This is a genomic window from Ruegeria sp. YTSA226 (assembly GCF_059609905.1).
In genome coordinates this window covers 170,428-228,098 of sequence record NZ_JBXWMQ010000005.1, presented here as the reverse complement: position 1 = coordinate 228,098, position 57,671 = coordinate 170,428, and the positions used below count along the sequence as shown (strand labels likewise).

General features: G+C 56.0%; 49 protein-coding genes and 1 tRNA gene (2 of these 50 only partly in view). 21 read left to right on the top strand and 29 right to left on the bottom strand.

Annotated elements, in window-relative coordinates; genetic code table 11:
• From AC2FFF_RS10080 to AC2FFF_RS10040, 9 genes are all read left to right on the top strand, one after another.
• A protein-coding gene (locus AC2FFF_RS10080; RefSeq protein ID WP_142636218.1) for a GtrA family protein crosses the window boundary here: on the top strand, nucleotides 1-43 show its 3' portion. 380 nt of this gene lie to the left of the window's left edge; 43 of the gene's 423 nt are visible here — the last part of the coding sequence; the start codon falls outside the window, past its left edge; it ends in the stop codon at nucleotides 41-43.
• A gap of 1 nt (nucleotide 44) precedes the next feature.
• Nucleotides 45-1,679: a glycosyltransferase family protein gene (locus AC2FFF_RS10075; RefSeq protein ID WP_281972941.1), complete on the top strand. Its 1,635-nt coding sequence runs from the start codon at nucleotides 45-47 to the stop codon at nucleotides 1,677-1,679.
• Between the two features lie 96 nt (nucleotides 1,680-1,775).
• Nucleotides 1,776-2,585 carry a glucose-1-phosphate cytidylyltransferase gene (gene rfbF, locus AC2FFF_RS10070; protein ID WP_142636222.1) on the top strand — a complete coding sequence of 270 codons (810 nt, stop codon included), beginning with the start codon at nucleotides 1,776-1,778 and terminating at the stop codon, nucleotides 2,583-2,585.
• 8 nt (nucleotides 2,586-2,593) lie between these two features.
• On the top strand, nucleotides 2,594-3,727 hold the full coding sequence (gene rfbG, locus AC2FFF_RS10065) for a CDP-glucose 4,6-dehydratase (protein ID WP_281972940.1): 1,134 nt from the start codon (nucleotides 2,594-2,596) through the stop codon (nucleotides 3,725-3,727).
• Between the two features lie 24 nt (nucleotides 3,728-3,751).
• Nucleotides 3,752-4,954 (top strand): DegT/DnrJ/EryC1/StrS family aminotransferase, encoded by a 1,203-nt coding sequence (locus AC2FFF_RS10060; protein ID WP_142636227.1) that lies wholly within the window; start codon nucleotides 3,752-3,754, stop codon nucleotides 4,952-4,954.
• Nucleotides 4,954-6,198 carry a class I SAM-dependent methyltransferase gene (locus AC2FFF_RS10055; RefSeq protein ID WP_271948813.1) on the top strand — a complete coding sequence of 415 codons (1,245 nt, stop codon included), beginning with the start codon at nucleotides 4,954-4,956 and terminating at the stop codon, nucleotides 6,196-6,198. Before AC2FFF_RS10060 ends, AC2FFF_RS10055 begins: the two co-directional genes overlap by 1 nt.
• 10 nt (nucleotides 6,199-6,208) lie before the next feature.
• The gene (locus tag AC2FFF_RS10050) at nucleotides 6,209-7,156 is read left to right on the top strand and encodes an NAD-dependent epimerase/dehydratase family protein (RefSeq protein ID WP_281972939.1); all 948 of its coding nucleotides are present in this window, start codon (nucleotides 6,209-6,211) and stop codon (nucleotides 7,154-7,156) included.
• Nucleotides 7,117-8,136 (top strand): glycosyltransferase family 2 protein, encoded by a 1,020-nt coding sequence (locus AC2FFF_RS10045; RefSeq protein WP_185956666.1) that lies wholly within the window; start codon nucleotides 7,117-7,119, stop codon nucleotides 8,134-8,136. The genes AC2FFF_RS10050 and AC2FFF_RS10045 overlap by 40 nt, the downstream gene beginning before the upstream one ends.
• A 3-nt stretch (nucleotides 8,137-8,139) precedes the next feature.
• A complete protein-coding gene (locus tag AC2FFF_RS10040; RefSeq protein ID WP_281972938.1) occupies nucleotides 8,140-9,258 on the top strand; it encodes a glycosyltransferase family 4 protein in 1,119 nt (372 codons plus the stop codon).
• On the opposite strand, the gene AC2FFF_RS10035 is transcribed toward AC2FFF_RS10040, so the two are convergent.
• The 16 genes from AC2FFF_RS10035 to AC2FFF_RS09960 form a co-directional block, all read right to left on the bottom strand.
• Nucleotides 9,233-9,889 carry an HAD family hydrolase gene (locus tag AC2FFF_RS10035; RefSeq protein WP_281972937.1) on the bottom strand — a complete coding sequence of 219 codons (657 nt, stop codon included), beginning with the start codon at nucleotides 9,887-9,889 and terminating at the stop codon, nucleotides 9,233-9,235. The genes AC2FFF_RS10040 and AC2FFF_RS10035 overlap by 26 nt on opposite strands.
• The gene (locus tag AC2FFF_RS10030; protein ID WP_281972936.1) at nucleotides 9,889-10,860 is read right to left on the bottom strand and encodes an ATP-grasp domain-containing protein; all 972 of its coding nucleotides are present in this window, start codon (nucleotides 10,858-10,860) and stop codon (nucleotides 9,889-9,891) included. Before AC2FFF_RS10030 ends, AC2FFF_RS10035 begins: the two co-directional genes overlap by 1 nt.
• Nucleotides 10,861-11,015: 155 nt before the next feature.
• A complete protein-coding gene (locus tag AC2FFF_RS10025; RefSeq protein WP_425595592.1) occupies nucleotides 11,016-14,390 on the bottom strand; it encodes an error-prone DNA polymerase in 3,375 nt (1,124 codons plus the stop codon).
• Nucleotides 14,387-15,865 (bottom strand): Y-family DNA polymerase, encoded by a 1,479-nt coding sequence (locus AC2FFF_RS10020; RefSeq protein WP_496882927.1) that lies wholly within the window; start codon nucleotides 15,863-15,865, stop codon nucleotides 14,387-14,389. Before AC2FFF_RS10020 ends, AC2FFF_RS10025 begins: the two co-directional genes overlap by 4 nt.
• Before the next feature lie 258 nt (nucleotides 15,866-16,123).
• Nucleotides 16,124-17,230 (bottom strand): transporter substrate-binding domain-containing protein, encoded by a 1,107-nt coding sequence (locus AC2FFF_RS10015; RefSeq protein WP_142636241.1) that lies wholly within the window; start codon nucleotides 17,228-17,230, stop codon nucleotides 16,124-16,126.
• A gap of 44 nt (nucleotides 17,231-17,274) precedes the next feature.
• Nucleotides 17,275-18,516 carry a transporter substrate-binding domain-containing protein gene (locus AC2FFF_RS10010; RefSeq protein WP_142636243.1) on the bottom strand — a complete coding sequence of 414 codons (1,242 nt, stop codon included), beginning with the start codon at nucleotides 18,514-18,516 and terminating at the stop codon, nucleotides 17,275-17,277.
• A gap of 19 nt (nucleotides 18,517-18,535) precedes the next feature.
• Complete coding sequence (locus AC2FFF_RS10005) at nucleotides 18,536-19,324, bottom strand: PP2C family protein-serine/threonine phosphatase (RefSeq protein WP_271948825.1); 789 nt, start codon at nucleotides 19,322-19,324, stop codon at nucleotides 18,536-18,538.
• A gap of 3 nt (nucleotides 19,325-19,327) precedes the next feature.
• Complete coding sequence (locus tag AC2FFF_RS10000; protein ID WP_271948828.1) at nucleotides 19,328-20,299, bottom strand: FHA domain-containing protein; 972 nt, start codon at nucleotides 20,297-20,299, stop codon at nucleotides 19,328-19,330.
• Nucleotides 20,300-20,501: 202 nt separating this feature from the next.
• The gene (locus AC2FFF_RS09995; protein WP_281972934.1) at nucleotides 20,502-22,697 is read right to left on the bottom strand and encodes a serine/threonine protein kinase; all 2,196 of its coding nucleotides are present in this window, start codon (nucleotides 22,695-22,697) and stop codon (nucleotides 20,502-20,504) included.
• A gap of 334 nt (nucleotides 22,698-23,031) precedes the next feature.
• Complete coding sequence (locus AC2FFF_RS09990; RefSeq protein WP_281995084.1) at nucleotides 23,032-24,318, bottom strand: dynamin family protein; 1,287 nt, start codon at nucleotides 24,316-24,318, stop codon at nucleotides 23,032-23,034.
• The gene (locus AC2FFF_RS09985; protein ID WP_281972932.1) at nucleotides 24,315-26,357 is read right to left on the bottom strand and encodes a dynamin family protein; all 2,043 of its coding nucleotides are present in this window, start codon (nucleotides 26,355-26,357) and stop codon (nucleotides 24,315-24,317) included. The genes AC2FFF_RS09990 and AC2FFF_RS09985 overlap by 4 nt, the downstream gene beginning before the upstream one ends.
• Before the next feature lie 67 nt (nucleotides 26,358-26,424).
• A complete protein-coding gene (locus AC2FFF_RS09980; RefSeq protein ID WP_142636255.1) occupies nucleotides 26,425-27,297 on the bottom strand; it encodes a hypothetical protein in 873 nt (290 codons plus the stop codon).
• 22 nt (nucleotides 27,298-27,319) lie between these two features.
• Nucleotides 27,320-27,721 (bottom strand): hypothetical protein, encoded by a 402-nt coding sequence (locus AC2FFF_RS09975; RefSeq protein WP_142636257.1) that lies wholly within the window; start codon nucleotides 27,719-27,721, stop codon nucleotides 27,320-27,322.
• A 30-nt stretch (nucleotides 27,722-27,751) separates the two neighbouring features.
• Complete coding sequence (locus AC2FFF_RS09970; RefSeq protein ID WP_496882926.1) at nucleotides 27,752-29,377, bottom strand: dynamin family protein; 1,626 nt, start codon at nucleotides 29,375-29,377, stop codon at nucleotides 27,752-27,754.
• Nucleotides 29,378-29,475: 98 nt separating this feature from the next.
• On the bottom strand, nucleotides 29,476-31,488 hold the full coding sequence (locus AC2FFF_RS09965; protein ID WP_142636261.1) for a dynamin family protein: 2,013 nt from the start codon (nucleotides 31,486-31,488) through the stop codon (nucleotides 29,476-29,478).
• A 2-nt stretch (nucleotides 31,489-31,490) separates the two neighbouring features.
• The gene (locus AC2FFF_RS09960; RefSeq protein WP_246097206.1) at nucleotides 31,491-31,973 is read right to left on the bottom strand and encodes a hypothetical protein; all 483 of its coding nucleotides are present in this window, start codon (nucleotides 31,971-31,973) and stop codon (nucleotides 31,491-31,493) included.
• Nucleotides 31,974-32,637: 664 nt separating this feature from the next.
• Between AC2FFF_RS09960 and AC2FFF_RS09955 the strand changes: the two genes are divergently transcribed.
• The 5 genes from AC2FFF_RS09955 (at nucleotide 32,638) to AC2FFF_RS09935 (ending at nucleotide 37,710) form a co-directional block, all read left to right on the top strand.
• Nucleotides 32,638-32,722, top strand: a tRNA-Leu gene (locus AC2FFF_RS09955).
• 404 nt (nucleotides 32,723-33,126) lie between these two features.
• Complete coding sequence (locus AC2FFF_RS09950; protein ID WP_281972929.1) at nucleotides 33,127-34,332, top strand: YcaO-like family protein; 1,206 nt, start codon at nucleotides 33,127-33,129, stop codon at nucleotides 34,330-34,332.
• On the top strand, nucleotides 34,329-35,651 hold the full coding sequence (locus AC2FFF_RS09945; protein WP_281972928.1) for a TfuA-like protein: 1,323 nt from the start codon (nucleotides 34,329-34,331) through the stop codon (nucleotides 35,649-35,651). Before AC2FFF_RS09950 ends, AC2FFF_RS09945 begins: the two co-directional genes overlap by 4 nt.
• 44 nt (nucleotides 35,652-35,695) lie before the next feature.
• Nucleotides 35,696-36,991, top strand: a complete 1,296-nt coding sequence (locus AC2FFF_RS09940) for a gluzincin family metallopeptidase (RefSeq protein ID WP_281972927.1) — start codon at nucleotides 35,696-35,698, stop codon at nucleotides 36,989-36,991.
• A gap of 113 nt (nucleotides 36,992-37,104) precedes the next feature.
• Nucleotides 37,105-37,710: a pentapeptide repeat-containing protein gene (locus AC2FFF_RS09935; protein ID WP_246097208.1), complete on the top strand. Its 606-nt coding sequence runs from the start codon at nucleotides 37,105-37,107 to the stop codon at nucleotides 37,708-37,710.
• Between the two features lie 52 nt (nucleotides 37,711-37,762).
• Here the strand turns inward: AC2FFF_RS09935 and AC2FFF_RS09930 are convergent, their stop codons facing one another.
• From AC2FFF_RS09930 to AC2FFF_RS09905, 6 genes are all read right to left on the bottom strand, one after another.
• The gene (locus AC2FFF_RS09930) at nucleotides 37,763-39,532 is read right to left on the bottom strand and encodes an adenylate/guanylate cyclase domain-containing protein (RefSeq protein ID WP_281286267.1); all 1,770 of its coding nucleotides are present in this window, start codon (nucleotides 39,530-39,532) and stop codon (nucleotides 37,763-37,765) included.
• Between the two features lie 85 nt (nucleotides 39,533-39,617).
• Nucleotides 39,618-40,265, bottom strand: coding sequence for a GNAT family N-acetyltransferase (locus AC2FFF_RS09925; protein WP_246097210.1), 648 nt, complete (start codon nucleotides 40,263-40,265; stop codon nucleotides 39,618-39,620).
• A 153-nt stretch (nucleotides 40,266-40,418) separates the two neighbouring features.
• Complete coding sequence (locus AC2FFF_RS09920; protein ID WP_142636294.1) at nucleotides 40,419-41,363, bottom strand: ABC transporter substrate-binding protein; 945 nt, start codon at nucleotides 41,361-41,363, stop codon at nucleotides 40,419-40,421.
• A gap of 48 nt (nucleotides 41,364-41,411) precedes the next feature.
• Nucleotides 41,412-42,419, bottom strand: a complete 1,008-nt coding sequence (locus AC2FFF_RS09915) for an ABC transporter permease (RefSeq protein WP_281972926.1) — start codon at nucleotides 42,417-42,419, stop codon at nucleotides 41,412-41,414.
• Complete coding sequence (locus AC2FFF_RS09910; RefSeq protein WP_281972925.1) at nucleotides 42,416-43,942, bottom strand: sugar ABC transporter ATP-binding protein; 1,527 nt, start codon at nucleotides 43,940-43,942, stop codon at nucleotides 42,416-42,418. Before AC2FFF_RS09910 ends, AC2FFF_RS09915 begins: the two co-directional genes overlap by 4 nt.
• Nucleotides 43,943-43,982: 40 nt before the next feature.
• Nucleotides 43,983-45,536 carry a UxaA family hydrolase gene (locus AC2FFF_RS09905; RefSeq protein ID WP_281973022.1) on the bottom strand — a complete coding sequence of 518 codons (1,554 nt, stop codon included), beginning with the start codon at nucleotides 45,534-45,536 and terminating at the stop codon, nucleotides 43,983-43,985.
• A gap of 83 nt (nucleotides 45,537-45,619) precedes the next feature.
• Between AC2FFF_RS09905 and AC2FFF_RS09900 the strand changes: the two genes are divergently transcribed.
• The 6 genes from AC2FFF_RS09900 (at nucleotide 45,620) to AC2FFF_RS09875 (ending at nucleotide 50,355) form a co-directional block, all read left to right on the top strand.
• Nucleotides 45,620-46,357 (top strand): GntR family transcriptional regulator, encoded by a 738-nt coding sequence (locus AC2FFF_RS09900; protein ID WP_281972924.1) that lies wholly within the window; start codon nucleotides 45,620-45,622, stop codon nucleotides 46,355-46,357.
• On the top strand, nucleotides 46,354-47,406 hold the full coding sequence (locus AC2FFF_RS09895; protein WP_281972923.1) for an aldo/keto reductase: 1,053 nt from the start codon (nucleotides 46,354-46,356) through the stop codon (nucleotides 47,404-47,406). The genes AC2FFF_RS09900 and AC2FFF_RS09895 overlap by 4 nt, the downstream gene beginning before the upstream one ends.
• Nucleotides 47,396-47,824 carry an RbsD/FucU family protein gene (locus AC2FFF_RS09890; RefSeq protein ID WP_142636301.1) on the top strand — a complete coding sequence of 143 codons (429 nt, stop codon included), beginning with the start codon at nucleotides 47,396-47,398 and terminating at the stop codon, nucleotides 47,822-47,824. Before AC2FFF_RS09895 ends, AC2FFF_RS09890 begins: the two co-directional genes overlap by 11 nt.
• Nucleotides 47,821-48,651, top strand: a complete 831-nt coding sequence (locus AC2FFF_RS09885) for an amidohydrolase family protein (RefSeq protein WP_281972922.1) — start codon at nucleotides 47,821-47,823, stop codon at nucleotides 48,649-48,651. The genes AC2FFF_RS09890 and AC2FFF_RS09885 overlap by 4 nt, the downstream gene beginning before the upstream one ends.
• 86 nt (nucleotides 48,652-48,737) lie before the next feature.
• The gene (locus tag AC2FFF_RS09880; RefSeq protein WP_142636305.1) at nucleotides 48,738-49,493 is read left to right on the top strand and encodes an SDR family oxidoreductase; all 756 of its coding nucleotides are present in this window, start codon (nucleotides 48,738-48,740) and stop codon (nucleotides 49,491-49,493) included.
• A gap of 19 nt (nucleotides 49,494-49,512) precedes the next feature.
• A complete protein-coding gene (locus AC2FFF_RS09875; protein ID WP_281972921.1) occupies nucleotides 49,513-50,355 on the top strand; it encodes a fumarylacetoacetate hydrolase family protein in 843 nt (280 codons plus the stop codon).
• Between the two features lie 32 nt (nucleotides 50,356-50,387).
• Here AC2FFF_RS09875 and AC2FFF_RS09870 read toward each other — a convergent pair whose 3' ends face one another.
• Nucleotides 50,388-51,425, bottom strand: a complete 1,038-nt coding sequence (locus AC2FFF_RS09870) for a GlxA family transcriptional regulator (RefSeq protein ID WP_246097212.1) — start codon at nucleotides 51,423-51,425, stop codon at nucleotides 50,388-50,390.
• Nucleotides 51,426-51,582: 157 nt separating this feature from the next.
• On the opposite strand from AC2FFF_RS09870, the gene AC2FFF_RS09865 reads away from it, so the two are divergent.
• Nucleotides 51,583-52,260, top strand: a complete 678-nt coding sequence (locus tag AC2FFF_RS09865) for a GntR family transcriptional regulator (RefSeq protein ID WP_281972920.1) — start codon at nucleotides 51,583-51,585, stop codon at nucleotides 52,258-52,260.
• 1 nt (nucleotide 52,261) lies between these two features.
• Here AC2FFF_RS09865 and AC2FFF_RS09860 read toward each other — a convergent pair whose 3' ends face one another.
• The 6 genes from AC2FFF_RS09860 to AC2FFF_RS09835 all read right to left on the bottom strand — a co-directional run.
• On the bottom strand, nucleotides 52,262-53,218 hold the full coding sequence (locus AC2FFF_RS09860) for an ABC transporter ATP-binding protein (RefSeq protein ID WP_281972919.1): 957 nt from the start codon (nucleotides 53,216-53,218) through the stop codon (nucleotides 52,262-52,264).
• Complete coding sequence (locus tag AC2FFF_RS09855) at nucleotides 53,215-54,192, bottom strand: ABC transporter ATP-binding protein (RefSeq protein WP_281972918.1); 978 nt, start codon at nucleotides 54,190-54,192, stop codon at nucleotides 53,215-53,217. Before AC2FFF_RS09855 ends, AC2FFF_RS09860 begins: the two co-directional genes overlap by 4 nt.
• 4 nt (nucleotides 54,193-54,196) lie before the next feature.
• Entirely contained in the window at nucleotides 54,197-55,099 is a 903-nt protein-coding gene (locus AC2FFF_RS09850) for an ABC transporter permease subunit (RefSeq protein WP_185956667.1), read from the bottom strand.
• On the bottom strand, nucleotides 55,099-56,106 hold the full coding sequence (locus AC2FFF_RS09845) for an ABC transporter permease subunit (protein ID WP_142636316.1): 1,008 nt from the start codon (nucleotides 56,104-56,106) through the stop codon (nucleotides 55,099-55,101). Before AC2FFF_RS09845 ends, AC2FFF_RS09850 begins: the two co-directional genes overlap by 1 nt.
• Entirely contained in the window at nucleotides 56,106-57,200 is a 1,095-nt protein-coding gene (locus tag AC2FFF_RS09840) for a M24 family metallopeptidase (RefSeq protein ID WP_142636318.1), read from the bottom strand. Before AC2FFF_RS09840 ends, AC2FFF_RS09845 begins: the two co-directional genes overlap by 1 nt.
• Nucleotides 57,201-57,265: 65 nt before the next feature.
• Nucleotides 57,266-57,671: the 3' portion of an ABC transporter substrate-binding protein gene (locus AC2FFF_RS09835; protein WP_142636319.1), read on the bottom strand. It continues 1,178 nt past the right edge of the window; the window shows 406 of its 1,584 coding nt (coding positions 1,179-1,584); the start codon falls outside the window, past its right edge; the stop codon is at nucleotides 57,266-57,268.

The window sequence follows — 57,671 nt, the reverse complement described above, 5'->3', positions numbered from 1 at the left end:
GCGTGCGCTTGGCCGGGGTCAGGCGATGGATCGGAGGGGCTGAGATGAGCGATGCGAGAATATCAAGCTTTAAGGGCACCACCCCGTCAAGTACGCGCATGGGTGCTATGCTTGGGATCGTGACCGCTGGTCTGGGGCTTGTGTTGCTGATTGCCGGTTTGTTCGGCCGCCTGATGACCTATGATCTGCGCCGGGATGAGCTGATGTTCGTCCCTCCGGCGCGTTTGCTCAGAGAGTGGGAGCTTTATTCGGACTTCTTCTACAATCACGTCCCTTATTCGGCGTGGTATTACCTTGGGTCCGGCATTCTGTTCGATGAGTTCGGCCTGTTGGGGTCCGCTCGGATCGGCCTGTTTCTGGCCTGGCTTGGATTGATCGCGGCGACTGGCTGGGTAACGCTGCGCTTGTCGGGATCACCGGTTCTCGCTGTCTTTTCAATTATCGGCATTGTGACATGCGAGCTGTTTCTGACCGGTGCCGGTATGGCCGCAACCAACAATCTGTTGCCACTGCCATTTGCGGTCATCGGGCTTGGCCTGTTTTTGATTGAGACGTCAAAGCCCGCGCCGCGATTTTTGACGCTGGTCCTATCGGGCGTCGCATTGTCTATTGCGGCGGGGATGAAGGTCAGTGCGGTACTGTTTATTCCGCCGATTGCTCTTGCCGCATTCTTGTTGCCTGCGGATGTTTCGATGGCACGACGACTGAAAGCCGTGGTCCTGCCGCTGCTGATCGGAGGGCTGATCGGGGCCTTGCCCCTGTTTGCCTTCCTGCTCGCTGATCCGGGCGTCTTTCTGGCGCATGTCTTGGGGTTTCACACTGGACCACATGTCGCCTATTGGGAGGCCAACGCCGCAACAGAACCGGGGCTGGCCCTGAGATTGTCGGGCAAGTTGATGCTGGCCCATTCGGCATGGGTGGCCGGAGTGGGCCTGGTGATGGTTATGGCCATTCTGTCCGTGCTTTGGATTATCCTGCGTGGTGGTGCGCGTGTCGACGAAATGCAGCCCTCGCAACTGCGGCATGGTGGTGTTGTTCTGGCGATCATTATCCTGACTGCCTCAATGGCTTTTGTCCCAACGCCCGGTTTTCCGCAATATTATATCCAGCCTCTGGTCTGTCTGCCTCTGCTGCTCGCGGTTCTGTTTCGTCGGCTTGACCCGCCACGGCGGCACGAGGCAGTGCCTGTGCTTGCGGCAGGTATTGTCTTGATGGTCATCCTGGGACTCCCGCGTATCGGGATGGGCCTGGTCTCGCTGACAGAGCCTTCGAAGTTCACCTCGGCCCGTTTTGCCGGTTCCGGTGCTGTCCTTCGGGATGCGGTGGCAGGCAGTGCACTGCCTGATGGTCCGGTCGCGACTTTGCTGCCGATCTATCCGCTTGAGGCGGGCCTGAGCGTTTATCCAGAATTTGCAACGGGGCCATTCGCTTACCGAATTGCACCCTTCACGGACCCGGAACTTGCCGGCAAATACGTGATGGCAGGCGCCGAAGACTTACCGGCTCTGTTTGCAGATAACCCGCCTTCGGCTTTCCTGCTTGGATACGATTCCGTTCTGGAAGCCCCATTGTTGAGCTATGCGCGGGCAAACAACTACCGCCCGGTCGAATTATCGGGTCTGAACAACCGCTACGGCCAAGGTGTGGTATACTTGAAAGCTGCAGGGGCTGAACAATGACCAGTGCCTGCGCGACTCAACCTGCCTATATTTTTCCTGGGCGGGCCCATTCACATGACCATCAATTCTATTGATCGAATAAAGGAAGGATAGACAATGAAAACGGTACTTCTGGCTGGTGGACTAGGCTCGCGTCTGGCCGAAGAAACGGTTTCCATTCCCAAGCCCATGGTTGAAGTGGGCGGGCGTCCGATCATCGCACGCGTGATGGATATCTACAGCCATTTCGGGCATCGTGATTTTGTTGTGGCTGCCGGGTACAAAGCATTGCTGCTGAAGCAGTTCTTTGCCAATTATCACCTGATCGCCAACAATATATCGGTATCGCTGGACACTGGGGAATTGCAACTGGTCCCTTCTGCTCCGGGCGGGTGGAATGTGTCAGTGGTAGACACCGGTGCGCATACCATGACCAGTGGTCGTATCCGTCGGCTCAAGGATTGGCTGACTCCTGATGAGCCGTTCATGTGCACCTATTCGGACGGCGTAGGAAATATCGACATCAATGCACTGATTGATTTCCACAAATCACACGGCAAGCTGGCGACCGTAACTGCGGTTCAGCCCCCGGCGCGGTTTGGTAACATCGAGCTCAAGGGCGACAGGGTTGACGCCTTCACCGAAAAGGTCCGCAATCGCGAAACCTGGATCAATGGCGGCTTCTTCGTCTTCGAGCCGGGCGTCTTGGACTATATGGTTGATGACAATGAGCCGCTGGAACAGACCCCGCTGACCCAGATGGCCCGCGACGGAGAGCTGATGGCCTATCGCCACGATGGGTTCTGGCATCCGATGGACACTCTGCGCGACAGGAATACGCTGGACGGTCTATGCGAAGGTGAAACGCCGCCCTGGCTTAATTTCAACGAAGGTTCGGGCAAGAGCTACCCAGCTCTGGCGATATGAGGTGAACCGTGAGCGGGCAGGTCAATTCTCAGTTTGATGGCGTTTTTGCCGGCCGCCGTGTTCTTGTGACCGGGCATACCGGATTCAAGGGCGGGTGGATTTGTGCATGGCTGAGGCGTCTGGGGGCAGAGGTGACAGGCTTGTCACTGCCTCCCGAACAGGGGCATTCATTCTTTGATGCCTGTTCTGTTGACGGGCTGACCGACAGCCGGATTGCGGATATCCGCAATCGTCAGGCGGTGCTGGATACACTGTCAGGGGTGGACGCTGAAATCGTGTTCCACATGGCCGCCCAACCCTTGGTGCGCCGGTCTTACAGGGATCCTGCCGAAACCTTTGCGACCAATGTATCTGGAACGGCCCATGTTCTGGATGCCGCTTTGGGGATGCGCTCACTGAAGGCGGTGGTCGTTGTCACCAGTGACAAGTGTTACGACAACAAGGAATGGACTTGGGGTTATCGCGAAAACGATCCGATGGGCGGCAGGGACCCGTATAGCGCCTCGAAAGGCTGTACCGAGCTTGTGGCGCAATCTTATGGTCATTCCTTCTTTTCATCAGCGGATGGGCCGCAACTGGCAACAGTCCGGGCCGGGAATGTGTTCGGAGGGGGCGACTGGGGCGAAGATCGGCTTATCCCCGACGTGATCCGCGCATCCGAGGCGGGCGAACCGGTGGTGATCCGCAACCCGCTCAGCGTGCGCCCCTGGCAGCATGTTCTTGAACCGCTGTCGGGCTATCTGGCCTTGGCCGCGCGGATGTATCGGGATGGGCAAAGCTTTGCTGGCGCCTGGAATTTTGGCCCTGATGTGTCGGGGACGGTGGATGTCCGGCAGTTGGCAACCTTGATGCAGGATGCCTGGGGCGAAGAGGCCCCGCAGTTTTCGATCGCGTCGGCGGAACAGACCTCTGCTGCGCCGCATGAGGCAGGTATTCTTCGACTGGACAGCACTAAGGCGCAAACGGGATTGGGTTGGCGTCCGCAACTGACATTGCCCGAAGCCGTTCGCCTGACAGTAGACTGGTACAAGGCCCATGCCGCCGGTGCGGAGATGGGTGGGATCACAAACAATCAGATCGGGTTCTACAGTGACCTGATGTCTTCACGGGATTTCGACCGGGCTCCGGTCGCCGCGCAATAGCGGGTTATTGAGGAGAAAAGAATAATGCGAGTGAATTACGGTCAAACCGTGCATGGCCAGGAAGAGATCGACGCGGTTGTCGAAGTTCTGAAAACGTCCACCCAGATGGGCCCCAAAGTGCGCGAGATGCAGGAAAAAGTGGCTGCTTTGTTTTCCAAACGCCACGGCATCATGGTGAACTCGGGGTCATCGGCGAACTATCTCGCGGTCGAGATTCTGGACTTGCCAAAGGGCAGCGAAGTTATCACTCCGGCCCTGACTTTTGCCACGACGGTTGCTCCGCTTGTCCGTCAGGGCCTGATCCCGACCTTTGTGGATGCCGCGGTCGGGACCTATAATATCGACGTAGACGCGATCGAACGCATGATTACGCCAAATACATCTGCCGTCATGATTCCGTCACTTATCGGAAACCTGCCAGATTGGCGCCGTATCCGCGAGCTGGCCGATGCGCATGGTCTGAAGGTAATTGAAGACAGCGCTGACACGCTGGGCGCAACCATCGACGGTACAAGCACGGGCGTCTATTCCGACGTCTCTACCACCAGCTTTTACGGCAGCCACGTCATCAATGGCGCCGGGAATGGCGGCATGTTGTGCGTGAATGACGAAGAGCTTGGCCGCAAGGCGCTTTTGCTGCGGTCCTGGGGGCGGTCGTCCTCGCTGTTTGTGGAATCCGAGGCCATCGAGAACCGGTTCAACGTCAAACTGGACGGGATCGAGTATGATGCCAAATTTCTGTTCGAGGATCTTGGCTATAACGTTGAACCTTCGGAAATCAGCGCGGCATTCGGGTTGGTGCAGCTGAGCAAACTGGACAACAACATCCGCGTGCGCGAAGAGGCCTTCGCTGCTCATCGCGCCTTTTTTGCCCGCTATGAAGACTGGTTCATCCTGCCTGAACAACTGCCGAACTCGCGCACCGGGTGGCTGGCCTTCCCGCTGACATTGCGCGAAGGTGCCCCATTCACGCGGCGCGAGATGCAGATATTCCTTGAGACTTCAGACATTCAAACTCGGCCTGTCTTTACCGGAAACATTCTGCGTCAGCCTGCCATGAAGCAAGTAGAATACCGAGCAGATCCCGCGGGCTATCCCAATTCCGATGCGGTTATGCGCGGGGGTATCCTGCTGGCTTGTCACCATGGTCTGATACAAGCGCAAATCGATTATATGCATGCAAAATTTGAAGAATTTGCATTGAAATTCCAAGGAGCACTGGTCTGATGAACGATCAAAGCATCAATACGTCTGTTCGCACGACCTGCCGTACCTGCCGGTCTACCAACCTTATGCTTGTGCTGCCGATGGGCGATCACCCGCCCGCCAATATGTTCGCACGGCCCGAGCAAAAGGATGTTCCGCAACCGGCTTTCCCGCTGAATACTCAGGCCTGTCTGGATTGTGGCTTGATCCAGGTTGCAGATCAGGTGCCTGCTGATTTCTTTACGGACTATCTTTATGTTCCGTCCGGTGCGGCAACTATGCACACGCATTTCGCCGAACTCGCCTCGGTCGCGGTAGAGCGTGCGCAAGGTGGGCTGATCATTGATATCGGTTGTAATGATGGGCTGATGCTGTCCCATGCCAACGATCAGGGCGGGCGCACATTGGGTATCGACCCGGCGGCCAACCTAGCCAAGATTGCCGGCGAACGGGGCGTTCGGGTCCATGTGGACTTTTTCAACCGCGCCACCGCGCAGCAGATTCGTGAAACCGAAGGGCCGGCCAGCGTCATCACGACGACCAATACCTTCAACCATATAGACGATCTGCACGGCTTTACCGAAGGTGTTCTGGACCTGTTGACAGATGACGGCGTCTTCATCATCGAAGTGCCTTGGGGCAAGATGATCCTCGAGACCAACGAGTTCGACAATGTTTATCACGAACATGTCTCTGAACTGAGCCTTCTGTCCGTCGTCAAACTGGGCCAGTCCGTTGGGCTCGATGTAGTGGATGTCACAAAACTGCCGGTTCATGGCGGTTCGATGCGCGTGTTCATGCAACCCGCCGCGCTGAACAAAACCCCGGCGCCGATTGTTGCTGATATGCTGGCTGACGAAGATGCCGCGGGCATGACCAACAAAGAGGCATACGAAGCATTTGCCGAGCGTGTTCACGCGATGCAGGAAAGCCTTGTTTCCATGCTGGCCGAGCTTAAGGCATCTGGCAAAACGATTGCTGGCTACGGTGCGCCCGCTAAGGGTAATACGCTGTTGAACTACTTTGATATCGGCACGGAAACTCTGGATTTTCTGGTTGACCGGAACACGTTGAAACAGGGCCTGTATTCGCCGGGCAAGCTTATTCCTGTATTGGCCCCCGAAGCGGTCATGGAACGCAGACCTGATTACCTGCTGGTTTTGGCCTGGAATTTCTTTGACGAAATCCGCGAGCAGATGGCTGATTTCGAAGCCGCTGGCGGCAAGTTCATCGTGCCTTTGCCAATGCCAGTAGTTATTCCCTGAAGGGAAAACAATGACGCGCGTACTGATCACCGGAGCCAGCGGATTCATCGGCTCTCATCTGGCTCGGGCCTGTTTGGCCCGGGGCGATGAGGTCGCTGTGCTTACGCGGCCGGATTCCTCTCTGGACCGTTTGCAAGGTGTTTCGGGAATCCGCGTTTTCACTGATGGTTATTCGGATGTTGCCGCGATCAAACGCGTCGCGAATGCGTTCCGACCCCAGGTAGTTCTGCACACCGCCGCGCAGACAAAATTTGCCGAGACTGATGACCTGGCAGATCTGAATGCCAGTATTTTGCAAAATCTCTCGACGCTGGTTGCGATCCTGTCCGCTTTGGCCATCTGTGATCAGCCGCCCGATGCGTTTGTGCGCACCGGATCCATTGCGGAATATGGTGATATCAAGCTGCCTTATGTCGAAACTTCGCGAGAGAACCCGCGAAATTCCTATGGCGCCTCTCTGGTGGCCGGAACGCAATATATTGAAATGGCTCAGCCCCGGCTGCCGTTCAAGGCTGTTACGGCGCGGTTGGCGCTGACCTATGGTCCCGGACAGTCAGAAGATTTCTTCATACCCCATGCCATTGGCCGCCTGTTGCGGAAAGCCCCGGTTTTCCTTCATCGTCCACATGATCGGCGTGATCTGATACATATTGACGACATAGTCGAAGCGCTGCTTCTGATTGCTGACGCACCGGACAAGGCGGGGTCGGTCATTAATGTTGTCACTGGCGATGCTCCGGATATGGCCGCGGTCGCAGGAGAGTTGCAGGTGTTGACCGGAGCAGCTCCTGATATGGTTTCTTCTGCGCCGCCGAAGGATGACCCGGTATTGTTGGTTTCGGATCCTTCACAGATGGCGGAACGTTATGGCTGGTCGGCAAAAATCGCTTTGCGTGAAGGCCTTGAAAGGACGGTTCAATGGACAAAACAGTCACAACAAGCGGAGATGAACGCGTGACTTTGGTTTCAATCCTGATCCCCGCTTTGAACGAAGAAGATAACGTTCGCACGGCCTATGAACGTGTGACCAAGGTGTTTGACGATCTGCCCTCTTATGAGCCCGAGATCATTTTCACTGACAACCATTCCACGGATCGTACATTTGAAATCCTGTCGGATATTGCTGCTGCTGATCCCCGTGTCCGGGTTATCCGGTTTGCCCGCAATATGGGATATCAGTCATCAGTTCTGACGGCCTATCGATCCGCAAACGGGGCCTGTTCGATCCAACTGGATTGCGACATGCAGGACCCGCCCGAGCTGATCCCGCAGATGCTGGATACCTGGCGGCAGGGATATCACGTGGTTTACGGCATTCGCCGTAGCCTGCCGGACGGCCCCATCGTCGCTGCCGCGCGGCGCGGCTTTTATGCGTTGATCGACATGATCAGCAATGATGATTTGCCGAGAAATGCGGGCGAGTTTCGGCTGACTGACCGGCGTATTCTGGACGAGCTGCGCCGGGTCGATGATCGCTCTCCTTATGTTCGCGGGTTAATCAGTGGGATGGGTTTCCGCCAGATCGGCTTTGAATATGATCGCAATGCGCGCACCGCTGGCGAGTCGAAATTTCCGTTTCGGGCCATGCTGTCGCTTGCTGTCGACGGGTTGATCAACCACTCGCTTCTGCCCTTGCGCCTTGCCTCGATGATCAGTCTGACGGTTGGCACAGGGACGTTTTTGCTGATGATCGGATATGTGATCGGCAAGCTGTTCTTTGGCCAGAACTGGCCGGGCGGTTTTGCCACGACCACCATCCTGTTGCTGCTGTCGATGACCTTGAATGCGATGTTCCTGGGAATAATGGGCGAATATATTGGGCGGATTTTCCTTCAGTCCAAAGACCTGAACCGGCCCATTGTCGAACAAGAGTTGAACCGTCCAGAAACTCTGGATCTGGTACAGCAAGCTGATCGTGTAAAAAGCGCCGCTGAGTGAAAAATGAAACTGTTATTGGTGCAAGCTGGGTTCGGAGCAGGCGGTGCGGAAAAGATCGCCGCAATGATCGCCGCGCATCGGATCTCGGCCGGGGATGAGGTTCACGTCGCCGGGATGGCGACAGAGGATTCTGGTTCCTATTTCGCCTATCCTGAGTGCGCGCATTTGCACATGATTCAGCCGCTAAAGATTTCGCGGCGACTGACGCAGGCACGGCGCTACTTGCATATTCGCAAGATCATCCGGGCTGTGCGTCCCGATCTGATCATCTCGTTTCTGACCAAGGTGAATGTGCTGACCATGTTGGCCGCGCGTGGAACCGGGGTGCCGGTTGTAATTTCCGAGCGGAACAATCCACTGGTCCAAAGCGGAAATCCCATGTGGCTGAAAGCGGTGAACAGGCTTGCGCGGGGGGCGTCCGGAATTGTCATGCAGACCGAACGTGCGCGTTTGGATTTGCCTGCGGACCTGATCCCAAAGGCCAGTGTAATCCCCAATCCATGTGCTCCGCTGGGGGGGATTCACATCGGGTCCGGACAGACCCGGCTTGTGGCTGTCGGGCGTTTGGATCGTCAAAAGGGGTTCGATATGCTGCTGCGGGCAATGCCCGAAGTGCTGCGCAACAACCCAGACATCCGGTTGACGATCTTTGGCGAGGGCCCAGAGCGCGACGCGTTGGAACAGCAGATCTCTGCTGCGAATTTATCGGATGTCGTATCATTGCCCGGCGCCAGCCCAAAACCCGGAGACTGGATGCAAGACGCGGATATTCTTGTATTTCCGTCTCGCTTTGAAGGGTTCCCGAATGTAGTTGCCGAGGCCACGGTCACAGGTCTGCCGGTCATATCGTTCGATTGCGCCTATGGGCCACGGGAATTGATCCGCGACAGGGGAAACGGATTGCTCGTTCCGGCCGAGGATGTTGCCGGTCTGACCAAGGCGATTGTCAGCCTGTCAAAGGATGATGCCTTACTGAATAAAATGCGTCAGAATGCACGCCATAACAGGGAATGGCTGGAACCGCAGCACGTCCTGTCGGACTGGGATTCTTTGATTGCCAATGTGCAAATCGGAGTTGCTGCCAAAGCCGGCACGGCTAAAGGTCTGACAGAACTTCTGTAAGCTGGCCTAAGCTGGTGACCGTGGCATATGCGGCATGCTTAGAACTGGGTGGAATCGGATCATGCACAGCCCCGGGTCGGAGGATTTGAACCGTCCGCCAGCCTCGGGCATTCGGGGTGATAAAGTCCTTGGCCGGATTGTCCGCTACATAGACCATTCTGCGCGGGTTTTGCGCGGCCAATTCCATCTCTTCATAGGCACGGGGATGCGGTTTTCCGTAGCCATCCGGCCAGGCACCGGTCGGGCGGATATGCGCAATATAGCGGTTCAGATCCAATGCGGCGATCTTGTTGCGCTGCATCTTTTCGGGGCCGTCGGTGATCAGCCCCATCGGCCGATCTGCGTTTGTCAAAAACCGCTCGGCGTCGCTACACAGCGAAATACTGGGCGGGTGTGATCGGTAATTGGCGATCAGCTCCTGTATGAAGGCATCCGTCGCATCAAGGCCGGTCTGCGCGCAAGCCACATTGAATATGCGCCGTCTTTCCCCCGCATTGAATGCGTCCTGACACCGTTGCCCGAACCCTTCGACGCCGGTCTTTTCGTGGACCCAACCGTTCAGCCAATCATAGCCGCTAAAGGCAAAATCCCGCTCCAGATACAGGGTATCGTCCAGATCAAATACCAGCATCAGCCCTGATACACCGCGCTGTCATATCGCATCATTTTCACGCCTTCGCGCCAGTTGTTATGGGCGTTTGACGGCAGTCCAGAGACCTCTTCCAACAGCCACTGCGCAAACTGCGCGCCGGCATGATCGGCCAGAGGGTAGCCACCCCCGAAACGGGCATTGATCTCAAGCACCGCGGGGCCATGATTGGGATCGTCGATGATCTGAAAACAGGCGACACCGCGCAGATCGGGCAGGGCGTTTGCAATGCCTTCGGCGATGGTTTGCAGATCATCGCGCCGCCGGGTTTCACCCTTTTCAACCTCACCGGCGCGGATCTGTATGCGCAAATGCGGGATCGCCGTGCAGAGCTGACCCGAGGCATCGACAAACATGTTGATCGTGTATTCCGGCCCGTTCAGCTTGTCCTGAAAGATCATCGGTTCGGGGAATTCAGAAGGGACATCAGCGAGGGTTTCGAATACATCCAGCCCCCGGCTTGCACTGCCGCCACTTGGCTTTGCAAAGATGGGCCAACTGATGTCTTGTGGCCGCTCTAGCAATTCCTGATGATCCAATGTGCGCGGAACTGGAACCCCGGCTTCGGACAGTTTCTGGATTGTCAGGCGCTTGTCCCGGACAACCTCAATCACGTTCACTGGCGAGACATGGACTCGCGCGCCCAGATTGGCAAAGGCGGGCGCGGCCTGTGCCAGGGGCATCAGTTCCGGGTCGATTGTGGGGATCACCAAGCTGACTCCGTGTTGACGCACAATCTCGAGGATCGAGGTTGCATAGTCGGGGCTGTCACATCGCGGCACGGCGGCGGCGTGATCGGCAAGCGCGCAAGCCGCGCTTTCATCTGGGTTCAGGTCGCAGGCGATGATGGTCAGATCTATATCCATACGATCCGCAGCCGCCCTGAAGCATTGCAGCAGGCCAACACGGCGACCCGCCGACGTAATCAGGATTGCCAGACTTTTTCGCGTCATCGAAAACTCACCAATTCATAAACAATTATACGTGCTTAACCTAGCACAGGGTGTCTTGCCCTGTGAACGGGGTAGGGGTGAGTTTGCCTCAATATTGTTTTGAGTTGCGGCAATCCGACAGTGCGGACCCTGCCAGAGATATGCAGCAGTGCGGTTCAATGAAAATCCCGGCTTGGAAACAGCCGCTTTGCCTGATCCCGTGGGTGCATTGCCCTGGCAGGATAGCGGGATTTCTTCGGTGTATCATCAGTGCGGGACCCTTCGGTGCTTAGGACCTCTGGTTGCGGGTGCCCCAATTCGGAAAGCTTATGTGACATGTCCTGAACGTCCTGGGCGATCAGGTGCACGATAATCCCTTCACGCTGCAGATACCCTGTGATCCGCAGCAGGCGCCCGCCCATCACGGCCCGGCGGAAACGCTCATAAACCTTGGGCCAGACCACCACATTGCTGACCCCGGTTTCATCCTCTAGCGTCAGGAAAATTATACCCGACGCCGTGCCCGGCCGCTGACGGGTGATAACCAGACCACAAACGCTGTGCCGCCCCAGGGGCACCTCTAGCAAGGCGACATGTGTGGTCAGCCCTGGCAGAGAGGGGCGCAGCAGTTCCATCGGGTGGGCCCGCAGGGTCAGGCGGGTGGCAACATAATCCTCGACCACCTCTTCGCCCAGCTGCATGGCGGGCAGGTTGACCGGGGGTTCGTGAACCGTTTCCCCGTCAATCGGATCATTGAACAAGGGCAGAGGTTTGGGGCTTTGAATGGCTTTGACCTGCCAGAGTGCATCGCGCCGGGTCAGCCCCATATCGGAAAAAGCGTCTGCCTCGGCCAAGCGCGTCAGTACATCAGGCCGCAGCCCCGCACGCAGCCACAGCGCCTCTGGATCCTGATAGCCATTGCCGCGGGCGGCCTCAATCCAGCCGGCGTCTTCTTCCCTGAACCCCTTGATCTGGCGGAATCCCAGCCGCAGCGCCAGCGCGCCATCGGGGCGGCGTTCCAGTATATTGTCCCACTCGGAATGATTGACGCAGATAGGGCGGATTTCGACCCCATGCTCGCGGGCGTCGCGCACGATCTGAGCGGGCGCGTAAAACCCCATGGGTTGAGAGTTCAAAAGCGCGCAGGCAAAGATCGCCGGGTGATGGCGTTTCAGCCAGGCGGAGACATAGGCAAGCATGGCAAAGGCCGCCGCATGGCTTTCCGGGAACCCGTAATCGGCAAAGCCTTCGATCTGGGAAAAACACTGCTCGGCCACTTTGATGTCATAGCCGTTGCCCAGCATCCCATTGATGAATTTATCCCGGAATGTGCCGATTGTGCCCATTCGCCGGAACGTAGCCAATGAGCGGCGCAGATGGTCGGCCTCTTCCGCCGTGAATCCGGCCCCGACCACGGCAATCTGCATGGCCTGTTCCTGAAACAGGGGGACGCCCAATGTGCGCGCTGTCACCTGTTCCAGTTCCGGGCCAAAGGGTTCGGGGTTTTCCAGCCCATTGCGTCGCCGGATATAGGGCTTCACCATATCCCCTTGAATGGGGCCAGGGCGCACAATAGCAACTTCGATTATCAGGTCATAAAGCTCGCGGGGGCGCATCCGGGGCAGGAAATTCATCTGTGCCCGACTTTCGACCTGAAAGACGCCGATCGCATCCGCCCGGCAGAGCATGTCATATGTGGCGGTGTCGTCCTGAGGCACCTTGGCGATGCTCAGGGTCTGGCCTTCATGCTGTTGCAGCAGGCCAAAGGATTTGCGCAGACAACTGAGCATACCAAGCCCCAGCACATCGACTTTCAGGATGTTCAGAGCATCAATATCATCTTTGTCCCAGCAGATGACGGTGCGGTTTTCCATTGCGGCATTTTCAATCGGGCAAAGCTCGTCCAGGCGTCCTTTGGTGATCACAAAACCACCAACATGCTGGGACAGATGGCGGGGAAAGCCGATGATTTCGCCAATCAGATGAATGGTTTGCATGAGGCGCCGGTCGCTGAGGTCCAGCCCCAGCTCGCGAATACGGTCCAGATCAACGCCGCCATTGCTCATGCCCCAGATCTGGCTCGACAGCCCAGCGGTTACATCCTGCGACAGCCCCATGACCTTGCCCACCTCGCGAATGGCTGCACGGGTGCGGAAATGGATGACAGTTGCGCAAAGACCAGCACGTTCGCGGCCATATTTCTCGTAGATCCACTGGATCACCTCTTCACGCCGCTCATGCTCGAAATCGACATCAATATCCGGCGGCTCGCCCCGGTATCTGGATACGAACCGTTCAAAGACCATGGCGATCTGGTCGGGGCTGACATCCGTGATGCCCAAGAGGTAACAGAGCACCGAATTGGCCGCGGACCCGCGCCCCTGACACAGAATGCCCTGCGACCGGGCATATTGTACGATGTCATGTACAGTCAGGAAATAAGCGGGAAACTGCAGATCCGCGACCACCGCCAGTTCCTTGCGCATCAGCCCGACCACCGTGTCGGGCGGCCCTTCGGGGTACCGGCGCTGCAACCCTTCGTGTGCCAGACGTTCCAGACGCGTTTGCGGATGTTCCCCGCTTGCAATCTCATCGGGGTATTCATACGAAAGCTCCGCCAGATCAAAGCTGCACCTGTCGGCAATCTCCATCGTGCGCCGCAAGGCGCTGGGGTGATGGCGGAACAGCCGGACCAGATCCTGGCCGGATTTGAGGCGGCGTTCGGCATTGGGCAATGCGCGGGTGCCGATCTGATCAATCGTGATGTTTTTACGCATGCAGGTCAGGATATCGGCCAGTTGCTTGCGGTGGGCGCGGTGCATCAGCACATCCCCGACCGCCACCATGGGGGCGCAGCTTTTCTGCGCCAGTTGGGCGCATTCGGCCAGATAGGTCTGATCGCTGCCGTCATAGCGTGGCACTGCACCCAGAAAAACATGATTGGGAAATCGTCGCCGCACGGTTTGAATATCCGATGCGGCCTCTGACAGGGTGGTCTGGGGCAGGGCGATCAGGATCATGCCCTTGCAGGCCGTCAGCATGTCTTGCGTATAGAGCTCGCAATCACCCTTATCCGCACGCCGCTTGCCCAACGTCAGCAGGCGGGCCAAGCGTTTGTAGGCTGCCAGATCACAGGGCAACGCCACCCAATCTACCGCACTGTCGCGCAGCAGCAGCCGGCAGCCGGTAATCAGTTTAGGCAGAACAGTGCAGTCCGGTTTCGGAAGCGCCTGCCTGTGGCCAACCTCTTGCCGGGAAGAGGCATCAACACGATGTTCGGATCTGATTTGAAGGGGCTGTTTGGTCTGCCGCTTAAGCTCTCGCAGTGCCGACCATGCGCGCACAACCCCTGCCAATGAATTGTGATCCGTGATGGCTATTGCCGACAATCCCAGCTCGGCGGCGCGCAGGACGAGCTCTTCGGGGTGGGAGGCCCCGGTCAGAAAGGTGAAATTCGTGGTGACGCACAGTTCGGCATACCCCAGCCCCTGTGCATGGGGTTTTGGCATGTGGCGATGCAGGGCGTCTATCGGGCGGTTTGCGGCGATCATGCGAACTCTCCCTGTACAAACCAGCCCGGATTCTGAGGCGTGTAAAACAGCCAGAGCCTGCGCCCCTGCGTGGTTTCCACTCGCCAGTAATCCCGCAGACCGGACCGCCAGCTTTCATCCTGATGCCACCACTCGGGCGCGATGCGTTCGGGGCCCGTGGCATGGCCGGTTGTCAGGGACATACGTCTCCAGCGGAACCGCGCGGGCGGATGCGGGCCGGTTGCCGCAATAGGTTCGGGTGGAAACAGGTAGAGCGGGCGTGGGTTCAGGATGCTCCAGCCGCTGGAGGGGTTGGAATAGGCGGCGGCCGCGATGATGAAACTGCGCTCGGGAATATGGCTGTCCGCAGGTAGGAAACGCTGTATGTTTTCAAGCCCGACCCGGGTGCCCAGCCGGGTGATCAGGTCATCCAGCCGGCTCTTGCTGTGGTCCGACACATGGCTGATTTGTTGTACTGGCAGCGCTTCAACCCCGGTGGCCTCCAACCGCATTTGATCAATGCCAAAGCCAGCATCTATTTCCCCCAAACCGCGTTCGAACAAAGACAGGATACGCTGAGGATCGCGCAGAGGTCGGGCCAGACGCAGTTCAACCTGCTGGCAGTCCTGGTCCACCCGACGCAATGTCATGCAAAGTTTCCGGGCGCCCATCTCTTGCGCCTTCAGCTTGGCGCAGAGCTGGGCCAACAGCCGTTCGGTACCAGCCATCACGTCCGACAGTAATCCGATGGGGTCCGGCAGGGTCATGCGCACCGCGTAATGGGGGGGATTGGACAGCGGCGTGATTGCTTCGGGTTGCGCGCCCAGAGCCTGATCCAGCCTGAGCAGCAGACCGGGACCAAAACGCCGTGTCAGCGGTGCGCGCGGTGCTGCCGCCAATGTACCAATTTTGCGCAGGCCCATGCGCTGTAAGGCGACCGAGGTCTTCTCATCCAGACGCAAGGCCGCCACCGGCAGCGACTTTAGGGCCGTCAGCATATTGCCAGAGGCTGCGACCCCCTCGTTATAACGGGCAAGCGCCCAAGCCGCACCGCGCGTATCCCCCAACCCGATCTGCACCCAGAGCCCTGCGCGCGCAAACCGTCCGCGCATATCAGCCAACATCGCCTCTTCGCCGCCAAAGAGATGGGCTGACCCGGTGACGTCAAGCACCAGCCCATCCTCGCCTTCCATCCCCACCCAGGGGCAATAGCGCGTTGCCCAGCGACGCAGGATGTGCAGGAAACGCATATCGGCCTGAGGATCGGCTGTGCAGCTTTGCAAAGCGGGGCAAAAGGCGCGCGCATCCGCATAGGACATGCCCTGATGCAGCCCCTGTTCCGCAGCCTGAGCGTTCAGGCAATAAATACGATTGGCATTCTGTTGTTTGAGCGTCAGGACAAAGGGCCCATTCACCAGGCGTCGACGCAGAACCCGGTCGCTTGCCAACCGAGGAAACCACAATGAAACGACGCGACGCTGCATTCCATCGAACATGCCAGATACCAATATGTTCTTGATTTGTTCTTTTTATGCTTCCACTTTTACAGAGTCGAGTCTTTTGGATCAAACGCCGGTAGATAGTGCCACCGGGGCCAAGTTGTTTCGGCTTCGAAGGGAAGGTCGACCCTTTTAGGCATCAAACCGCGGCAGCCATTATTCGGACTCTCATTCCTGTCGCAAAAATCTTCTGATCTTGAAAAAAGACAGGGCCGGTCCAAAGACCGGCCCTGCGACTGTTCATATGTATCGGTATTAGTTTGACGCGGCGTTCAGCTTTTCGTTCTGTTCACGCAGCGTGTCCGAGATGATCGCGTACCATTCGCCGGATTCACGCATTTCGTTCAGGCCCTTGTTGACCATAGCGATGTATTCGCGTGCAAACGGGTTGGTGCGGTGCGCAAGGAAGCTCATCGAGGACAGCGTGGAAACATAGGGGTTTTCTACGATATCTTCCGAGGTCAGGCCCATGTCCTTCATGGTTGCGGCGAAAAGATCGACCTCGAACGCGGCCACATCGGCTGAGCCGGTCAAAACGGCATCCAGACACTCGCGGGCCGAGCTGGGGTGAACCAACGTCAGGTTATCGGAATTCAAGCCGACTTCTTCAAGTACAACCATGCTCCAGCCGTCCATACGACACAGGGTTGCACCTTTGAGGTCTTCGAAGGCCGTCGCTTGTGAGTATTCGCTTTCCGGCAGAGTGAAGAAGCCGCCGACGATATCATAGACCGGAACCGAAGCAACAAACTCGTTACACCGGGATTCAGTCGCTGCAGACCATTCATAGGTGTGGTTTGTACAATCTGGTACTGTCCAGGCGATCGAGATGTCGAATGCGCCGAGCGGCAAGAGAGTTTCCAAATGCGAAGTCCAGTCGTCGACAAAGCTGACCGAGAAATCACGGCTGTTGCCGGCACGCTGAAGACTTGTGGTCGCCAGGCGGGTCATGATCCCACCACCACTCAGACTTTCGGTTGTAAATGGCTCCCATCCGTTACCCGCTACCAGCTTGATTGGCGGGGCGTAGACGTTCGAACGTTTCACACTGGCCGCACGCTTTTCTTCTGCTGCGATCAGTTCCTGTGCAGACTGGCCATTCGGCAGGCTACCGTCTTCACAGGGCAGGGACAGAACCAATCCAGGCGCCAGCGCGTTTGGGTTGGTGATGATGTTGCGGTTGGCGTTGAAGATCGGCTGATAGTTCGAGGTGCCATAAGCCGCGATGGCGATGGTCGCCATCGTGTCACCATCCGCGACGGTATAGTTGCTACAGGCTTCCTGTGCTGCGGCAGCTCCGGCGCTCAGGGCGGTTACGGCGGTGGCCGAAATCACGACTTTCTTCAGGTTAAATTTATACATGTCCACTTCCTCCAGACTTTTTTGAGTTTAGGCCAATAAGGGCCTTAGCCATTTTCCATTTGATAACGCAGAGCGGTTGAGACGATGTCGCGCCACTCTCCTGATTGCTGCATGATCGCCAGACCCTGATTAAGCGTTTCAAGGATCGCTTCTCCATCAGGATTATCCTTGTGAGTCATGATGTTAAGAGACTTGATCGCTGCCAAGTTGGGGTTTTCTACAATGCGATGCTCGTAACCCAGCCGACCGATTGCCTCGACGGCCAGATGGGCCTCAATTGCGGCGATGTCGGCGGTTCCATCCATCAATGCATGGAAACATTCATCCGGCGAAACCGGGCGCAGCATCGTGATCGCGGGCTCGTACAGCCCCACCGCGTCCATATGCGACAGGGACCAGCCCTCGGGTCGGCAGATGGTTGCACCGGCAAAGTCCGCATATGTCAGGGTCTCTTCATAGCCCGAACCTTCGCGAGCAAAGAACGTGTCCACAACTTCATAGAACGGGTTCGAGAAATTGTAGGTTTCACAACGTGAACGGTCATTTTCAGACAGTGCATCTGCGTCGTCACAATCTGGACGCGACCACGGGAAGGTTGCGTCAAATGCCAGCGTCGGCATCAACAGATCCAGATGTGAAGACCAGTCATTGACGAACTGGATCTTGTAGGACTGTTCCGGCGCTGCGCGCAACATCGCGGTTTCAACAAGATTTGTATATAGACCACGATGCGGCAGAGCTTCATCCGTGAACGGGGAATAGTTGCCGCCAGTGATCAAAATCAACTGACGGTCCCGGATTTCAGGACGTTCACCGGTACCTGCATTGCGGATTAGGGCAGCACCTTCAGCACGCGCGGCCTCGATCTCATCCTTGGCCGCAGCCTTGGCGGCGATGACCGCCTCTGCTTTGGCTTCGGCCACGCGGGACTCGGCTTCGGCGATAGCTTTGGCAGCGCGATCTTCCGCAGCCTTGACAAGTTCGGCGGCCATTTCGGCGGCCATTGCTTCGGCCTCTGTCTGCGGCACGGCAGCTGCGCGCCCGATATCTTCCAAACACGGCAGGGTCAAAACGTCGCCGACGCGGATGACATTGGGATTATTTCCGATTACATCGCGGTTTGCCTCGAAGATGATCCGAAAATCTTCGGTCGAATAGACTGCGATGGTCAGTTCCCGCAGGCTGTCGCCTCGCTGGATTTCATAGGTTGAGCATGCTTCTTGTGCCGAAGCAGCGCCCGTCGCGGCAGCTAGTGCCAGGCTGGATATGATCAGATGGAGTTTCATTGGTCCGGTTGCTTTGCCTCTAGTCGTTTCTTCTGAGTTTGATGACGCCAATCGACGTATTGTCTTGATCCGGGTCGTTCCTGGATCTCAGTGCCCGCAACAGCGCATCCGCAATATCTTGAGCCAGCGCATCCTCGTTTTCCTCAAGAATTGCCTGAATTTCTGTGTTGCTCAGATATTGCAGACCATCACTTCCCACGATCAGCACATCCGCGGTGCTAAGACCCAATGGTTCTTCCGGGCAATCGACCTTGGGAATTGCGGCGCCCATTATCACCGAAGTCAGTTGGTTTCGGTCGGGGTGAGACGACGCCTGGTCTGGCGTAAGGGTACCTGCAGCAACCTGAGCATCAATCATCGGAGCCATCGAATGGTCTTCGTTGATTTGGCTGAGGGTACGGTCGCGATAGAGATAAAGGGGGCTGTCGCCAATCGAAATCCAGAAGACGCGCTTTTCCAGCAGCAAAACTCCCAACATGGTTGATCCCATGTTGAAATCTTCACTCTGCTCCTCGCAGTAAGTCGAAATCGCGGCATTTGCCTGCATGGCTGCCAAGGGTAAGGCGTCGATCAGCGCTGTCTCAGCCGGAGCGTCTGCTTCAAGTTCGGTATCCAGTGCATCGCGCCAGGCTTTGACCACCAGCTCAGATGCCACTTCTCCTGCCGCATGCCCACCCATTCCGTCCGCAACGATGACATAGCCCGCATCCGCCGCGTCGAACATACGCGACGCGACCGCGTCTTCCTGCGTGTCGCGCTGACCCTGATCCAGGATCAGCGCAAGATCATATGCCGGGGTCGCCAGCATCAATTAAGCATCCCGCCAATCAAAGCCGTCATCGCAGAAGGCTGCAAAACGGATTGAGGTTTCACTGATCCGGATAAGATCGCCAGTGGAGAGTGGAACCGTACTGAGAACGGGTTTGCCGTTCAGGCGCACCAGATTGGCCTTGCCGCCATGGCCCAAATAGCATTTGCGGTCTTCCGGGTCATAGGCAATTACAGCATGGTTGCTGCGGGAAATCCCAGTGTCGCCAAAGTCCAGCTGGATCGCCTGATCATCATTACGCCCAATCTGCATCAGGCCTTCTGTCAGCGTAACGCTGGAACCGCGGCCGGGGCCGGAAGTTACAACAAGCCATCCCACCGGGAATGTCGCCTGCGCGGCCTCGGTCTTGGCCATAGCCACCGGCTCGGCCGATTCCATCAGGTCCTGAACATGCGTATCCGCGCGCTCGAAGCCCAGGAAGGTGGTTTTCACACGGCTGCGTCTGTCTTCTTTTGCCGCAGGAGCAGGCTGAGGTTGTACCTCGACCTCTTGGGCAGAAGGCGCTTCTGGTTCCGGATCAACTGTCTCGACGACTACGTCTACGACCGGTTCTTCCATCGCCATTTCAGGCGCGGGATCTGCAATCGTGGCTGTCAGTTCTTCGGTTGACACATGCAGTGTCACAACCGGTTCGTCGTCCTTTGGGTCGGCATCAACTGTAACCTCGGTGGCGCTTTGCACTTCGGCGACCACTTCCTCGACGATAATCTCATCGGCAGTGGCTTGTTCTGCTTCGGAGAACTCCGGCATCTTGTCTTCGGGTAATAGTTCTTCGCTTTCATCGTAGCTATCAGCGGTAGTGTTGCCGCCTGCCAGTGCATTACGAAGTGCGTTGAAATCCGCAATCGGTTCAGCGTTATCAGACTCAGGTGCCGCGACCTCCTCGGTTTCGGTCTCTTGAGGTTTGCCGGCACCTTCGAGAAGCCGGCTAAGGGGGCTTTTATATTTAAACATGGTGTCGACACCTTTGTTTCTTGGCACAGGATCTACGTCCCATGGGGCTGCTACTCACCTCTGCACGTTCGGTACACAGGCACTGATGATTGGGAACAAAAAACTCATTTACCTTCTGCGACGGGCCGGTCCCCGTCAGAGTGATGGCTTTCGCTTCACTCTCAGCAAACACACACAGGCAGATCACAATCAGACCGGATCATTACTCCTGTACCAGGGGCATAACCGCACCCGTTTCAGTACCGTTGCGCAGAACTGTAAAGCGGGCTTCGGACTGGTTTTCAGAAACAAGGAGCTGCAAAAGCGCGTCCAGCCCTTCAGGGTTGGTAATGTTCTGACCGGTATGATTTTCCGAGATCAGTACATCGCCTTTGCGCAGGCTGCCTGCTGCGGGTGCGTCTGGTGCTGTGTCAACAACAGTTGCCCAGCCGTTTCCATTGCTGTTCCTGATAGTGAACACATAACCATTCTCGAGACCCAACATGCGAATGGCGGGCAGGGCCAGCAATCCGTTCTGCGCACGGGTTTTTCCGAGTTCCCGATAACGGGCAGTGATGCGGATATACCCATCCGGATCGACCTTCAGGTCATCCAAAATCTGGGCGGCAAAACTTGCATCTGCCTGGACCGGCACTCCGTTCAGAGTATAAATCGACGCCCCATGCTGCACCCATTCTCCGATCACGGAAGTATCCAGCGTGGGGTCAATGCCGGTCACGACAACGACGCTGCCAGTCGAGGCGCGGCGTTTCGAGGTCTGGAACGGTATTTCCACATCCCAATGAGAATACGCAATCTGCGTTTCTGCCGGTTGGCCAGCAGCAGCGCTGATTTCTACCGGGTCAGCAGCAACTGGGGCTGCCTCGACGGGTAGCGCTTCGGCGTTTTGCGCCGTGAGGGTATCCGTCTGCTCAACAGGTTCTACGCTTGCGACTTCTTGTTCTGGTGCTTCAGCTTCCGCAGCGGCCGGTTCTGCCGTTTCCACGACCTCTTCCGCAGCGGCCGGTTCTGCCGTTTCCACGACCTCTTCCGCAGCGGCCGGTGCCGCCGTTTCCACGGCTTCTTCCGGCTGTTCCGAGGCTGGTGCCTCTGTCTCGGTCACTTGGACCGGCGCTGCTGTCGGTTCGGGGGTTTCCTCGCTGCCACTGAACAAAACGAATCCGCCTGCAGCCAAGGCAACCACCACCGCAGCAGCGCCTGCGATGACTTTACCGCTGCCGCCTGATCCGTTCTTGACGATCGTATCGACCGCAACCGCGGCCTCTTCTTTTTGTGCAAACTTGGCCAGATCGCCCTCAGACTTATCCTCATTACCCAGGGCAATGTCAGGGTTCCCAGCCAACAAGGCAGTCACCACCGCCTCGGCATTTTCACTTTCGGCTTTGATCCGGGCTTGCTCTTCGACTTCGTCCTTACGGTCCATCGCTACGATGACCGAGACCGGACGATAGGCGAACGAGTCAAACATGACGCCGGGACCACGGAACATCCGCAGCCAATCCAAGGCCGTTTGCAGACGATCTGTTGCGTGAACTTCCATCGCTTTGTCGATCGCTTCAAGGAACCCATCGGGATAGCCGCTGTACTGACCTGCGAGGGGCGTATAGGGATCATCCTGGCCATTGTTGAAGGCATTCAGTCGGGTTTGCCCGTCGATCGGACGTTCGCCACTGATGGCGTGATAAAGCGTCGCCGCGAGAACATAGAGGTCGCTGCTGGGCCCCTGATCTGCGCCGCGTACATAGAATTCGTGCGGGGAATAGCCGTCTTTGATAACCCGCAAAGTCAACAGGGCAGCTGATTGATTGGCTGCCTGTTCCCGCGCGGCACCAAAGTCGATGAGGACCGGGTCTCCGTTTTGGTCAATCAGAATATTGTCCGGTGAGATATCGCGATGCAGCATTCCGCTTTGGTGGATGAACGAAACGGCCGACAGCATTTTCTCGGTGACTTGGACAAGGAAATCTGGGCCAGCGTCGTTTTCGGGGTTCTCGGAATAATCCAGAAGATCGCAACCCCGGATCAGGTCCATAGCGATATACGCCGTGTCGTTGTCTTCAAAGACCTGATGTACGTCAACGATATTGGGATGAACCAGTCGGGCGTGATTGCGCGCTTCCTGAATGAACAGGTCGATGATCGCGCGCAGATCTTCTTTGTGGTCGGGATTGATGGGTTCAACCGCGTCACCATTCCGACGGCACAGAGCGCCCGGATAGCACTCTTTGATCACGACATCGCGCTCTAGGCTGTCGCGGGCCAGGTAGGTAATCCCAAACCCGCCATTGCTGAGGAAACGAAGAATCTCATACTGCCCGCGCAACAGCTTTGCGCCAGGTTCAAGTCCTTCAATCTTAGGTTCGTCGTGCGTTGCACCGACAGCCTGGTTATGGCTCATTTCATTCCGCCCGTTCTAATCGTTTTGCGGCAAAAAACCTGGGCAAATAGCCCGCAAACACACAACCAAAAACAACCGCAGGACACTCAAGTCGGTTAGACGATTCAAATTTGACTTTATTGGGGCCGCCTGATGGCTTCACTAAGGATCGTTTTTGCGATTGATCTATATGTGGTGTGTATTTGACAGTTTATACTACATATAGAAATATATTGTGATAAAATCGAAAGCTAAAAACAAATTCTTAAGGATTGGTCTACAAATTCGAAACAATAGATTCGTAGGAATCGCTTCTACGATTCGCGGAATTGCCGCTCAGCTTTGAGCGGAAATTTCAGGTTCCGGTCTTTGGCTGTGCCGATTCAACCCGGCTGCCGGCCCAAGCAAGGTTGTCACTCAGCTGTGCCAGGATGCTAATCGCATCCTTCAGTGGCGCAACGCCGCTTTCGAACTGAAGCAAAAGCAACAAGTCCGTGGCCTTTTCGAACTCACCCGGAATCCAATCCGCCGTCGGGTCAATCTCGTCATCGTTTTCCAGGCGCTCGGCGAAATCCTCAACGATTTCCTGACAGCTTTGCAGGAAAGCCGCAGGCTCCATATTTGAGGTTTCCCGCAGGTCTTCATAGATACTGGCAATTGCGGCAAGCCAGTCTTCCAGGATCGGATTGTCGATAGGGGGTAGCACGTTTTCCAGCGTAGCCTGCATAGAGGGCGCGTCGAGGGCGGCTATGTCCGGCACCTGAACGTCAATCGATTTCAGATAGGGTAGAAAGTGCTGTTCCAGATCTTCGCGCGCCGAACTCAGGTCTGCCTGTCGCCGGTTCGAAGCAATATCAAGCACCTGTTCGGCCAGCCCCTGTCCACCGCAGGTTTCCCAAAGGGCGAAATCCGGTTCTGGCTCTTGCGCCATGGCACGGACAGCCACTGGGGTGCCGATCGGCACAACCGAGCGGAACATATTGCGCTTTTCTTTGTTCAAGCGGGCCAACACCCGGTCAAGCGCGTCGCGAACCGGAGGCAAATCTGTATGTGTCACAGCCAATATGCTGTTTGCTCGCAACTCTTCCGGAACCTTAGCCCAAAGATGGCGTTCCGTTTCGCGCCATGCATTTGTGCCGTTGGTGCACCAGATCGCGCAATCCACAAATTTGAGCAGATCGAGCGTCGGTTTATAGGTATCATCCAAAGCGCCTGACCCAGGCAGATCGTAGAGCGATATCTCTTGCAGGGCAGGGGTGTTCAATCCAACAGAGATAAAGTCGGGTTCGTCTTTGGCGGCTTTTTCAAGTGCAATTCCAGAATAGACTTTAGGTTCCCGGTCCCACCACCCGACAGTTGTTTCGGGGGTTTCGGAATATGCCACAATAACGAGCGGCAGTTTCAGATGTTGCGGCCCGGTAGGCAGAATATCTGCCCCGGCCAGCATGTTGGCCAGGCTGGATTTTCCCGCCCCAAATTCTCCGGCGAATCCAATATTTACCGCGTTTGACAAGCGTTCGGCATGCGCCAAGGCACGGGCGCGCATATCTTCGAGCGCCACGTCGCTCGGCAGGCTTTCGGTCGCGGTCAGAAAGCGCTCGAGCTGCCTCACTTCCTTGTCGGTTCCGGGAAATTCGATCATTCCGCTGCCTCTGCTAGTCTTTCATCTGTTCGATGCTGGCTGAATAGGGTGCCCAGCTCGTCAGAAATATGTTGTGCGTGGTTGAAGGCGGCTTGCGCCTCGGCCCGGGCATTTGTTTCGCCGGTTCCGGCACGATGTTCAAGATGTGTGGCGAGCAGGGCCAGATAATGGTCCAGCACGGTATTAAGCCGCTCGGTCAAATCACCGCGGGCGGTATCCACCAGATCATCTCCGATCATCTCAAACTCCTGAACGATCATGCGTTCGGCACGGGACACGACACTTTTACGCGAAATCAGCCGGGACAACCAGTTTACCCGAAGTTCGACAGTGATGCCACGGGTCAAAGCGGACGTGTCCGGACGGAACCAGCGAACTGCGCTGGTGTTCATCCGATTGTCGGTTGCGTCCTGCCAGCCGGGCAGAGCCCGCAGCGTGGCATTGCTTTGCATGTCGATTGCGTAGAGCTCGCTCAGCATTCTTTGGCGGACAACTTGGGTGGCCCCCTGAACAAGTTCGCGCATGCGGTCGCGCAGCGGCGTAAAATTCAGCTCGGTTTCTCCGGTTTTCGACAACAGCGGAGAATCTCCGTTCGGGCCGCGAACAACGCCCGACACGGCCTCGGCCACGGTGTCATCCATTACGCCTCTCAGGTTGGCCAGGACGTCATCCATTTCGTCAATGATCTTGGTAGTCTTGTCGCTGACCGAGTTCCGCAGATCGGCCAATATCCTGTTGTTTTCACCAGCGTCTTCTGCCGAGGTTGTGGTGTCGTTCTCGATCGCGCGCAGATGCGCTTTGGACCGGTCCAATTCACCTTGGGCAAAGCTGTTGAGATGCTGCCAGGCCATACGCAGTTGTTCATCGCGCGGGCCTTCTGTCAGCGCTCGGGTCACATGCCGGCGCAGATCGGGCAACCCGGAGGCGATCATAGCGGCAAAGCGCAAAACACCTTCGCGGCTGATCGGGCCGGGGCCTTGTTTGATCTCTTCGACACCGTCCAGATATTGCTTCATCTGATCGGGGTGCGCGCGCAGCCAGGCCAGGACATCGTCGTGATTGATACCGGCTTCGTCACCGGTCAGGGCGTAATGTGCCCATTGGGCACTGCCGGTCAGAACGTCAATGTTCGAGTTCCCAAGTGCCTTTTCAAGCCCGTCCAAAACATCGGCTCGCACCTTGAAGGCATCTTCGGCACCATTTCCCAATTCGTCCACGCGATTGATAAAAACCACGATCTGGCCCAACTCCAGCGCTTGCATTAGGCGGAACAGTTTCAAGTCCGCCCGAGAAAGCGCCTGATGCGCCGACAGGACAACCACAAAGAAGTCGGACTCTTTGAGGTATTGGCGAGAGATCTCTTCGCGGATCAACAGAGGGTCATTTACGCCGGGTGTATCGGTGACCGTAAGCGGAAATGGGAAATGTCCGATGTCAAAATAGACCTCGGCCTTTCGGGTGATGTCGCTGTAAAGGCCCCGGTCCGATGCCGGATCATGTGTCCCACCCTCGGTCGGGTCATCGCCTGCGCAAACATAACGTGCCAAATCATCCGAATTCAGGTCTTCCAGATCATGATGTTGGCCCAGCAGCTGTTCATAGCTATCGCCCAGCCGAAGCTTGGCGCGGGTCTTCATTGCGTCGACCTGTTCTTCGATCATCTCGCGCTTATAACTGTCCTCGTCATCGGGGAACATGTTGCGCAGCTCTTCGCCTTCGGCAATCAGGGACTGCCACTGACGGTTGTCGAAGAAATGGAACTCGGCACCTTGCGTCCGGCCCGACGGGTGGCCGAAATGCATATCAGTGATTACGGTTGTCCAAGGGTTCACATCCGACGGCAGATATTCGGCCTGTCCGGTAAAACCATTGATCAGTCGGGATTTGCCGGCCTTGATCTGACCAACAAAAGCAATCGAGGGCTTCAGGTTCGAAAGATCACTAATGATCCGAGAGATAAACTGCCCGGTTTCGTCATTGCTGACGCCTTTCATCTCGTTGGCTATACGAAGTAACTCGCGACGATTATTCTCACTCATAACACATACCCTGACTACTTAATTTCACGGATCGAATTCGTTGAAAAATTGAACTGTTGGCACCGGATCATTTTTCCGATCCCGTAACTGATTTCCAAAGGTTTACGACGGCTCCCAGTTTGCGCGCTTCATGAATGGCCAGCGCAAATTGTGACCCGTCATGCAGAACGGCAAGCGCATCCCCTTTGCCCCCTGAAGGCCGCATTACAATCAGCTGAGGATGATCCAGCGCGGTGGCGGCGTCACCGTCCCACCCAACAAGATCCTGTGCAAACTGACGAAGCAGATCCTGATCGGCGTGCATGGGTTGCCCGACGTCGCATACTCCTTCGAGCCGCGAGATGGCTGCACCGTCCACGGAAACTTCGGCGCGTCCCAATGCGAACCGTTCAGCGCCATCAAAAAACGCGCTGGCAATGGTTCCTGCTGTCGCCCCGGCGGCGGACGCTGGAATATCTGTTTCTTGCGGGGCAGGCGTGTCGGGAACCAAAGAAACGACCGTCTCGGGCGGCAGCTCGATAGTGCCGCAAGCCTTTGCAATCTCGCTGAAAGTCACACCGACATCATCAACCTCAAGCGCCGTGTCCGGCTGCAGAGAAAGCAACTCCAACGGGGCAGGGGCTGCTGCAATATCGGACACCAATTCGGCCAAGCGAGTCGCAAGCTCTTCACGCGGAGTAGTTTCAAAATCCGGTATCATGCCCGAGCGGACCCGGAAAACATCAGTTACCCGCGAGCTGTTGACCTCCATTGCCAGACAATCGCCATTGGCCGCGGTAAATTCCAGCCGACGCGGCAAAATGGTTCCGCGAATTGTACGCAGGATCTTTTCACGACGAATCTCAGTCGTCTCAGCAGCTAATGTAACCGTCGGATTCAAACGGGCGACCGACAACCGCCCGATGTCTTCGAGCATGTCCAGTATGTCAGTATCCATCATGCCGTGACCCCCTCTGGTCCCGTTATACAGCGGCCGTAACCGGCCCTAGGCTTATGTGCGATTTAGTAAGCGCCAGCCCCACATTGGCACTGTCGCGACAGATGTAGCAGACCACATGGTCCGGGTAGTCCGGGGTCCGCAGGAAAATATTCAGCCGATCCTTTGAAAACACTGCGATTTCGCCAAACCCAGGATTTTCCGTATCGTCGGCGTCGGTCGAACGCAGCAGATTCTCAAACGCGATCACACCGCGCCCCTGAAAAAGGTTGGCCACCGCAATGGCCAGAGTATCCAAGGCTTCGGCACTTTCCGAGTCTGTGACATGGGTGCCTAGCAACATACCTGTCTTCATGTCGACATACCCGGCTGCTATGCAGTCGGGTATGGTCGCCATCGCATCGTTTAATGCTGTTTCGATAGACATCAGTTGCCCTGTCTCCTAGGTTTCTCACGGCTAAAGTACATGTCGTTCAACACCCGTGTCTTCAGAGGTATTGGCCATGGGCCTTACCGCGTTATCTGATTTTCGCGCATGGTGGTCGGCCGTGATTTGGTCAAACTCCTCAAGAAATGCTTGAAATACCTTCTTCAACGCTTCTGGGTTGGTGGGCATGTCTTCGCCATCCGTGACCTCGCGCCACATCGCCGCCGCGCTAAGCGGGGTGTCGACGGACACGTTTACAATGTCTTCAAACGAGCCCGCGATTTCCGGTCTGCTCTCTGGCATGGCGACAACCTGAGTGTTCATCAGGCCATTGGTTTCCGGCTCTGGTTCGAACTCATCCTCGGCATCATCCGATTGTTCAGCCATCAACGCTGTGATCGAGGATACGGAAAGTTCGACCGGGGTTTCTTCCGGCTCTGCCTGAGCGGTCTCTTCGGGCTCCGGAACATCTGTAAGCTGGTCCTCCAAAGAGGCCATGAATGTGTCAGCTTCGTCTTCGTCACTGAACAGGTTTTCTTCTTCAGCAACTTCGGCTTCCGCAGAAAGTGGCTGAACTTCAACAATGTCAGTTTCATCAATGACGGATACGGCCTGTGGGTCTGTTTCATCATCCTCGGTAGGAGCAACGGACAGATCGGCAACGTCCGAGTCCTCGGGAGTGGTCTCCCGGAAGAACGCCCGCAATTCGTCTTCTTTTTCTTCTTTTACGATCTCGGCGCCCGAGGTCATGTCGGCGCGCAGACGTTCGGCCTCTTGTGGGTCAATGCGCGGGGCACGTTCAACCTCATCAGGGCGCAGTTCGACCCGGGCAGGGCGCACGGGGAATTGTGTCACCACCTCGGGCTCTGTTCCCTCATGCAGCGGGTTTACCAGCTTCAGCGGAGCGGTTCCCTGTACATTCGAGAAATTGCGCCGCGGGCGCAGCGGGTGTACCTGAGGAGCATCGGACAAGCTGGTGTCAATTTGATAACGCGCCAGCTGATGAGCGCGGCTGTCCATGATCAGTTCTGTGATTTCCAGGAAGCTGTCGACCATCTTGCCACCGCCACTGCGGGTCCACAATTCGGCGTCCCCACTTTTGTCGCGGGCCATGATGGCATCACGGGCTGAAAACAGGATCGAACGGTTGAACAGGTGACCTGCTTCGCGGTTCACACGACGAAGGACCTTTTGGCGATCCTTGACATCCAAAACGTCTGCACGTGTGACCAGCAGCAATGAATTATGTTGCAACCGTTCGGGCAGGGAAACCCAGGTTGCCCGTTCCGTTTCGCGCCATGCCTGCGTGGCGTGCGTACACCAAATAACGCCATTTGCCTGACCGACAGCCCGTCGCCAGACATCAGTAGAAATCTTGGGGTCGGAAATACCCGGAGTGTCAATCAGGTCGACGGCTTCAAGAATGTCGGATTCCAGAAATATGCGAATAAACTGGGCATCATTCACCCCGACTTGTTCCAGCTGGTCCAGGTTGATGTTTTCGCGAGTTCCGTCAGGGCGTTGTACATAGGCCGACCTTCTACCCCAACTGAACCAAACTGGTGGCAGCTGTGTGGCTGTAACCTGTGTAGGCAGTGCCTCCGAGCGCAGCAGAAAGTTCATCAAGGTTGATTTGCCGGCGCTGAATTCCCCCATAAGTGCGAAAACAGGTTTCCTGCGGGACCATTTCTCAATGCGGTCCCATGCTTTTGAAGAGACGAAGCGGGTTTGTGAATCTTTTGCCATATCGCTACTTATGCTGCCTCGTTACTAAGATCTTTCAGGATATCGCCGAGGATATCGTCGCGGGATTTCTGAGGGGCCAGCCCCTCCATCAGCGCTGCACTGCGACCGGGGTCCTTTTCGGCTGAGGCCGAAATGTTCAACAGAGTCTCCTTTTGCTCGCGCATAAAGTCGGAAAGGGCGGCGCGGACATTTTCAAGAACTGCTGCAATCTGGTTTTCTTCGATATCCTTGGTGATCGAATTCGCCTCTGATGTGATCAGGCGCGTATAATCCGCCGCATAGGCCTCGAAACCATTGCGGCGTTGCCACCAGCGGCGCCACCATGTGCTTTGCAAGTCCAGGGCAATCGTGCGTCCGATACCCAGTGGAGGTGGTACCCGCGGGACGATTGGTGCCTCGATGCTGAACTCTCCCAGATGGTTGCCCAGCAGGCTTTGATACAACGCTTCGATGTCAGCGGCTGCCGCTGAATACAACGCACCAACTTCTTTGCGCATCGACCGGGCAAAGCTAAAATAGGCCGCTTTTTGCAAGGTCCGCAGCCCGGCAGGATCGTACTGCCACGTTCCTTGCTCGCCATTTTGCTCAAGATGCGCGATCAGAGAATCGGTGGCACGTTTGACAAAGTTGGCTTCGGCCGAGTTCAGACGCTCAAGCACTTTCGCGCGCAAGGAAGCAGTAAGCTCAGCGGCCTTCTTTTCATATTCTGCGTTGACCTCGGCCACGGCGTCTTCGGGTGCTACCCCGTTCAGCTCTCGCACAATCCCTTCGCTGTCGGATAGTTTTTTGGCCACGGCGGTCGCCCGGATCTGACTGGCGATGTTGCGCGCCCGGTGGCGTACACGGTCCAGAAGTCGAGTTCCTGCGCCTTCGGCAATGCGTTCATTCATCGCCAGCAATAGGTCGGGCAAACCGGACAACGCCCAAATCTTGTCCAGTGACGGGGCCTGATCGCCAAACCCGGCCGCCAGATAGAACGTGTTAAGGGCTTTCCGGGATTCCTCAGACAGAATATCGGGATTGCCAGTTATCGCGGCCTCGGCCCACAGAGCGCTGCCGAACACGACACTTGCCTTGGTGTCGATATTGTTCTGTTTCAGCGTGTCCAGAATCCGATCCCGAATCTCAGGAACCTGGGTGACCGGATCTGCAAGTTCGTCAATTCGGTTAACGAACAGGATAATCTGACGATTTTCGAACTGAGCGATGATCCGCATCAGCGCCATGTCCATTGTGGTCAGAGCCTGACTGGCTGCCAGAACCACAATGCAGACTTCGGACCCGCGCAGGCTGCGCAGGGTGATCTGTTCACGCACCATAAACGTATCGTTTACACCCGGTGTGTCGCACAGCTTGAGGGAAATTGGGTACTGGGGGATGTCCATGTACAGCTCAGCCGACTTTGTCACATCCGCAAAACGACCGGTCTTGGGGTTGATGTCCGGGTCGTCTTCATCACCCAGACACACATACCTTTGGATCAGTTCCTCATCGAAATAGTCGTATTGATGGCTTTGCCCCAGAATCAAGTCGAAATGCTTACCCAGTCGTTCCTCGGACTTAGCTTTCATTTCGCCGATCTGACGGCGGATATCGTCCATTTCATCGTCGGCGCCGGCCCGATTGGCCAGCTCTCCCAGCCGGCCGCCGCCAACCATCAGATTGTCCCATTCCTCTTGTTCGAAGAAAGTGAACCGGGATTTTGTATCACCCTGGGTTCTGGTGTTGATGTTCAGCGTGGTAACCACAGAGGTCCAGGGGTTCACATCCGAAGGCAGCAGGGCAGGGCGTGCGGACAGAATGTTCACAAGCGAAGATTTTCCCGCCTTGACCTGACCGACCAGCGTGACGCTGGCAGTGAAATTCTCCATGCGTGTCTTGAGCGTCGCAAGACGTGCCGAGGAGCGCGCGTCCGCCACCTCTGTCAGTTGGTCAATCTGTGTCGTCAATGCCGACATGGCCGAAGTCATTGGGGTCAGCGCTTCGTTTCCAACAGACAAAAGATGATCGTTACGCGCCATGGTTAGCCTCCGGTTCCTGTAGCGGCGATATGAGGTTCGATCTGCCCGTGAGGTGCGCTGGTCAGCGTATCGATCCGGGCGATCAGGTTCAGGGCGTTGCCCAAAATTGCGGCTTCGGCGCTTGGTGTGATCGATTCATATGCGCGGGCATCGGCCAGCACTTCGATCGAGCTGAAGCAGTCGCTATTTTCCAGGCACGCAACACTGCGCCCTGTTGGGAAACCCTGGGATTTGACCTCGGGCAGAGGCATTCGAGAATTGGCAAGCAAATAATGCCCGCCAGAATGCGTGCGCAGCGAGATGCCAAACCCGGTATTCGGGTGTTCGCGATTCAGGGTTTTGAGTTCACCAAGAAAACTTTCGCGTGCAAGACCAATCGCGTCTTGCTCGGCAGATGCAGAGTTCATCATGTTGGTCACGGTAAAGACCCTTGTACTGGAGTTGAGCGAACGAACTGGTAAGACGCCCGAAGGCAAAAGACTCATTAACTCCTTTCCACCCATCAACTACTGGCAAGGCGGTCTTATTTTGACGCGAATAAGATTTTTTGGCGTTTGAATTGTGGCGCAAGTATGGCTGCGGACTTGCCCGGGCCCACTACTAAACTAAAAAGCGTATAAAAATATGAGCATATCAGCTGAAGTTCACAGCGAGCCGAATTTGATAACTGGCCCCCAAATGGGGTGTAACTATTTATTAAATTATAGTTTTACATACATGCGGTCAGCTCCATATTTGGCAAAATCTTGTCATGAGACAGAATCCATCGCCCAAACAAAGTGCGCTTTCGGGAAAGGCAACAACAACACGGCACAACGTGAGGGTGTTTAGATTTGGCAGGTTCATCAATGGTGAATTTTAACAGGACGCTAGGTTTCACATAGTCTTATTTTGGGTCTGCCTGGTCTACGAGATTTCTGTTTTAGGCGGCGTCAGGCAAAGCTTGGTCAGCTGCAAGCCCATTGGCCTTTCCGGTCGATGTGCTCGTGCGGTCTTTCATATGTTTTCGGGTCGTGAGGTGCCTCTAAGCAGAGGTTGGGTTTGTTCTGAAACGGGCATCAATATTCTTCGTGTAAACTACAATTTCCCTCTCGCACTCGTTCAAAAGCTTTGCTATTGAGCGGCATTCCGGCAGCAGCTGCTGGTCGTGCGGGTGTGGCGAAATTGGTAGACGCACCAGATTTAGGTTCTGGCGCCGCAAGGCGTGGGGGTTCAAGTCCCTCCACCCGCACCATAGTTCATTGTATTGCATTGATTATATTTTATAAATTTGACCCAATAGAGCAACTTTCCCGATTGCCCTGAGACCTTCGCACGAAAGAAGGCGCACTTCTGACAGCTTTTCGAGACATTTTGGGTTTCCGGTCCCGCAGTAAATATCGCAGAATGAAGATTATGTTAAAATAATGCGACATCCTTTGAATATCGTAGCTGCAATTCGATTTTAGGTGCTGGCTGCTGGACACAGTTGGTTCAGCCCGCGCTCATCATCGTCCAGCAAGTAGATTGTCGTGTTGAGACAATTATGGGCGGCAGAGTTGACCCCTATGAAATCATCCCCCATCCTGAGCTGATCCGGTCACCGGCATGTATTTTCGCCTGGTGGCCAATTTCTTTTGTTTTTGGCAAGGTTGCATCATGTCTGACGTATCGGAAAAGCAATATGTGCTTGATACTCATCGCCTGCGAAGCCCCAGCCAAACATTGGAAATCGTAACGCCCTATTTGCGTGAAATGGGCATTACTCGAATTGCGAACTTAACCGGCCTGGATCGTATCGGATTGCCCACGGTCATGGTTGCGCGCCCGAATTCCCGATCGGTTTCGGTGTCGCTCGGCAAGGGATTGTCAGTCCCGGCCGCGCAAGCGTCGGGGGTTATGGAAGCGATCGAAAGCTGGCACGCGGAACGGGTAGCGGCGCCTCAACGTCTGGCACGATTTACCGATATAGCGCGCGATGCGCCGGTGGTGGATGTTGATAAGCTACCTCGGGTGACTGGTGGCCGATTTGATCCTGATGCGAACAGATTGTGGGTAGAGGGTCGGGATTTGAATTCCGCTTGCGCCCGTTGGGTTCCAATGGAGATGGTCGATACCGATTATACGTCTTTGCCGATGGGTCGGCAGGTTGCTTTTCCCAGAACGACAAACGGTTTGGCATCCGGCAACAACCTGTTTGAAGCCAGTTGCCATGCGATCTTTGAACTCATCGAACGCGATGCCACCACACTGTGGCAATTTCAGTCCGCGCCAGCACGGATCCACCCAGACACTATAGATGATGACAGGTGCAAGGACGCAATAAGCATGATTGAAGCGGCGGGCCTGACCCTGGGCATCTGGGACACCACCTCGGACATCGGAATCGCCTGTTTCCGCTGTACGATCTGCGAGCCGGACGGGCAGAACGGCCACATCGGTATCGGTGATGGCTGCCATCCAGATCGCGCCATTGCTTTGTTGCGGGCCCTGACCGAAGCGGCACAAACCCGCCTCACCTATATCTCTGGCGCGCGTGATGATCTGGACCCAGAAGAGTTTACTGACCAGGCGCAGACCGAAAGATGTGCCTATATTCGCAATCAGATTGACAGCTCGGACGCGACGCAGGATTTCTCGAATACTCCGACATATGCCACCGGATCATTCCAAGAGGATTTGAACTTGCTGACTACCCGCCTCGAAACTGTAGGTATTTTGCAGGTGATCACGGTCGATCTATCGCGCCCGGAATATGAGATCGCCGTTGTTCGAGCTGTCATACCTGGGCTTGAAGCGCCTCATGACGACCCCGATTATATCGCCGGGGAACGCGCGCAGCGTGTAATGGAAACATACGGATGAGTGTCGTTATTTTTGTGGGCCCGACGTTGACTGCCGACGCTGTGGCCCAGTGCTTGGACCCTGTGATCTTGCCCCCGGTCCGGCAGGGGGACGTATATCGCGTGGCACGTGATCGTCCGCGTGCGATCGGGATAATAGACGGCTTTTTTGAGGGCGTCCCGTCGGTCTGGCACAAAGAGATTCTTTGGGCGATGGATCAGGGAATCCCCGTTTATGGCAGTGCCAGCATGGGTGCTTTGCGCGCGGCAGAGTTGGCTGATTTCGGTATGATCGGCGTGGGTCGAATCTTTGAGGATTTCTACAGCCAAACCCTGCAGGATGACGACGAAGTTGCGGTCCTGCACAGCCCGGCAGAATTGGGTTATTTGCCATTGAGCGAACCCATGGTCTCGGTCCGAGCAACGGTTGAGGAGGCACATAATCTAGGCATGTTGGTCGCTGAACGTGCCGCAGAGGTTCTGCGGATTGCCAAAGGCTTGAACTATCGTCAGCGCAGTTGGCCTAACATAATTGACGCGTTGAACGGGCTTTCTGATATCCAGAGTTTTGTGGACTGGCTGCCAAACGGCAAGGTCGATGCAAAAGCGCGTGATGCCGTTGAGATGCTTGGGCGTATGGCCGAAGATCTGGCAAACGACCTACCCTTCCCGGCGACGCAGCAACCGACCGAAGAAACGCTGATGTGGAAAGGGCTGCGTGCCCGAGTGGATGCCGATCAGAAGGCCGATCAGGCGGTTATCGACGAAGTCAGGCTGAACCCGGACATGTATACGCGGCTGCGTGAACGGGCCGCGCTGACTCTGCTGGCGCGGGAAGAGGCTGATCGGCGGGATGAAGAGCCTGACCGCCCTGCCCTGATGGCACAAATGGATGCGCACCGGCAAAAAGCCGGCCTGTCGCGCCGCGCCGCTTTGATGGCATGGCTGGACGAGAATGATCTGAGTGTCGAGGAATACGAGGCGATGCTGGCCGATGCCGCTCGGGTGCACGGCCATATTACCTCTCGGGCTTCGGTCCTTGAGACATCGCTTTTGCGCGAGTTGCGCCGTGACGGGAGCTATGCCGAATTGCGGGATCGTGCCCATCGCAAGGCACAAAGGGGAGCTGAATCATTGACTGCCCGAGGCGGTCCCGCAAGCAGGCGCCTACCTATGGTTATGTGGTATTTTGAAACACAGCTTGACCAACCAGTGCCGGATGATCTTGAATCATATGCAGTTTCACTTGGATTGGCCGGGCGGGAAGCATTTTTTGATTTGATAGAAGCAGAGTATTTGTTTTGTCACGCGGATGCCGGATTAAATAGTACCGTTGACTAGCCGCCCCAAGGCGGATCCGAGGCGTGGCCTGAAAGGGGGGTATTGTGAACTTACCAGATCACCTTGATGAAGAAGAGCCTGGAACGCGATTTCTGCTGTATCCGCAATCCCCTTTTCTGGAAGAGGACCCACAGCTTGAGCTAGTCGAAATATCGGCCCCGCAGGGCAGTATCGGCCCTGGTCCATCGGGTCCGCGCATGTACACGGTTAACCCTGTCGGAAAGACTACACCCTATGGGGCCATCGTGCCCGGACCGGATGGTCCGGGAATGTATCTGCCGCCCTGGAACGGATATATCCATCCCCCGGCAATGCCTGATGAGTTCGGTAACTTTATCCATATTGGCCCGTCGGACCCGGCTTTTGAGGCAGCGCATCTGTTTGGCTCGGCGCATTTCACGATGGACGTCTGGCAGGGCTATTTTGACCGACCAATCCCATGGCATTTCGCCCGTGATTTTAACCGGCTCGAACTGTCGCTGCTGCCAAGCCTGGACAATGCGCATATCGGTTGGGGTTTCCTTGAAACCGGGGGCACCCATGAACACGGGGACGAATATCGCCCCTACAGCCTGAATTTCGACGTGGTCGCACATGAAATCGGCCACTCAATCATTTACAGCGTCGTGGGCATGCCCACCGACGGAGATGTCTCGGGTGAGTATTACGGGTTCCATGAATCCGCCGCCGATATGGTGGCGCTTCTGGCATCTTTGCATTTTGGCTCGGTGGTAGAGGCGCTGTTGGAAAACACCAAAGGCAATCTCTACAGCTTCAATCGACTGAATCGCTTTGCCGAGCTTTCGGAAAATGCACAGATCAGAACGGCCGCAAACAACCGGTCACTATCGGAATTCGCTGCCGGATGGTCCAGTGAACATGCACTTTCCGAGCCACTGACAGGTGCAATGTTCGACATTTTGGTGGACATCTATCATGAGCGCCTGTTGGTTCATGGCCTTATCACACAGGCAGAGGAAGACCTGTCCGATCAGCTAGAGGATTCACCCGATTACAGCGAGGTCATGCAGGGTATTTTTGACAAGCGATATGCCGAAAACCCCGATGGATTCCGCGTAGCACTTCTTGAGGCGCGCGATTTCCTGGGCACCTATCTGGCCGACGCCTGGAGCATGTTGGACGCCGATATGCTCAGCTATTTCGGTGTCGAAAAGGCCATGCTGGCGGTGGATCAGGAAATTACCGGGGGTGCCTTCCGGCGGATCATCGAAGGAAACTTTCGGATGCGTGATATCGGGGTGGCAACTGCCGGTCCGCGGCTGCCTGACCCTGATGAAGACAGTCACGCACACTCCGTCCGCACGCAGGTTCCAGACTGATGACAGCAAAATTCTTTTTTTTTCGGCAGATTTATGGCATTTAGAGGCGGGGTGATTTTTGAGGAGACACCGATGCGGTCATCCTCGGGATTTAATCGAAGGGGGTTCGGGTGATGGACCCATATTTGGGAGATGAGTTTATGGCGGAATCCTTGCTCAGTTTTTCGGAAGTGTTGATTTACGGCAGAGTTATCGACGATTTGGATTACGACCCTGCGAAAAAGAAAAGCAGAGGAAAAGGCAACAACAAACATCTTGATGAGCAACTCGCGAATTCAGGAAATGACGAAGCCAAATTTGCCAAGATCTACGGGTTTGCCTATGAAGGCACCTACTACGACCTGCCCGAGCCGGTGATTTTCCTGGTTCACGGCGATGGTCAAGATGTCGCCAAAAAGGGCGAGCCACCAAACCAGGCCTCGCGCGCGCCCACGGATCCTTCGATTGGCGGTGTTGCGGCGGCGGACTATCAGGTCGCTGACGGTATCAAGTTCTGGAGCTATGATAAGTCCGATCAGACCATGCGCATGGATGTCATGACAGGCCAGTTCGAACAGGTTCTTCTAGACCTCTATTTTGGCTTTGACAGCCCTGCTATCAGCGGTGCAAAGGTCAGCGGTGCCAAAGTGAGTGGTGCCAAGGTCAGTGGCGCGAAAGTCAGCGGTGCCAAGGTCAGTGGCGCCAAGGTTAGCGGAGCCAAAGTACGCGGCGGCGACTGATCTTCGGACAAAGTCAGCAAAGAAGGCGCGGGATCTCGCGCCTTTTTCCGTTCTAAAATCCCGCTTTTTTCAGCCCTTCGACAAAGTGCTGCGTGTCGTCTTCCAGACGGTCGGGCAGCACCTTGGCCCAGCGTGACAAAGAAAAGTTCGGGTGTGCGGCGCGGTGCTTTTCAGCAATCATGCGTGCCATATCCATGTTGCCCAGCTGCGCATGGCTGGCGGCCAGCATCCGTTGACCCTCGGTTGGATTGTTCATCTTGTTGACGGTTTCGATAACATCTTCATAGCGCCTGAGATTGTAATAGGCGCCGCCGAGGTGCCAGAGATACTGATCCGGAAAGTACGGGTTCAGACGCATGGCCTGTTGCAGATGCGTGATGGCGGTCTCATTTTCCCCCGAATGTGCAAGCGCATCGGCGAAATCCGAATGCATATCCGCATCATTGGGGTTGAGAGCCAAAGCACGTTGGTAAGACTGTAGCGCCGCACTATGTTCCTTGCGATACAGATGGACAAATCCCAGCTCGCCAAATCCCCGCGCGTCTGTCGGGTCCAATTCGATCGACCGCTGTGCCAAAGACAGCGCCTGCTCGAATGCACTGCCTGGATCTTCGGTCCACGAGTATCGCCAATCCAGATTCAACGTTCGGGACAAGGCGGCGGCGGCACGGGCATAGTTGCCGTCCCTTTCCAGCGCAGATTGATAGAAATTCTGTGCCTTGCGGTTGTCGTTGCGCGTGTATTTGAAGATGTGCTGCTGCCCCTGCAGGACAGAGCCATATGCCTCCAGATCTGAAGGAACGGCCTGAACCATAACTTGGCGCTCATGGGATTCGATCATTACGGCCGTGGCCGCGACGATACATTCAGTCACCTCGTCCAGAATATCAAATATATCGTCAATGTTTCGATCAAACCGCTCACCCCAAATCGTGCGTTCAGTGTTTGCATCGACCAGTTCCGCAGTAATGCGGATTCGACTGGAAGAGCGACGCACACTGCCACGGGCGATATACCGGACATTCAGCTTTCTTGCGGCTTCCTTCGGTGGCATGGACTGCGCCCTGAAGAAGAATGATGAGTTTCGGGCGATGACGAAAAGGTTTCTGAATTTGGAAAGGTTCAGAATGATGTCGTCGGTCAGACCATCGGCAATCCAGCCGTCAGACTCATCCCCGCCGCTGATGCTGAACGGTAGCACAGCGACCGACGGAGTGTCCGGGCGTTCCAACAGATCGACAATAGCGTCGGGACGCATAGTGCCCGCCAAAGTAGCACCGGCAACCTCGCTGCGGACACAGTAGGTTGAAACCGGCGAAAGAATGTTCTTCAGATGCTGCGGACCAAGAAATTCGTACCCATACCGCAACCGGTTACAAACCTGATCATACACCGCAGAGCTGACATAGACCCGCTCGGGTTCCGCAATTTCTTGCAATCGCGCTGCAATGTTGACGTTGTCGCCATGAATTCCACGCTCATCTATCAGGATCTCTCCAAGATGGATGCCAACGCGAAACTTGATTTGCTGTTGATCTGATCCTGAATCGTTGTGCTGGGCAGAAATTTGGTGCAGCTCAACACCAAATTCGACCGCGCTGGTCGCTGTTTCAAACAGGGCCAGGATGCCGTCACCGCGCACTTCGACCACACGCCCCTGATAACGGGCGCATGCGGCTTCGATCTGCGATAGAAGTGTCTTCAAAGCGTTGTAGGTGTCGAGTTCGTTCTCACTCATCAGGCGAGAATAGCCGACGACATCTGCAAATAAGACTGCACCCAGCTTCTGAGTGATTGATGAATTCGGGTTAACTGTATTCACTGGCGGTACTCGATTCCTGAGTTCTGAACGAACCCTAACTTTTGTATAACAAAAAAAGATTTGAAATGATTGGTAATAACGTCTCTTAGTCCGACCCAGTCTCTTGCGGGGGCCAACACCAGCAATCCGAGGCATTATTGCCAAGCTTAACGATGGTTTCACCGCCCAATTCTTTCGCCAGTGAATTTCGGTTTTCGAACCAATCGCTGCTCAGCAACCCGACCACAACCATATCGTGAAATTGACCATCTGCAAACCAGGCCTGACGCATCGACCCCTCGATCTGGCACCCCAGTCTGGCAACCAGGTCTCTGCTGCTGACATTATCCGCCCTATAATATGAAGTCAGCCGGTTCAGCCCCAGTTGCCGAAAGGCGAAATCGGCGACCAAAGCCGTCGCCCTGATACCAACTCCATGGCGGCGCACCGAATGATCGACGAACATCGCAACGACAGCATCGCGATTGATCGGCGATATCCCCTCGAGGCCGCTCATGCCGACCAGTTTTCCCGCCGAATTCTCAACAACGAACCAACACCTGCGGCCGATGGCTGAGCCGGTGAACATGTCGCTCCAGCTTTCCTCTGTCTGTGCAAGATTAAGAGGAATGCGGGACACGCGTTCGAATTTGGCTAAATCCTCTACATTTTGAAACCAGGGCAGAATTGTCTCAAGATCGGATTTTTCCAGGGGACGCAGGACATAGGTCTTGTTGCTGGGCTTTTTTTTCACCGGAATTTCAACCTTTAATAAACATCAAAAAAATAACCTGTAGAGGATAGCATGAAAACGCCGCAAACAGAAAAGATGATTGTTGCAACCCAGTAAGACAAAAAAACCGGTCCGCCGATCGGGCGAACCGGTCCGTATTAAGCTGTCAGGCTCTTAGTCGTAAAGAACTGCCGCGATCTTCGGATCGTCAATATTGGAAGCATCGTAATAGTAAAAGCCGGTGTCGATTAGGGCGGGGACTTCTTCGCCTTTCATCGCCGCGACGGCCGCCTTGACCGTTTCATAGCCGATACCAACCGGGTTCTGGGTGATTGCCCCGGTCATCAGACCACTTTTGATCGCGTCTTTTTGGGCTTTGCCGCTGTCATAGCCAATGATGACAAGGCCTTCGGTGCCCAATTCCTGTACCCCGTTCACGACACCAATGGCAGAGCCTTCATTGGTGCCAAAAATACCATCCAGATCGGGGTTTGCAGTGAGGATCGCTTTTGTCACCTCGGTTGATTTCAGATGGTCGCCCTGCCCGTACTGAACGGTGACAACTTCGATATCAGGGTATTTTTCCGCAATGCGGTTCACAAATCCATCGCGGCGGTCAATGCCAGTGCGGCTGGTCTGGTCGTGGGCTACCACTGCAACTTTGCCTTTTCCACCAATCTTTTCGGCCATTTTGTCAGCGGCAAGCCCCGCTGCAGCTAGGTTATCAGTTGTGGCAGTAGAAACAGGAATATCACTGTCGACTCCGCTGTCAAAAGCGATGATCGGGATACCCTTGTCATTTGCCTGCTTCAGCAACGGAATGGCGGCCTGACTGTCGAGTGCGGCAAAGCCGATAGCTTTGGGATTGTTTGCCAGTGCTGCGGCCAGCATGTCGATCTGACGGTCGACCATCGTTTCGTTGTCCGGTCCTTCGAATGTGATTGTGACGTCAAACTCTTCGGCTGCCTGTTCGGCGCCCTGCTTTACCGCCTGCCAGAATTGGTGCTGGAACCCTTTGGATACCAGCGGAATATAGATTTCTTCCGCCATGGCCATCGAGGCCGGAGCTGCGAGGGTGGCTGCGCTGAGCGCCCCCAGAACGAAACGACGTGTTAACATGATATTCTCCTCCAGTTGGTCGTTATCTTCTTTGGTCCTAAAAATTGTTCACCCGGTCTTTTTGCGCCGCGCCATGTCGGCATAGACGGCCAGAATGATGATCGCGCCAGTGACAACGGTCTGCCATTCCTGCGCGACAGACAGAACGCGCAGCCCATTGGTCAGGACAGCCATGATAAGCGCGCCGATGAGCGTTCCCAGGATCGTGCCGCGCCCGCCGGACAGAGAGGTTCCGCCAATGACCACAGCCGCGATGGCCTCAAGTTCGTATCCCAGCCCCAAAGCGGGTTGTGCCGAGTTCAGGCGCGAGGCGATCAGGATGCCGCCGATGCCGCAAATTCCCCCGGCCAGCGCGTAGATTCGCATCTTCCAGGCGTCGGTGTTGACACCCGACAAGCGGACCGCCTCTTCGTTCGATCCCAAAGCGAACGTATAGCGGCCCAGAACAGTGCGGCTGAGGATATAGGATGCTGCAATCGCGACCAAAAACAAGATCAGCACGCCGTTCGGGATAGGTACCGAGGAGACGATTTCTCCGATCAGAGACCCGCGCGAGATCTGATCGAAACCAGGCGTGTCATTGAAATAGATCGGTCGTGTGCCCGAGATAACCAGCGATAGACCCTTGAGGATCAGCATCATGCCCAGCGTCGCGATGAAGGGCGGGATTTTCATTTTGGCCACAAATGTGCCCGAACACAGACCACAAAACGCACCCGCTGCAATGGCTGCAGCAACACCCAAAAGCAGGGGCATGCCGAGATAAGTCAGGGCTACGCCCGCAATCACGGCGCAGAAGGTCATCAAAGTGCCAACCGACAGGTCGATTCCGCCCGTGATGATCACCAGAGTTGCGGCAACGGCCAGTACGCCGTTGACCGAAGTTGCCTGCAGAATGGCTATCATGTTCGAGGTCTGCATGAAGTTCGGCGATGCGATCGAAAAGCCGATCAACAGGGCGATGAGACTGGCAAAGGCCAGCAGCTTTTGATACGCGCCGCTTTCCGACAGGCCCGCCAGGGGCTTTTTCTTGTCTATATCCGTTGCTGTGGTCATATTGCTGTCCCTGTGACCTGCATCGCCGCCGTGCGTTGGGTGGCCAGATGCATGATGTCTTCCTGAGTGGTGTTGTTTCCGCCGGGTAGAATTCCGGTCAGCCGGCCTTCGCACATGACGGCGATTCGGTGGCTGAGGCGCATGATTTCCGGCAATTCGGATGAGATCACGATGATCGTCTTTCCCTGCGCGGCCAGTTCTTCGAGCAGTTTGTAGATTTCCGATTTTGCACCGACATCAATACCGCGCGTGGGTTCGTCAAAGATCAGGATGTCGCAATCTCGCAGAAGCCATTTTGCGATGACTACCTTTTGCTGATTGCCGCCGGACAACAGGCGCACCTCTTGCACATCCGAGGGTGTGCGAATGCCAAGCTGGGCGATATAGCCTTTGGCCGTAGTGCTGATTTCGCTATCGTTCAGAACACCGGTGGCACTGGTAAACCTATCCATCGAAGCCAGAGCGATATTGTCGCGGACGTTCATTCCCGTGGCGAGGCCGAAATGCTTGCGATCCTCGGACAGGTACCCGATCCCGGCCCGCACGGCATCCACAGGGGAACGGATGGGCACGATCTGCTCATGTACCCGGATTTCACCGCCATCGATAGTGTCAGCCCCAAAGATTGCCCGCGCAACTTCGGTCCGCCCTGCCCCCATCAGCCCAGCAAAGCCCAAGATTTCACCCTTCCGGACCGAAAAGCTGACATCTTTCAGATCCGTGCCCCGCGTCAGTCCTGCGACTTCCAGAGAAACCTCGGCATCGCTCAGGTCCGGCACATCCAGAGGGTCTTCGGATACTTCGCGCCCAACCATCATCGCAATGATTTTGCTGATCGGCGTGTCACTGGCACCGACAGTGCCAACATATTCACCGTCGCGCATGACAGTCACACGGTCGGCGATTTGTTTCAGCTCGTCCATTTTGTGGCTGATATAGACAATCCCCACCCCTTCCGCCCTCAGGCGGCGGATGATGACGAACAGCTCGGCAATCTCGGCGTCGTTCAGGGCTGCGGTCGGTTCGTCCATGACCAGAACCTTGGAGCGATAGGACAGCGCCTTGGCAATTTCGACCATCTGCTGCTTGGCAATGGTCAACCCGCCGACCAGCGCTTTGGGATCAAGGTTCAGGTTCATCGCCCCGAAGATTTCAGCGGTTTGAGCGTTCAGCGCGGCCTCGTCCAGGCGACCAAAACGTTTCCGGGGCTCGCGTCCGATAAAGATGTTCTGCGCTACGGTCAGATCATTCATCAGACTCAGTTCCTGATGGATGATCCCGATCCCGAGGTTCTGAGCCTCACGCGGGGATGTGGGACTGGCTGATTTGCCTTGAATGGCCAAGTCGCCGCCATCGCGCTGATAGATCCCGGACAGGATTTTCATCAACGTACTCTTCCCCGCCCCGTTTTCCCCCATAAGCGCGTGGACTTCGCCCGAAAACAGATCGAACTGCACGGATTTCAGCGCGTGCACACCGGGGAAATACTTTTCGATCCCCTTCATTTCGACCAGTTTTTCCATCTCTCCCCCCATTTTGCCCCTACCTCTGACGAACCTGCCGCTACATCACAGCGCCGATTTGCCAGGGGACAAATTCAACGCCCCCAAAACCAAGCTCTTCGCTTTTTGTTTGATCGCCCGATGCGACACGGATCAACATTTCGAACAACTCTTCGCCCTTGGCCTCGATACTGACCCCGTCAGTGACGATGTCGCCGCAATTCAGATCCATGTCTTCGGACATGCGGGCGTACATTTCCGAATTCGTCGCCAGCTTGATGCAGGGCGTGGGTTGATATCCGGAGACCGACCCCCTGCCTGTGGTAAACACGATCAAATTGGCACCCGCCGCCACCTGACCAGTGACCGAGCAAGGATCGAACCCGGGACTGTCCATGAAGACAAAGCCCTTTTTGTCGATAATTTCGCCAAATCTGTAGACGTCGCGCATCGGGGCCGTGCCCCCCTTGGCCACCGCACCCAGAGACTTTTCAAGAATGGTCGTCAGGCCACCGCGCTTGTTTCCGGGGCTTGGATTGTTGTCCATCTCGCCGCCATTGCGCTTGGTGTAATCTTCCCACCAATGAATACGGTCGATCAGTTTTTCGCCGATTTCCGGCGTTTCTGCGCGCCGGGTCAAAAGATGCTCGGCGCCATAAATTTCAGAGGTTTCCGACAGGATTGTTGTTCCGCCATGGCGCACAAGCAGATCAGAGGCATATCCAAGCGCCGGATTGGCAGTGATGCCGGAATAACCATCCGAGCCTCCGCATTGCATCCCGACCGTAATCGCACTGATCCGAGCGGGCTTGCGCACCGCCTGATTGGCGAGCCGAGCGATCCCCTCCAGCTCGGCAAGCCCGCGCTCGATCGTGCGGCGCGTACCGCCTTCGTTTTGGATGGTCATATAGCGCAAGGCACCGTCCTCGCGGATGGGGCGGCCATCAACCAGACCGGCCACTTGCATGACCTCACATCCCAGCCCGATCAGCAGAATGCCGGCAAAGTTCGGGTGCTGGGCGTACCCGGCCAGGGTGCGCATCAACGTAGCATAGCCGTCATCCTTGGCCGACATACCGCAGCCCGTGCCATGCACGATGGGCACCACCCCGTCCACGTTGGGATATGGATCAAGCAACCCACGTTTTAAGGCCGCTTCGGCGATGAACCGGGCTACTGAACCCGAACAATTCACTGTCGTCAGAATTCCGATATAATTGCGCGTGCCAACCTTCCCATCGGACCGGTGATACCCAAGAAAACTCCGCTCTTCGTCGGAATGCGGCAAAGGGGTATTTGCGGTCGCATGGGCATAATCCTGCTGATGGGCCCCCATACCAAGATTGTGGACATGGACGTGATCTCCGGCTGCGATATCTGCCTTTGCCTGACCAATGATCTGACCATAGCGAATGACGTTTTCTCCGGCAGAAATTGGGGCAATAGCAATCTTGTGCCCACGCAGAACCTGATCCCGAAGCGGGACATTCAGCCCGGAAGGCTGCGTGTCGATCTTCAGATCTCGGAGTGCAATGACGATATTGTCGTCCGGGTTCAACCTGACTGTATCGCGCGCTGCGGGCTCAGAAGCCTTTATTTTCTGATCTGGTTGCATCATTTTCCTGTTTGCTGATCCCGACTGCTAATCGTCGGACACGCACTTGTCAACTAACATGTTAGTATGCTAGGTCACCAAATATGACTAAACCACAGGACATAAACGCTCTGCACCTGCGCGATATTTCTACGTCTGAGGGCTCGTTGTCTCAGCGCGTTTACCTCTCAATCAAGCATGCAATCCTGTCGCTGGACTTCGCGCCGGGCGACAACCTCAGGAAGGCGCCGATATGCGAACGCCTTGGCGTTTCGCGTGCGCCCGTGACCGAGGCGATTGCCCGACTTGCTTCCGAGGGTCTGGTGGATGTCGTGCCCCAATCCGGCACGCGTGTATCCTATTTCTCGATGTCCGAAATTCGCGAGGGCATGTTCCTGCGTGAAGCACTTGAACTTGCGACGGTCGCCAAAGTCGCGCGCGATTTGACCGAGGATCAGCGCAAGATACTGGGCCGCAACATGCGTCTGCAAGAGCTGCTGATCGAAGATGAAGATGTCCCCGGCTTTTACGAGGCGGATGAAGAATTCCACGGCCTGCTAATGAAATTCACAGGATTCAACAGGTTAAGCGACGTCGCGCAAACCGTTTCACTGCAAGTGACCAGAGCACGAATGCTGCTGCTGCCCACCCCGGGCCGGGTTGTGGAAACGCTGACCGAACACCGTACCATTTTCAACGCGATTCTTGAGAGAGATGAAAAAGCTGCACAGGACGCCATGCGACGTCATCTGGGGCAGTTGATGCCTCGGATTCAACGCTTGCAGCAGGAACAGTCCCACCTTTTCACGGACTCCCCTCATCCAATACGCGAGGCAGGATGACAGTTACCGCAACAGAGCTTCTAAATGGCCGCACGGCGCGACCCGTTCCGCTGACCAGGATGGGTTTTGGTGGCGCGCCTTTGGGGAATCTCTATCGCAAAGTATCAGATGAGGATGCGCAGGCTGCGCTGCAGGCAGCCTTTGATTTGGGCATCCGATTTTTTGACACCGCACCGCAATATGGGCTGGGCCGCTCCGAGCAACGATTTGGCCAGGCTATTGCCCGGTTCGGACGCGAAGAGATTCAACTTTCGACCAAGATCGGGCGTCTGCTGCTGGATTGCGCACCGCATCAGGTCACACCCGAAGCCTTTGTTGATGTGCCGCAGAAACGTATCGTTTTCGACTATACCTATGACGGGGTCATGCGATCCTACGACGCCAGCCGCGACCGGTTGGGTGTCTCATGCGCCGATATCCTACTTGTGCATGACGTCTGTGCGTTCAGTCAGGGCAGTCAGGAGGCATCTGATGCCAAGATCCGGGAACTGTTCGATGGCGGCGGATACAAAGCTCTGGTCGAACTTCGTGAAGCCGGTGAAATCTCCGCCATTGGAGCCGGTGTAAATGAATGGCAGGTCTGCGAAAGATTATTGGGCTTGGGCGACTTTGACGGGTTTCTTCTGGCAGGCCGTTATACCCTCTTGGAACAAGACGCCTTAGACAGCTTTCTACCCCTTTGCGAAAAGCGGGACGTGGGCATAATTCTTGGCGGGCCGTACAACTCGGGTATCCTCGCAACCGGCGCTGTTTCCGGTGCGAAATACAATTATGCTGATGCACCCGAAGACATCCTTGCCCGAGTTCGCCAGATCGAGGCTGTCTGCTCAGCCCATGATACACCACTGATCGCTGCTGCCTTGCAATTTGTCCTTGGCCATCCCTGCGTCAAAACCGTTGTCCCCGGCGCGGTGAATGCGGCCGAGGTGCAGGCCAATGCGGCCCTGCTCGAACGTCAAATCCCCGCTGCGCTTTGGTCTGATCTGTGTTCGGAAGGATTGATCCGTTCCGACGCCCCCCTTCCCGGAGAGGCTGCCTATGCTGCGTAATATTGATCCCATCCTGTCGCCTGACCTGTTGTACACCCTGCGCGCTATGGGGCATGGCGATGAAATCGTGATTGCGGATGCGAATTTCCCCGGCTCCAGCTCTGGGCCGGGCTGCATACGTGCCGACGGGTCAAGCGCCAGCGAAATCCTAAGAGCTATTTTGTCTGTCATGCCGTTGGACACATTTGTCCCTGACCCGGCCCTGACCATGCAGGTTGTTGGCGATCCGGATGCTATACCTGAGGCCATCGCCGATTTTCAGACCATTATCAGCGAAATAGCGGACCACCCGGCCACGATACAAGGCCTTGAACGTTTCGCCTTTTACGACCGGGCGGCCACAGCTTTTGCGATCGTGCAAACCGGCGAACGTCGGCTGTATGGAAATATTATCCTGAAAAAGGGCGTCCTTGGATGAAGATCGACGCCCATCAGCATTTTTGGACATTGGCGCGCGAAGACTATGGCTGGCTGACACCGGATTTGGGGCCGATTTACGCGGATTTCGCGCCCGCGGATCTGGCCCCATTGCTGAAAGGAGCGGGAATTGACGGTACGGTCTTGGTACAGGCTGCGCCGACAGCTGCTGAGACCGAGTATCTGCTGTCACTCGCCGAGCAGGCCCCGTTCATAAAAGGCGTTGTCGGATGGGTTGATTTTGAGGCCGCCGACGCACCGGAACAAATCGCACGACTGGCTGCCCACCCGGTCTTTGTCGGTTTGCGCCCCATGGTTCAGGACATTCCCGACCCATTATGGATGCTCAAGGATGGGCTGACACCGGCTTTTGACTCTCTGCAACAGTCAAACCTTACCTTTGATGCGCTAACCCTGCCGCGACATCTGGGGCCGCTTCAACAGCTGCTGGAACGGCACCCACATATGTGCACGGTAATTGATCACGGTGCCAAGCCCCTGATCCGGGAGGGAGTCATGGAGGACTGGCAAGAAGACATGTCGACATTGGCCCGAAATACAAATGCCTGGTGCAAACTTTCCGGGTTGGTGACCGAGGCCGGGGCGAATTGGACGGTAGAAGATTTGAAGCCCTATGTGGATCACCTGCTGAACACATTCGGGCCCTATCGCCTGATCTGGGGCAGCGACTGGCCGGTTTGCACATTAAACAGCAGTTATGAACGATGGCTCGAGGCGACCGATACGCTGTTAACCGGTCTGTCACCACACGAGCATCAGGCGATACGGGGCGGTAATGCTGCCCATGCCTATGATCTCAGGAACTAGATTGATCTTTCCGAGGCTGTATGCCGATGGGATTTTGCCGTCGTGGTTCCCAGAAGCTTGGATTTTAGAAGGAGAGTGAATTAGATATGACATCATCCGAAAACCTTGGCCGTCTGGCTGGAAAAACTGCTCTGATCACCGCCGCGGGACAGGGCATAGGGCGTGCAACAGCCGAATTGTTCGCCGCCGAAGGTGCACAGGTTTTTGCCAGCGACATTAATGATACCTCTCTGGCAGAGTTGCAAAATATCCAAGGCGTTACGTCGGTAAAACTTGACGTAACCGATGCGGCGGCAGTGCAGGACTTCGTCGCGGGCACGCCCCCGTTGGATGTTTTGTTCAACTGCGCAGGATATGTGGCTGGCGGGTCCATTCTGGAATGTGATGAACGTGACTGGGATTCCAGTTTTGAGCTGAACGTCAAATCGATGTACCGGCTGATCCAATGTGCCCTGCCAACAATGCTGGAACATGGTGGCGGGTCTATCATCAACATGTCTTCGGTCGCCTCTTCGTTGAAGGGCGTTCCAAACAGGTTTGCATACTGCGCCTCGAAAGCCGCCGTAATCGGACTGACGAAATCGATCGCAGCCGATTTCGTTACTCAAGGCATCCGGTGCAATGCGATCTGCCCCGGCACTGTCGACAGCCCCAGCTTGCACGACCGGTTGCGCGCAACTGGGGATTACGAGAAAGCAATGACTGATTTTATCGCGCGGCAACCCATGGGCCGCATCGGAACCGCAGATGAGATCGCGGAACTTGCGCTCTATCTGGCCAGCGATGCCAGCAAATACACAACCGGACAGCCCTTTGCCATTGATGGCGGCTGGACGATCTGAAGCAAATGAGGAATGTGAAATGAAATTGCTACGATACGGCTCAGCAGGCGCGGAAAAGCCGGGCATAGTTGATAAAGACGGCACTATCCGGGACCTGTCGGGGATCGTCGCCGACATTGCTGGGGAAGCGCTTAGCGATGAAACCCTCGCACGGCTGCGCGCGCTGGATCTTGAAACCCTGCCACCCGTCGATGCCGACAGCCGTATCGGCGCCTGTGTTGGACGTGTCGGCAAGTTCATCTGCATCGGTTTAAACTTTGCCGATCACGCGGCCGAAAGCGGCATGCACCTACCTGCTGAGCCGGTGGTCTTTTTCAAAGCGACATCCGCCATCATAGGCCCCGATGACACGGTTGAAATCCCCCGCGGGTCAGTCAAGACCGACTGGGAGGTGGAACTGGGCGTCGTCATCGGAAAAGAAGCAAAATACATCTCGGAGGATGAAGCACTGGCCCATGTGGCAGGATATTGTGTGATCAATGACCTGTCAGAACGGGATTTTCAGCTGCACCGTTCAGGTCAGTGGGTCAAAGGTAAATCCGCAGATACGTTCGGCCCAATCGGTCCCTGGCTGGTGACACGGGACGAAATCCCTGATCCCCAAGACCTGCCAATGTATCTTGAGGTGAACGGGCATCGGTATCAGGATGGCTCGACCAGAACGATGCATTTCAGTGTCACAGCGGTGATCTCGCACCTGTCGCAATTCATGTCACTGCAACCCGGCGACGTGATCTCGACCGGGACACCCCCCGGTGTGGGTCTGGGGCAAAATCCGCAGGTTTACCTCAAACCTGGAGACAAGATGGAACTGGGGATCGAAGGTCTGGGGGTTCAACGTCAGAACGTTATACAGGGATAGTCCCTGGGACCTATCAAGTGGTGCTCATCCAGTCATTCTGGGTGGGTTTCCTCGGACCAGGATCGCCGGAAATTATGCGGTGATATTCTGAATCGGTTCCGGAAATGCACAGAAAGCCTATCCGTACTGGAAAACCCGGATGCAAAGGCTATCTCAGAAACGCTCAGGTTTGTTTCATTCAACAGGGCAAAAGCACGGTCCAGCCTGAGTTCATTATAGAACCGTCCCGGCGACATGTTAGTGTGCTGCCTGAACAGCCGCTCCATATGCCGGCGGGACAGGGACGCCTGATCCGCTATTGCCTCGAGGCTAAGCTGCGTTTCAATATTCTCGCGCATGATTTGCACCGCTTCGATCAATTTGGCATTTCGCGTGCCCAAAAGCGCCGAAACCGGCGATACCTGTTTGCTGCCGCCTTCTCCCAGCCTTCTGTGCAGGCACATTTCCGAAACATTGTTCGCCAAGGCGTTGCCAAACAATTCCTCGATAACTTCAAGCATCATGTCAGTGCTGGCGTGCCCGCCCCCGCATGTTCTAAGTTTCCCGTCAATTTCATAGAGGTTCTGGGTCGGCTCCATTGTTGGGAAGTTCTCACAAAAGCCAGGCCGGTTTTCCCAATGGACGGTAAAGTTTCTGGTTCCGATCACGCCCGCCTTTGCTAAGGCAAATGCACCGGTACAAATCCCACCGAACTCACATCCATGCGCCTTTTGTCGCCGAATCCAGTTCAGGACATTTGTGTTGAAAGACCTCATCGGTTGCGTTCCGGAACACACAAAGACAAACGCTCCCTTCTCCAGGTCATGGACCGAGTGATCCGCCTGAACACGTATGCCGTTGGAACAGGTCACGGGTTCTCCGTCGGTGGAGAGCACGTACCATTCGAACAGCTGCTTTCTGGACAGTTGATTTGATATGCGCAGAGGCTCAATCGCGGCACTGAAAGCCAGCATCGTCGTGTTGGGTAAAAGCAGAAAATAGAAGGCCTTGGGCGGCCCGTCATAGGAAACGTCCACGGAAATTGCGCCTTTTGGCAAAAAGCGCGGATTATCCATACGATCCTCTTTCATGTTTAATCCTTATAGAACGTGACCATTTTTACTGTGGCAGCCGAGGCGGCTTGAAATCAATCAACACTTTATATTCATTAGTGAATGCAAGGCTCTTGGAAAATCGGTGTCTATTTTGTATTTTGGATACAAAATTACACCAGCAGAGACTGTAACAATGCCAAGAACCCGCGCAATTCCCAGGCAAAGTTTGCCCGATGTCATCACAAATGACCTGCGCGAGCGGATTCTAAGCGGTGAGATGGCAGAAGGTGAAGCCATCCGTCAAGAAGCCCTGGCAGAAGACTATGACGTGTCACGCATGCCCATACGAGAAGCGTTAAAACGGCTTGATGCAGAGGGTCTTGTGCAGCTGACCAACAATCGCGGCGCTGCGGTGACAAGACATTCGCTGTCAGAAATCGGTGAGATATTTGACCTGCGGATAATGTTGGAGGTCGACCTGTTCAGGCGTGCAATTCCACAGATGGCCGAGGCAAATTTTGCCGAATGCGAAAGGTTTCTGGACGAAATGGAAACGTCCTACGAAGCCTATGATGTCGGGCGGTGGGGTGGTTTGAACTACGAATACCACAATGCGCTTTACGCTGCAGCAGGCCGTGGGATCACCAATGATATACTACAACGGATCAATCTACAGTCCGATCGCTATGTCCGTATGCACCTGAGCGTTATGGAACAACGCGAGCCCGCGAAAAAGGACCATCGCCAACTGCTGACGCTGGCCGAGAATGGGCAAGTTGAGGAAGCCTGCGCGCTGTTGACCCAACATATTGGGCGTACAAAAGACCATTTGCTTGCGATGGTCACCGCAACGCGCAGTTCCGAGATCTAACCTAACCCAGCGGATGCAGGCATGCAGCCTGATGGGTTGTTCCTTGCAGATCGGGTGGTGCCGCACGGCATTCGTCAGTTGCCAGCCAGCATCGCTGAGCAAAGGCACATCCCTTGGGGATATTCATCGGTGAGGGCAACTCACCTTCCAGCTTGATCCGTTCCTTACGCGCCTCGGGGTCGGCACGCGGTGTCGTCGACAACAACGCTTTGGAGTAAGGATGCCGGGGCGCCGCGAACAACTGTTCTTTCGGAGCTTTCTCGACTGCACGTCCCAGATACATGACGATTACGTCATCAGCGAAATGCTTCACCACCGACAGGTCATGCGAGATGAACAGATAGGCCAGGTTCAGACGCTCTTGCAGTTCAACCAGCAGGTTCAGGATTTGTGACTGGATCGAAACATCCAGCGCCGATACCGGCTCATCCAAAACCAGAACCTTGGGGTTCAGCATCAGGGCTCGGGCAATCGCAATCCGCTGCCGTTGGCCGCCCGAAAACATGTGGGGGTAGCGATCATAATGCTCGGGGCGCAGACCGACAAGATCAATCATTTCGCGTGCGCGAGTTTCCCGTTCCGCAGCGGTCATATCGGGCCGGTTGATGATCAGAGGTTCCTGCAGGATCTGACCGATCCGTTGTCGCGGATTAAGCGAACCATAGGGATCCTGAAACACGATCTGCACGTTTTCGCGCATCTCAGCCCATTTTGAAGGGGTGATATCGACGCCGTCGATGGTCAGTGTTCCCGAAGTGGGCTCTTCAATCATCGTTACGACGCGAGCGAGGGTGGATTTACCGCACCCGGACTCTCCTACAATGGCCAGCGTCTTGCCAGGCTCTAGGGCAAAATCCACACCGGAAAGGGCTTTGACCGTTGCCGATTTCGACAGCAATCCCCCTTTGACCTCATAGTGCCGGGCCAACGCGTTTGCCTGAACGATCGGGGCGGTCATGCCAATTCTCCAGCGGTGATTTCCTTGACGTGGTGACAGCGGGCCTTGCCGAAATCTGCTCCATGCGGAGCGGGTGGTGTGTTCCGGCACAGGTCATCGGCGAATTGGCATCGGGGGCTGAATAAGCAACCTTTGGGACGGTCAAATTGACCAGGAACAACACCTGGAATCGTCGGCAGCAATTTCGAAGTTGCCCGTTCAGGCAAAGCGTTCAGCAAAGCTGAGGTATAAGGATGGCGCGGTGTGCGGAACAGATCGCGTACCGGCTGTTCCTCGACCTTTTGACCGGCATATTGGACCTGAACCCGCTCGGCGGTTTCTGCCACAACACCCATGTCATGGGTAATCAGAACAAGGCCCATCCTCTGCTCATCGCGCAAGCGGACCAGCAGATCGAGAATCTGCGCCTGAATCGTTACATCAAGCGCGGTAGTGGGTTCGTCCGCGATCAGAAGTTTCGGGGTGCAGGCAATCGCCATCGCGATCATGACCCGCTGATTCATGCCGCCCGACATCTGGTGAGGGAACGTATTCAGACGGCTCTCGGGTGCTGGAATACCCACCAGGTCAAACAGCTCAATCGCGCGCTGATGACGGTCTTTGCGGTTTAGCCCCAAATGGATACGCAGTGCTTCCTTGATCTGGAAACCGACCGTGAAACAGGGGTTTAGCGAAGACATCGGCTCTTGAAAGATCATGGCAATATCTTTGCCGATGATCTTGCGCCGATCCCGTGCCGAGATTTTGGTCAGGTCGCGACCCTCAAAGCTCATTTCATCTGCAGTGATTGTCGCCGTCCATGGCAGCAACCCCATCAGCGCCAGCATTGACACGGATTTACCCGAGCCGCTTTCCCCAACAATGGCCATTAACTCGCCCTTGTTGACAGACAGATCAACGCCATCCACAGCGCGGAACTCACCCGACGCAGTAGCAAACTCGACCGAAAGATTTCGGATTTCCAACAGGCTCATGTCGTCAGCTCCGTTTCAGCTTGGGGTCCAGCGCGTCGCGCAGACCGTCGCCCATCAGGTTGATTGCCAGCACCGTGACCAGAATGGCCAGGCCCGGGAAAGTTACCACCCACCAGGCGCGCAGAATGAATTCGCGCGCTTCGGCCAGCATCGTGCCCCATTCCGGCGTGGGCGGCTGCGCCCCCATGCCCAGAAAGCCAAGTGCCGCAGCATCCAGAATTGCAGTCGAGAAGGACAGCGCCGCCTGGACAATGATCGGCGCCAGACAGTTCGGCAGCACGGTTTTGAACATCAGCCGTGCCTTGCTTGCACCGGCCACACGGGCCGAGGTCACATAATCCTTTTGCCGTTCGGCCAGAACCGAGGCGCGGGTGAGGCGCACGTAATGTGGTTGAAACACAATGGCGATGGCGATCATTGCATTGGTCAGAGATGGGCCCAGAATGGCGACCAGAACCAGTGCCAGCAGCAGCGACGGAAAGGACAAGATAATATCCATCACGCGCATGATCATCGTGTCGACCCATTTGGGTGCAAACCCGGAAAGCAGGCCAAGAACCACACCGCCTGACACGGCCACACAAACCACGACGATCCCGACAAAGAAGGAATAGCGAGATCCCATAATCAGCCGCGAAAGCATATCCCGGCCCAGTGGATCAGTCCCCAGCGGGAAGGCCCAACTGCCGCCTTCCTGCCACGCCGGAGGCTGCAGGATATGCTCGCGGAACTGTTCGGTTGGATCGTAGGGGGCCAGCAAAGGTGCGAAGGCAGCACAAAAGACAAAGGCAGCGAATACCCACAGGCCAATCACCGCGCCGCGGTTTTCACTGAAATAAAACCAGAATTCGCGCAAGGCGCTTGGGCGGTCTTCGGTTTTGGGTGCGTTTGCGGATAGTTCAGCCATCACCGCCTCCGGATTTTTGGATTGATGATGCCATAAAGGACATCGACCAGCAGGTTCACCAGCATCACGATCACGGCGATCATCAGCAGGCCGCCCTGCACCACCGGGTAATCGCGGCGGAAAATACTGTCGACCATCCACTTGCCGATGCCCGGCCAGCTAAAGATCGTCTCGGTCAGAATTGCCCCAGCCAGCAAAGTTCCAACCGACAGGCCGATCACCGTAATCACGGGGATCAACGCATTGCGCAGAGCATGCAGCCCGTTGATCCGTGTGGGGGACAGGCCTTTTGCCCGCGCGGTACGAATGTAGTCCTCGCCCAGAACCTCAAGCATCGCCGAGCGCGTCTGACGCGCAATGACAGCCAGCGGGATCGTCCCCAGAACAATCGTTGGCAGAATCAAATGCCGAACAGCCGACGTGAATGCCCCGGGTTGCCCCGACAAGAGACTGTCGATCAGCATAAAGCCGGTCACGCTGGGGAAGTAATACAGAAGGTCGATCCGGCCCGAAACAGGCGTCCAGCCCAGATTGCCCGAGAACACGATGATCAGCAGCAGCGCCCACCAGAAGATCGGCATCGAATATCCCACCAGCGCAGATGACATCAGCGCCCGATCAAAGAATTTGCCCCGGTTGACTGCGGCAATGACACCGGCGGGCAACCCAAGGGCCACCGCGAAGATCATCGCGCAGATCGACAATTCCAGCGTCGCTGGGAACAGGGCAAAAAACTCGTCCCAGACCGGTTTCTTGGTGACAAAGCTTTCGCCCAGATCGCCCTGCATAACGCCGGTCAGATAGTCCCAATATTGTTGGAGGACTGGCTTGTCGAAGCCCAGTTTGACCACCATTTCCTGATAGCGTTCCTCGGACATTCCGCGTTCGCCGGCCATGACGATGATCGGATCACCAGGCAAAACGCGAATGAACATGAAAGAGATAAGCGTTACACCCAGAAATGTCGGAATGAACATACCGAGACGAGAAAGAAAGTAGCCAAACATCAGCGACCTATGATTGTGAGATCTTTGGGAAAGTGGGTTAGCGACCGACAGCCATCCCCTGTAACAAGCACGTCATCTTCTATGCGCACGCCGAAATTGTCCAGCGCGTAAAGGCCCGGCTCGTTTGTCCAAACCATGCCCGGCAGGATTTTCTGGTCGTTTCCACGCATGATATACGGCGCTTCGTGAACGTCGCGGCCCAGACCGTGGCCCGTTTTGGTGCGGATCCGATCGGCATAGGGTGACGCTTCGAGAACGCCGATCACGGCATCGTCGATATCATGCGCCGTGACACCGGGACGGCAGGCTTTGAATCCTGCCAGATTGGCGCGCAGAACGGTGTCATAGACCGCCCTGCCCTCGTCCGAGACCTCTTCGACAAAGAACGTGCGGGTGATGTCGGCGGCAAACCCATGTTTGCGGGCTCCGAAATCAAACAAAAGCGCATCGCCCGGTTTGATCTGGTAATCCGCCCGCGCCTTACCATGGGGCCGCGCCGAGTTATCCCCGGCGGCAACAATCGGCGAAAATGCCAGCGAGGCGGCGCCTTCCGCAAACAGCGCCTGAATCAAGGCCTGTTCAATCTGCAATTCGGTCTGACCGACGCGCACATCCGCAATCACGCGCTCTAACGCGCGTTCAGAGATGTCGATCGCGGCTTGAAGCGCTGCGATATCGTCTTCTGTCTTGATAATGCGCAAGCCAGAAATTTCACGCTCGGCATCGACAATCCGCAGGTCCGGTAACGCGTTGGTAAACGCTTTCGACACAAAGACTCGCATCACCTGCCCTTCCACAGCCAGCGATGTCAGCGGCATATGCTTGGCGAGGGCTGCAAAGGCGTCATCATATCCGGTCTGGTCGAACCAGTCGAAAACGGCGCCTTCAAATTCAACCAGGTCCCAACTGCCGAGCTCAAGGTTGGGAACGATGGCCGCAGGAGAACCTTCGCCGGGGACCACGACCACAAAGGGCCGCTCGTGGCTCATGAAAGGTTTTCCCAATGCACGGGTGAAATTCGGGCCGGGCACAAGGGCCACGGCATCAACTGACATGTCCTTTGCCAGTTGACGGTACTCGGACAAATTCGGCATCAGGGCCGACCTCCAATAAGAAACCGGAGCCGCCACGCGGGCGGCTCCGGTCGGTAAGTGATGAATTATTCGACGCTCACACCGTAGAAGATGTGGCCGCCCAGCGGGTGCACTTTATAGCCCTGCACTTCGTTGCGCATCGGCATAAAGACCACCGAGTGTGCGATCGTTGCCCAAGGCGCCTGCTCTTTGAAGACCACCTGAGCGTCTTCATACAGCTTGGTGCGTTCGGCCTGATCGGTGGACTGCTTGGCTTTGAGGATCAGCTCTTCGAAGGGTTCGTGGCACCACTGCGCCCGGTTCGAGGCTTCGCGTCCGTCACAACCCAGCAGAACCGCCAAGAAGTTGTCTGGATCGCCATTGTCACCGGTCCAACCCAGCAGAACGGCTCCGTCACGGTCCAGATCTTTCGAACGCGACAGGTATTCACCCCATTCATAGGACACGATTTCGACGTCGACACCAACCTTG

Excerpts from the sequence above, each read along its gene's own strand:
- AC2FFF_RS10015 (WP_142636241.1), bottom strand. The coding sequence starts at position 17,230 with ATGTATAAATTTAACCTGAAGAAAGTCGTGATTTCGGCCACCGCCGTA.
- AC2FFF_RS09910 (WP_281972925.1), bottom strand. The coding sequence starts at position 43,942 with ATGGAAAAACTGGTCGAAATGAAGGGGATCGAAAAGTATTTCCCCGGT.
- AC2FFF_RS09905 (WP_281973022.1), bottom strand. The coding sequence starts at position 45,536 with ATGCAACCAGATCAGAAAATAAAGGCTTCTGAGCCCGCAGCGCGCGAT.
- AC2FFF_RS09995 (WP_281972934.1), bottom strand. The coding sequence starts at position 22,697 with ATGAGCCATAACCAGGCTGTCGGTGCAACGCACGACGAACCTAAGATT.
- AC2FFF_RS09895 (WP_281972923.1), top strand. The coding sequence starts at position 46,354 with ATGACAGTTACCGCAACAGAGCTTCTAAATGGCCGCACGGCGCGACCC.
- AC2FFF_RS09965 (WP_142636261.1), bottom strand. The coding sequence starts at position 31,488 with ATGGCGCGTAACGATCATCTTTTGTCTGTTGGAAACGAAGCGCTGACC.
- AC2FFF_RS10045 (WP_185956666.1), top strand. The coding sequence starts at position 7,117 with ATGGACAAAACAGTCACAACAAGCGGAGATGAACGCGTGACTTTGGTT.
- AC2FFF_RS09865 (WP_281972920.1), top strand. The coding sequence starts at position 51,583 with ATGCCAAGAACCCGCGCAATTCCCAGGCAAAGTTTGCCCGATGTCATC.
- AC2FFF_RS09920 (WP_142636294.1), bottom strand. The coding sequence starts at position 41,363 with ATGTTAACACGTCGTTTCGTTCTGGGGGCGCTCAGCGCAGCCACCCTC.
- AC2FFF_RS09935 (WP_246097208.1), top strand. The coding sequence starts at position 37,105 with ATGGACCCATATTTGGGAGATGAGTTTATGGCGGAATCCTTGCTCAGT.
- rfbF (WP_142636222.1), top strand. The coding sequence starts at position 1,776 with ATGAAAACGGTACTTCTGGCTGGTGGACTAGGCTCGCGTCTGGCCGAA.
- AC2FFF_RS10035 (WP_281972937.1), bottom strand. The coding sequence starts at position 9,889 with ATGCTGGTATTTGATCTGGACGATACCCTGTATCTGGAGCGGGATTTT.
- AC2FFF_RS09885 (WP_281972922.1), top strand. The coding sequence starts at position 47,821 with ATGAAGATCGACGCCCATCAGCATTTTTGGACATTGGCGCGCGAAGAC.
- AC2FFF_RS09860 (WP_281972919.1), bottom strand. The coding sequence starts at position 53,218 with ATGACCGCCCCGATCGTTCAGGCAAACGCGTTGGCCCGGCACTATGAG.
- AC2FFF_RS10050 (WP_281972939.1), top strand. The coding sequence starts at position 6,209 with ATGACGCGCGTACTGATCACCGGAGCCAGCGGATTCATCGGCTCTCAT.
- AC2FFF_RS09950 (WP_281972929.1), top strand. The coding sequence starts at position 33,127 with ATGTCTGACGTATCGGAAAAGCAATATGTGCTTGATACTCATCGCCTG.
- AC2FFF_RS09855 (WP_281972918.1), bottom strand. The coding sequence starts at position 54,192 with ATGAGCCTGTTGGAAATCCGAAATCTTTCGGTCGAGTTTGCTACTGCG.
- AC2FFF_RS09975 (WP_142636257.1), bottom strand. The coding sequence starts at position 27,721 with ATGTCTATCGAAACAGCATTAAACGATGCGATGGCGACCATACCCGAC.
- AC2FFF_RS09880 (WP_142636305.1), top strand. The coding sequence starts at position 48,738 with ATGACATCATCCGAAAACCTTGGCCGTCTGGCTGGAAAAACTGCTCTG.
- AC2FFF_RS09875 (WP_281972921.1), top strand. The coding sequence starts at position 49,513 with ATGAAATTGCTACGATACGGCTCAGCAGGCGCGGAAAAGCCGGGCATA.
- AC2FFF_RS09960 (WP_246097206.1), bottom strand. The coding sequence starts at position 31,973 with ATGAGTCTTTTGCCTTCGGGCGTCTTACCAGTTCGTTCGCTCAACTCC.
- AC2FFF_RS09970 (WP_496882926.1), bottom strand. The coding sequence starts at position 29,377 with ATGGGGGAATTCAGCGCCGGCAAATCAACCTTGATGAACTTTCTGCTG.
- AC2FFF_RS10005 (WP_271948825.1), bottom strand. The coding sequence starts at position 19,324 with ATGCTGGCGACCCCGGCATATGATCTTGCGCTGATCCTGGATCAGGGT.
- AC2FFF_RS10060 (WP_142636227.1), top strand. The coding sequence starts at position 3,752 with ATGCGAGTGAATTACGGTCAAACCGTGCATGGCCAGGAAGAGATCGAC.
- AC2FFF_RS09945 (WP_281972928.1), top strand. The coding sequence starts at position 34,329 with ATGAGTGTCGTTATTTTTGTGGGCCCGACGTTGACTGCCGACGCTGTG.
- AC2FFF_RS10075 (WP_281972941.1), top strand. The coding sequence starts at position 45 with ATGAGCGATGCGAGAATATCAAGCTTTAAGGGCACCACCCCGTCAAGT.
- AC2FFF_RS09980 (WP_142636255.1), bottom strand. The coding sequence starts at position 27,297 with ATGATGGATACTGACATACTGGACATGCTCGAAGACATCGGGCGGTTG.
- AC2FFF_RS10040 (WP_281972938.1), top strand. The coding sequence starts at position 8,140 with ATGAAACTGTTATTGGTGCAAGCTGGGTTCGGAGCAGGCGGTGCGGAA.
- AC2FFF_RS09990 (WP_281995084.1), bottom strand. The coding sequence starts at position 24,318 with ATGATCGAATTTCCCGGAACCGACAAGGAAGTGAGGCAGCTCGAGCGC.
- AC2FFF_RS09985 (WP_281972932.1), bottom strand. The coding sequence starts at position 26,357 with ATGAGTGAGAATAATCGTCGCGAGTTACTTCGTATAGCCAACGAGATG.
- AC2FFF_RS09890 (WP_142636301.1), top strand. The coding sequence starts at position 47,396 with ATGCTGCGTAATATTGATCCCATCCTGTCGCCTGACCTGTTGTACACC.
- AC2FFF_RS10020 (WP_496882927.1), bottom strand. The coding sequence starts at position 15,865 with ATGTTCGATGGAATGCAGCGTCGCGTCGTTTCATTGTGGTTTCCTCGG.
- AC2FFF_RS09840 (WP_142636318.1), bottom strand. The coding sequence starts at position 57,200 with ATGCCGAATTTGTCCGAGTACCGTCAACTGGCAAAGGACATGTCAGTT.
- AC2FFF_RS09900 (WP_281972924.1), top strand. The coding sequence starts at position 45,620 with ATGACTAAACCACAGGACATAAACGCTCTGCACCTGCGCGATATTTCT.
- AC2FFF_RS10030 (WP_281972936.1), bottom strand. The coding sequence starts at position 10,860 with ATGACGCGAAAAAGTCTGGCAATCCTGATTACGTCGGCGGGTCGCCGT.
- AC2FFF_RS10055 (WP_271948813.1), top strand. The coding sequence starts at position 4,954 with ATGAACGATCAAAGCATCAATACGTCTGTTCGCACGACCTGCCGTACC.
- AC2FFF_RS09915 (WP_281972926.1), bottom strand. The coding sequence starts at position 42,419 with ATGACCACAGCAACGGATATAGACAAGAAAAAGCCCCTGGCGGGCCTG.
- AC2FFF_RS09850 (WP_185956667.1), bottom strand. The coding sequence starts at position 55,099 with ATGGCTGAACTATCCGCAAACGCACCCAAAACCGAAGACCGCCCAAGC.
- AC2FFF_RS09845 (WP_142636316.1), bottom strand. The coding sequence starts at position 56,106 with ATGTTTGGCTACTTTCTTTCTCGTCTCGGTATGTTCATTCCGACATTT.
- AC2FFF_RS10000 (WP_271948828.1), bottom strand. The coding sequence starts at position 20,299 with ATGTTTAAATATAAAAGCCCCCTTAGCCGGCTTCTCGAAGGTGCCGGC.
- AC2FFF_RS10010 (WP_142636243.1), bottom strand. The coding sequence starts at position 18,516 with ATGAAACTCCATCTGATCATATCCAGCCTGGCACTAGCTGCCGCGACG.
- AC2FFF_RS10025 (WP_425595592.1), bottom strand. The coding sequence starts at position 14,390 with ATGATCGCCGCAAACCGCCCGATAGACGCCCTGCATCGCCACATGCCA.
- AC2FFF_RS09870 (WP_246097212.1), bottom strand. The coding sequence starts at position 51,425 with ATGAAAGAGGATCGTATGGATAATCCGCGCTTTTTGCCAAAAGGCGCA.